Origin of the sequence: Streptomyces sp. NPDC058701 (assembly GCF_042715295.1) — a bacterium.
GTDB lineage: Bacteria > Actinomycetota > Actinomycetes > Streptomycetales > Streptomycetaceae > Streptomyces.
This window is the reverse complement of record NZ_JBHXSY010000018.1, coordinates 1-55377: the sequence shown is the minus strand read 5'-3', so window position 1 is coordinate 55377 and position 55377 is coordinate 1. Positions and strand designations below refer to the sequence as shown.

Annotated in this window: 50 protein-coding genes, 4 tRNA genes and 1 pseudogene; 23 read left to right on the top strand and 32 right to left on the bottom strand. The window is 71.7% G+C overall.

Annotated features, from left to right (window positions below; all coding sequences use genetic code 11):
- Positions 1 to 161 precede the first annotated feature (161 nt).
- Both ACFWW8_RS20585 and ACFWW8_RS20580 read left to right on the top strand, forming a co-directional pair.
- A complete protein-coding gene (locus tag ACFWW8_RS20585) occupies positions 162 to 452 on the top strand; it encodes a hypothetical protein (RefSeq protein WP_386530403.1) in 291 nt (96 codons plus the stop codon).
- Positions 453 to 499: 47 nt separating this feature from the next.
- Positions 500 to 886 (top strand): hypothetical protein, encoded by a 387-nt coding sequence (locus ACFWW8_RS20580; protein WP_386530464.1) that lies wholly within the window; start codon positions 500 to 502, stop codon positions 884 to 886.
- A gap of 34 nt (positions 887 to 920) precedes the next feature.
- Here the strand turns inward: ACFWW8_RS20580 and ACFWW8_RS20575 are convergent, their stop codons facing one another.
- Positions 921 to 1841 (bottom strand): hypothetical protein, encoded by a 921-nt coding sequence (locus ACFWW8_RS20575; RefSeq protein ID WP_386530402.1) that lies wholly within the window; start codon positions 1839 to 1841, stop codon positions 921 to 923.
- A gap of 294 nt (positions 1842 to 2135) precedes the next feature.
- Here ACFWW8_RS20575 and ACFWW8_RS20570 point away from each other — a divergent pair, with 294 nt between their 5' ends.
- From ACFWW8_RS20570 to ACFWW8_RS20500, 15 genes are all read left to right on the top strand, one after another.
- Positions 2136 to 2330: a hypothetical protein gene (locus ACFWW8_RS20570; protein WP_386530401.1), complete on the top strand. Its 195-nt coding sequence runs from the start codon at positions 2136 to 2138 to the stop codon at positions 2328 to 2330.
- 95 nt (positions 2331 to 2425) lie between these two features.
- Positions 2426 to 3430: a hypothetical protein gene (locus tag ACFWW8_RS20565; RefSeq protein ID WP_386530400.1), complete on the top strand. Its 1005-nt coding sequence runs from the start codon at positions 2426 to 2428 to the stop codon at positions 3428 to 3430.
- A 36-nt stretch (positions 3431 to 3466) separates the two neighbouring features.
- The gene (locus ACFWW8_RS20560; RefSeq protein WP_386530399.1) at positions 3467 to 4666 is read left to right on the top strand and encodes a phage tail protein; all 1200 of its coding nucleotides are present in this window, start codon (positions 3467 to 3469) and stop codon (positions 4664 to 4666) included.
- Positions 4663 to 5943, top strand: coding sequence for a tape-measure protein (locus ACFWW8_RS20555; RefSeq protein WP_386530398.1), 1281 nt, complete (start codon positions 4663 to 4665; stop codon positions 5941 to 5943). The genes ACFWW8_RS20560 and ACFWW8_RS20555 overlap by 4 nt, the downstream gene beginning before the upstream one ends.
- Positions 5944 to 5980: 37 nt before the next feature.
- Entirely contained in the window at positions 5981 to 6892 is a 912-nt protein-coding gene (locus tag ACFWW8_RS20550) for a phage distal tail protein (protein ID WP_386530397.1), read from the top strand.
- A 79-nt stretch (positions 6893 to 6971) separates the two neighbouring features.
- On the top strand, positions 6972 to 8165 hold the full coding sequence (locus ACFWW8_RS20545) for a hypothetical protein (RefSeq protein ID WP_386530396.1): 1194 nt from the start codon (positions 6972 to 6974) through the stop codon (positions 8163 to 8165).
- 55 nt (positions 8166 to 8220) lie between these two features.
- Positions 8221 to 9405, top strand: coding sequence for a hypothetical protein (locus ACFWW8_RS20540; RefSeq protein WP_386530395.1), 1185 nt, complete (start codon positions 8221 to 8223; stop codon positions 9403 to 9405).
- Between the two features lie 52 nt (positions 9406 to 9457).
- On the top strand, positions 9458 to 10552 hold the full coding sequence (locus ACFWW8_RS20535) for a hypothetical protein (protein ID WP_386530394.1): 1095 nt from the start codon (positions 9458 to 9460) through the stop codon (positions 10550 to 10552).
- Positions 10549 to 11649: a hypothetical protein gene (locus tag ACFWW8_RS20530; RefSeq protein WP_386530393.1), complete on the top strand. Its 1101-nt coding sequence runs from the start codon at positions 10549 to 10551 to the stop codon at positions 11647 to 11649. Before ACFWW8_RS20535 ends, ACFWW8_RS20530 begins: the two co-directional genes overlap by 4 nt.
- On the top strand, positions 11649 to 12362 hold the full coding sequence (locus ACFWW8_RS20525; RefSeq protein WP_386530392.1) for a hypothetical protein: 714 nt from the start codon (positions 11649 to 11651) through the stop codon (positions 12360 to 12362). The genes ACFWW8_RS20530 and ACFWW8_RS20525 overlap by 1 nt, the downstream gene beginning before the upstream one ends.
- 32 nt (positions 12363 to 12394) lie before the next feature.
- A complete protein-coding gene (locus ACFWW8_RS20520; RefSeq protein WP_386530391.1) occupies positions 12395 to 12757 on the top strand; it encodes an ATP-binding protein in 363 nt (120 codons plus the stop codon).
- A 416-nt stretch (positions 12758 to 13173) separates the two neighbouring features.
- Positions 13174 to 14070: a peptidoglycan-binding protein gene (locus ACFWW8_RS20515; RefSeq protein ID WP_386530390.1), complete on the top strand. Its 897-nt coding sequence runs from the start codon at positions 13174 to 13176 to the stop codon at positions 14068 to 14070.
- A gap of 26 nt (positions 14071 to 14096) precedes the next feature.
- Positions 14097 to 14399, top strand: a complete 303-nt coding sequence (locus ACFWW8_RS20510) for a hypothetical protein (RefSeq protein ID WP_386530389.1) — start codon at positions 14097 to 14099, stop codon at positions 14397 to 14399.
- Positions 14396 to 14647: a hypothetical protein gene (locus ACFWW8_RS20505; RefSeq protein ID WP_386530388.1), complete on the top strand. Its 252-nt coding sequence runs from the start codon at positions 14396 to 14398 to the stop codon at positions 14645 to 14647. Before ACFWW8_RS20510 ends, ACFWW8_RS20505 begins: the two co-directional genes overlap by 4 nt.
- A 209-nt stretch (positions 14648 to 14856) precedes the next feature.
- Positions 14857 to 17319, top strand: a complete 2463-nt coding sequence (locus ACFWW8_RS20500; protein WP_386530387.1) for a YfhO family protein — start codon at positions 14857 to 14859, stop codon at positions 17317 to 17319.
- Positions 17320 to 17434: 115 nt separating this feature from the next.
- On the opposite strand, the gene ACFWW8_RS20495 is transcribed toward ACFWW8_RS20500, so the two are convergent.
- From ACFWW8_RS20495 to ACFWW8_RS20445, 11 genes are all read right to left on the bottom strand, one after another.
- Complete coding sequence (locus ACFWW8_RS20495; protein WP_386530386.1) at positions 17435 to 21334, bottom strand: DNA-directed RNA polymerase subunit beta'; 3900 nt, start codon at positions 21332 to 21334, stop codon at positions 17435 to 17437.
- A gap of 97 nt (positions 21335 to 21431) precedes the next feature.
- Complete coding sequence (gene rpoB, locus ACFWW8_RS20490) at positions 21432 to 24914, bottom strand: DNA-directed RNA polymerase subunit beta (protein WP_386530385.1); 3483 nt, start codon at positions 24912 to 24914, stop codon at positions 21432 to 21434.
- Positions 24915 to 25501: 587 nt separating this feature from the next.
- Complete coding sequence (gene rplL / locus ACFWW8_RS20485; protein ID WP_266626470.1) at positions 25502 to 25885, bottom strand: 50S ribosomal protein L7/L12; 384 nt, start codon at positions 25883 to 25885, stop codon at positions 25502 to 25504.
- 110 nt (positions 25886 to 25995) lie between these two features.
- Positions 25996 to 26526 carry a 50S ribosomal protein L10 gene (gene rplJ / locus ACFWW8_RS20480; RefSeq protein ID WP_267724692.1) on the bottom strand — a complete coding sequence of 177 codons (531 nt, stop codon included), beginning with the start codon at positions 26524 to 26526 and terminating at the stop codon, positions 25996 to 25998.
- Between the two features lie 250 nt (positions 26527 to 26776).
- Complete coding sequence (locus ACFWW8_RS20475; protein WP_386530384.1) at positions 26777 to 27688, bottom strand: hypothetical protein; 912 nt, start codon at positions 27686 to 27688, stop codon at positions 26777 to 26779.
- Positions 27689 to 27737: 49 nt separating this feature from the next.
- Entirely contained in the window at positions 27738 to 28601 is an 864-nt protein-coding gene (locus tag ACFWW8_RS20470; RefSeq protein WP_386530383.1) for an LppX_LprAFG lipoprotein, read from the bottom strand.
- 182 nt (positions 28602 to 28783) lie between these two features.
- Complete coding sequence (gene rplA, locus ACFWW8_RS20465) at positions 28784 to 29512, bottom strand: 50S ribosomal protein L1 (RefSeq protein ID WP_266996557.1); 729 nt, start codon at positions 29510 to 29512, stop codon at positions 28784 to 28786.
- Positions 29513 to 29600: 88 nt separating this feature from the next.
- Positions 29601 to 30035 carry a 50S ribosomal protein L11 gene (gene rplK, locus ACFWW8_RS20460; RefSeq protein ID WP_267724684.1) on the bottom strand — a complete coding sequence of 145 codons (435 nt, stop codon included), beginning with the start codon at positions 30033 to 30035 and terminating at the stop codon, positions 29601 to 29603.
- A gap of 194 nt (positions 30036 to 30229) precedes the next feature.
- Complete coding sequence (gene nusG / locus ACFWW8_RS20455) at positions 30230 to 31165, bottom strand: transcription termination/antitermination protein NusG (RefSeq protein WP_386530382.1); 936 nt, start codon at positions 31163 to 31165, stop codon at positions 30230 to 30232.
- Between the two features lie 84 nt (positions 31166 to 31249).
- The gene (gene secE / locus ACFWW8_RS20450) at positions 31250 to 31531 is read right to left on the bottom strand and encodes a preprotein translocase subunit SecE (RefSeq protein WP_030825982.1); all 282 of its coding nucleotides are present in this window, start codon (positions 31529 to 31531) and stop codon (positions 31250 to 31252) included.
- Between the two features lie 106 nt (positions 31532 to 31637).
- Positions 31638 to 31710: transfer RNA gene (locus ACFWW8_RS20445), tRNA-Trp, on the bottom strand.
- Between the two features lie 194 nt (positions 31711 to 31904).
- Between ACFWW8_RS20445 and ACFWW8_RS20440 the strand changes: the two genes are divergently transcribed.
- Together ACFWW8_RS20440 and ACFWW8_RS20435 are read left to right on the top strand one after the other, a co-directional pair.
- Positions 31905 to 33131 (top strand): pyridoxal phosphate-dependent aminotransferase, encoded by a 1227-nt coding sequence (locus ACFWW8_RS20440; protein WP_386530381.1) that lies wholly within the window; start codon positions 31905 to 31907, stop codon positions 33129 to 33131.
- 359 nt (positions 33132 to 33490) lie between these two features.
- Positions 33491 to 34510 carry an adenosine deaminase gene (locus ACFWW8_RS20435; RefSeq protein ID WP_267724670.1) on the top strand — a complete coding sequence of 340 codons (1020 nt, stop codon included), beginning with the start codon at positions 33491 to 33493 and terminating at the stop codon, positions 34508 to 34510.
- Here the strand turns inward: ACFWW8_RS20435 and ACFWW8_RS20430 are convergent.
- The 7 genes from ACFWW8_RS20430 to ACFWW8_RS20400 form a co-directional block, all read right to left on the bottom strand.
- Positions 34500 to 34916 (bottom strand): hypothetical protein, encoded by a 417-nt coding sequence (locus ACFWW8_RS20430; RefSeq protein ID WP_267724668.1) that lies wholly within the window; start codon positions 34914 to 34916, stop codon positions 34500 to 34502. The genes ACFWW8_RS20435 and ACFWW8_RS20430 overlap by 11 nt on opposite strands.
- A gap of 16 nt (positions 34917 to 34932) precedes the next feature.
- Positions 34933 to 36066, bottom strand: a complete 1134-nt coding sequence (locus ACFWW8_RS20425; protein ID WP_386530463.1) for a UDP-N-acetylmuramate dehydrogenase — start codon at positions 36064 to 36066, stop codon at positions 34933 to 34935.
- Between the two features lie 318 nt (positions 36067 to 36384).
- Entirely contained in the window at positions 36385 to 36813 is a 429-nt protein-coding gene (locus ACFWW8_RS20420) for a MaoC family dehydratase (RefSeq protein WP_386530380.1), read from the bottom strand.
- 1 nt (position 36814) lies between these two features.
- Entirely contained in the window at positions 36815 to 37267 is a 453-nt protein-coding gene (locus tag ACFWW8_RS20415) for a MaoC family dehydratase N-terminal domain-containing protein (protein WP_386530379.1), read from the bottom strand.
- A 192-nt stretch (positions 37268 to 37459) separates the two neighbouring features.
- Complete coding sequence (gene rpmG / locus ACFWW8_RS20410) at positions 37460 to 37624, bottom strand: 50S ribosomal protein L33 (RefSeq protein ID WP_006604855.1); 165 nt, start codon at positions 37622 to 37624, stop codon at positions 37460 to 37462.
- A gap of 88 nt (positions 37625 to 37712) precedes the next feature.
- Positions 37713 to 37785: transfer RNA gene (locus tag ACFWW8_RS20405), tRNA-Met, on the bottom strand.
- Positions 37786 to 37833: 48 nt separating this feature from the next.
- Positions 37834 to 37906: transfer RNA gene (locus ACFWW8_RS20400), tRNA-Thr, on the bottom strand.
- A 508-nt stretch (positions 37907 to 38414) separates the two neighbouring features.
- Between ACFWW8_RS20400 and ACFWW8_RS20395 the strand changes: the two genes are divergently transcribed.
- A complete protein-coding gene (locus ACFWW8_RS20395; RefSeq protein ID WP_386530378.1) occupies positions 38415 to 39815 on the top strand; it encodes an amidohydrolase family protein in 1401 nt (466 codons plus the stop codon).
- A 54-nt stretch (positions 39816 to 39869) separates the two neighbouring features.
- The gene (locus tag ACFWW8_RS20390) at positions 39870 to 40526 is read left to right on the top strand and encodes an SDR family oxidoreductase (protein WP_386530377.1); all 657 of its coding nucleotides are present in this window, start codon (positions 39870 to 39872) and stop codon (positions 40524 to 40526) included.
- Positions 40527 to 40598: 72 nt separating this feature from the next.
- On the opposite strand, the gene ACFWW8_RS20385 is transcribed toward ACFWW8_RS20390, so the two are convergent.
- A complete protein-coding gene (locus ACFWW8_RS20385) occupies positions 40599 to 40997 on the bottom strand; it encodes a DUF3574 domain-containing protein (protein ID WP_386530376.1) in 399 nt (132 codons plus the stop codon).
- 275 nt (positions 40998 to 41272) lie between these two features.
- Positions 41273 to 41354 (bottom strand) — tRNA-Tyr (locus ACFWW8_RS20380).
- Positions 41355 to 41554: 200 nt separating this feature from the next.
- Here ACFWW8_RS20380 and ACFWW8_RS20375 point away from each other — a divergent pair.
- Both ACFWW8_RS20375 and ACFWW8_RS20370 read left to right on the top strand, forming a co-directional pair.
- The gene (locus ACFWW8_RS20375) at positions 41555 to 42043 is read left to right on the top strand and encodes a YajQ family cyclic di-GMP-binding protein (RefSeq protein WP_383931752.1); all 489 of its coding nucleotides are present in this window, start codon (positions 41555 to 41557) and stop codon (positions 42041 to 42043) included.
- A gap of 192 nt (positions 42044 to 42235) precedes the next feature.
- Entirely contained in the window at positions 42236 to 43660 is a 1425-nt protein-coding gene (locus tag ACFWW8_RS20370) for a SulP family inorganic anion transporter (RefSeq protein WP_386530375.1), read from the top strand.
- A 185-nt stretch (positions 43661 to 43845) separates the two neighbouring features.
- Here ACFWW8_RS20370 and ACFWW8_RS20365 read toward each other — a convergent pair whose 3' ends face one another.
- The 11 genes and pseudogenes from ACFWW8_RS20365 to ACFWW8_RS20315 form a co-directional block, all read right to left on the bottom strand.
- Positions 43846 to 44370, bottom strand: a complete 525-nt coding sequence (locus ACFWW8_RS20365) for an SMI1/KNR4 family protein (protein WP_386530374.1) — start codon at positions 44368 to 44370, stop codon at positions 43846 to 43848.
- A 133-nt stretch (positions 44371 to 44503) separates the two neighbouring features.
- Complete coding sequence (locus tag ACFWW8_RS20360) at positions 44504 to 44896, bottom strand: YccF domain-containing protein (RefSeq protein WP_386530373.1); 393 nt, start codon at positions 44894 to 44896, stop codon at positions 44504 to 44506.
- Entirely contained in the window at positions 44893 to 45756 is an 864-nt protein-coding gene (htpX, locus tag ACFWW8_RS20355; protein ID WP_386530372.1) for a zinc metalloprotease HtpX, read from the bottom strand. Before htpX ends, ACFWW8_RS20360 begins: the two co-directional genes overlap by 4 nt.
- Before the next feature lie 262 nt (positions 45757 to 46018).
- Positions 46019 to 47578 (bottom strand): NADH-quinone oxidoreductase subunit N, encoded by a 1560-nt coding sequence (locus tag ACFWW8_RS20350; RefSeq protein WP_386530371.1) that lies wholly within the window; start codon positions 47576 to 47578, stop codon positions 46019 to 46021.
- On the bottom strand, positions 47575 to 49128 hold the full coding sequence (locus ACFWW8_RS20345) for a NuoM family protein (protein WP_386530462.1): 1554 nt from the start codon (positions 49126 to 49128) through the stop codon (positions 47575 to 47577). Before ACFWW8_RS20345 ends, ACFWW8_RS20350 begins: the two co-directional genes overlap by 4 nt.
- A 38-nt stretch (positions 49129 to 49166) precedes the next feature.
- On the bottom strand, positions 49167 to 51263 hold the full coding sequence (locus ACFWW8_RS20340) for an NADH-quinone oxidoreductase subunit L (RefSeq protein WP_386530370.1): 2097 nt from the start codon (positions 51261 to 51263) through the stop codon (positions 49167 to 49169).
- The gene (nuoK, locus tag ACFWW8_RS20335) at positions 51260 to 51646 is read right to left on the bottom strand and encodes an NADH-quinone oxidoreductase subunit NuoK (RefSeq protein WP_386530369.1); all 387 of its coding nucleotides are present in this window, start codon (positions 51644 to 51646) and stop codon (positions 51260 to 51262) included. Before nuoK ends, ACFWW8_RS20340 begins: the two co-directional genes overlap by 4 nt.
- On the bottom strand, positions 51646 to 52305 hold the full coding sequence (locus ACFWW8_RS20330; RefSeq protein WP_386530368.1) for an NADH-quinone oxidoreductase subunit J: 660 nt from the start codon (positions 52303 to 52305) through the stop codon (positions 51646 to 51648). Before ACFWW8_RS20330 ends, nuoK begins: the two co-directional genes overlap by 1 nt.
- Positions 52305 to 53324 (bottom strand): 4Fe-4S binding protein, encoded by a 1020-nt coding sequence (locus ACFWW8_RS20325; protein ID WP_386530367.1) that lies wholly within the window; start codon positions 53322 to 53324, stop codon positions 52305 to 52307. Before ACFWW8_RS20325 ends, ACFWW8_RS20330 begins: the two co-directional genes overlap by 1 nt.
- Entirely contained in the window at positions 53324 to 54292 is a 969-nt protein-coding gene (locus ACFWW8_RS20320; protein WP_386530366.1) for an NADH-quinone oxidoreductase subunit H, read from the bottom strand. Before ACFWW8_RS20320 ends, ACFWW8_RS20325 begins: the two co-directional genes overlap by 1 nt.
- A pseudogene (locus ACFWW8_RS20315) lies at positions 54289 to 55377 on the bottom strand (hypothetical protein); the annotation flags it as partial. The gene ACFWW8_RS20320 and the pseudogene ACFWW8_RS20315, both read right to left, overlap by 4 nt.

The following is a 55377-nucleotide window of genomic DNA, read 5'->3' as shown; positions in this document are numbered from 1 at the left end:
CCCCGCGGTGGGGGGGGCCCACGTCCGGGGTGGTGATTGTTTAGATTTTTCGGCCGGGGCTCCCGCCGCTTTCTCCCCCCCCGCGGGGGGGGGGGGCGGCCGCCCCCCCCCCCGCCCCTCCCCCCTTCTCGAACCCACTCACCCTGAGGAGACGCATCACCATGGCAGGCTTCGACGTCAACGCGGCCCGCGCCCAGCGCCAGGAGGCCCTCGGCCGTACCTGGTCCTTCGAGCTGGACGGCGCGACCTACACCCTCCCCACCGAGCTCTCCCGCTCCGCCGCCAAGGGGCTGCGCAAGCTCGACGACAACGACGTGGACGGTCTGCTCCGGCTCCTTCTGGGCGAGAAGCAGTTCACGGAGTTCGAGCGGCACGACATCACGATGCAGGACATCGCCGCGATCCTGGAGGCCTACGGCAAGGAGACGGGACTCGGCCTGGGGGAAGGCTGAGCCTCGCCGAGTTCGTCGACGAACACGCCGAGGCCCTCGAAGCGGACCTGCTCCGCTACTACGGCAAGGACCTGCTGGACTGGCACCGCGGGGAGCTCTCCTCGCGCCGGCTCCACGTCCTGGTCAAGCACCTGCCGCGGGAGAGCTCCGTCAACCGCGAGCTGTTCGGCGAGGCCGCCGACTGGTCGGTGACCGACCACCTGCTGGCGGCGACGGTGGACCATCTCGCGGCGGCGAACTGGATGTTCGCCTCGGTCAACTCCGAGGAGGACGCCGAGCCGCTGGAGGCACCCGAACCGGTGCCCCGGCCGAACGGCACACCCGACTCGGGCGCCGACGGGCCGGACGCGGACGCCGCGGACGCCGACGCCGACCCGTCGGCAGCCGCCGCACCGGGTCCCTCACCGCAGCAGCTCGTCCGGTTCTTCGGCTGAGCTCCCCGCACACCATGCCCCGGCGGGCGCCGCGTCAGCGGCTGCCCTCCGGGGCCACGGGCCTGGTTCCGCCCGCCTTCGTCTCCATGTCGTCCGCGAGCGCGCGGGCCCGGGACGTCAGGTTCCGCCGCCCGGGCTCGCCGGCCGCCCGGGGCTCCGCGGACTGCCCGTGCGGGCGGGACTGTGCGGGGACCGCTTCCAGCGGAGGCACGATGGGCCGCCCCTTGCGGCGTACGACCTTACGGCTGGTCGGCGGCGTCCGCTTCTCGCGGACCTGCTGGGCGAGGAGCGGCGCGTCCCCGCTCGCGCGCGCGGCGCCCGCGTCGCCGGACCCGCCGGCCCCGCCCTCGCCGCCGGACTCGTCCGGCGGTTCCTGCCCGCCCGTCCCGCCGGACTCCGTGGAGTCCGTGGAGTCCGCAGGCAGCTCCTCGCCCCCCACGAGCTCCTCGGTCGCGTCCGGACCGTCATGCCGGTGCGGCCTGCCGGCGGCCTGTTCGTCGTCTTCGGCGGCCTGGGCGTGGCCGGTCTCCGACTGCCTGCCGAGGAGGGCCTGGGCCCGGCGCATGCGCTCCTCGACCTCGCGCACCGGAGCGGGCGGCTCGACCAGCGCGGCGAACGGCAGCCGGATCACCTCGGCGCCCTGTCCGTGACCCGGGCCCCTCGGCCCGCTCCGGCGGCCGGAGTTACCGGCGGCGTACGCCTCGGCGATCCGCTTCTCGTACTCGCGCCGCAGGCGGGGCAGGTCCTCGGCCATGGCCTCGGCCCAGCCGGCGGTGAAGGCGGCGGTCTCGCGGCGGTCGAGCTCGGAGCGGGGTATCAGAACGATGTCCTCGGGCGCGTAGCCCGCTCCGTGAACGAGCTCGGACAGTCTGGCGAACAGATGAGGCAGGTCTGCGGCTATTTCAAGCCAGTCGACGGCTTGCTCACGCGCCTTGGCCCCGGTGTCCCTGTTCATGCGTCAGCACTGCCTTCCCACCCCCAGGCTCCCCTCACGCCCCACGTGACCCGCGTTTTCCCGGGCCGGGGAACAGGGTTCCAGCGTACCCGGTCGCCCGGAAACCCCCTGTTCCGGCCTCAACCAGCCCCTCGGACGACGCGCCCGGACGCGCCATAAGGGCTATCGAGCTCGACAAACGACGAACGGATGTTCCAAACTCGATTCGTACACCCGTTCGATCAACAGGTGCCCCCGCTCCTCGTCCGCGGCGCCACCACACAGCAAGGGCAAGCAACTGGAAGGCAGGCGTCCATGACCCAGCAGGCTGAGGGATCACCGCAGTTCACGCTCCACGACCGCCTCTGCCAGCTCTTGGACGGACCCGCCCCCCTCGACAAGAGGGCGCTCCTCGGCAGCCTGCACGCCGAGATCACCAGCCGTGAGACGCGCGCGTACATATCCGGCTGGAACGACGCCCTCGCCGAGTCGCGGCGCCCCGCGCAGTAGCCCCTGCCCTTCCTACGACCGAGCCCCCGCCAATGTTCGACCGGCGGGGGCTTCTTGGCGCCGGCCCGACCGGCCGGAAGCGGAGGAAGACACACATGGCAATCCCAGACGAGAACCCCTCGCGGGTCCTACCTCTCCCCAAAGACACCAAACCGGCAGACGTCGAGAAGGAATCGAAGAAGCTCGTCGACGACTTCAGGGCCTACATGCTGAAGCCGCCGCCCGTCCTCGTGGACATGGGCGTCCACAACCTGGTCACGAACATCACCTTGGCCGCCCTTCTGGCCCCCATGGCCGCCGAGATCAAGGCGATCCACGGCGAGGTCGTGAACCCCAAGTCGGTCGAGTTGCTGCAGCAGGCACGCCTGGACACCCTTGCCGCCGCGTGGAAGAAGTACCTCGAAGGCAACTCGGCGTGGTGGCAGTACTTCGCCTTCGCCGCCGCCGGGATCATCGTCACCCTGGTCTCCGCCGGCCTCCTGATGCGCCTCGGCGCCTTCATCGTCAGCAAGCTCCCGACCTTCTTCACCGGCGGGGTCGGCGCCGGCCAAGGGCTGACCCCAGCGCAGGTGAATGCGCTGCGCGATGCCCTCGTCGCTACGAATCCGCTCCTGAAGAGCTTCGTCGACGATGTGCGGCGGCTGCCCCGCGCCAAGGAGCTGACCGCCCGGGCGAAGGCCATCGGCAAGCTCAACGAGGCCGTGGAAGCCCAGAACAACACCCTGGTCCGGGAAGCCGCCGAAGCCATCAAGCAGCTCAAGCTCGCCCTGCGGAACTTCGATCCCAAGAGGCTCCCCACGAACCACTCGGCCCTGAAGAAGACGGCCGACTCCCTCGACAGGCTGAGGCTGGCGATCGGTCGGCTGAAGATCGATGACGTGAGGGCCGCGACCCAGGCCCTGCTGCGCCTCAAGGTCGTCATCAGGAACCTCAAGCCCGAGAACATCCCCAAGTCGGGCGACATGCGCTCTGCCGCCGGGGCCGCCAACAGCCTCGACAAAGCCGCCCGTCGCCTCACCGGATCCCTCACTCCCCTGGGTCCCGCACTGCGGGGTGTCAGCGCGGCCGCCGCGGCCACGGCAGGCAACCTCGGCGCCTGATCCGCAACCCCCACCCACAAAGGAGGTGTAACCACCATGTCTCTCGCGAGTTCCACCAAGCGCGCCTCGGACGCCCTGCGCAACCTCAAGACGCAGGCGTCCGGCGCCGCGGCCCCCGTCAAGCGGGTCGGCGACGCCAGTCGCGGCGCTTCCGGCCAGCTCAAGACGCTCCGTACGAACGCCCAGGGCTCCACCGGGCAGCTCAAGAGCCTCAAGACAGCCGCCGACCAGGCCGAACGCGCCATGTCCAAGGCCGGGCAGACCGGTCAGCGGGCCGGCACCCAGCTCGGCCGGTTCAAGGCCGGCGCCGACCGGGCCGCCTCGGGCCAGGACAAGCTCAACAAGTCCATGCGGGGCAACTTCCTCGCCCGGCTGCTCGAACTGTTCATGCCGCTCATCGAGAAGATCGTCGAAATGGCGATGCGCTCGAAGACCATGCAGACCGTGATCCGGACCGCGTTCAACGCGATCCGGTCCGTGATCTCCACGGTGATCAGGGTCATCGGCCCGATCATCCGGAGCGCCGGCAACCTCATCAAGTCGGTGTGGAACAGCGTCAAGAACGCCGTCATGCCGATCGTCCGGGCCATCGGCAACGCGGTGAAGAGCGCCTTCAACGGCATCCGCTCCGCGATCAGCACCGTGATGAACGCCGTCCGCTCGGTCATCAGCAGCGTGTGGAACGGCATCAAGGCCGTCATCATGCCGGTGGTCAACTGGATCAAGTCGGCCGTCCCGAACGCCTTCAACTCCGTCAAGAACGCCATGTCCAACGCCTGGAACGGGCTCCGCGGCATCGCCTCCAACGCCTTCGGGGCCATCCTCGGAGCGGTCCGATCCCCCATCAACTCGGTCATCGGCCTGATCAACTCGATGATCGGGCGGATCAACCGCATCCGCGTCAGCGTCCCCGGCTGGGTCCCCTTCGTCGGCGGCAAGAGCTTCGGCGTCAGCCTGCCGAACATCCCGATGCTCGCCACCGGCGGTGTGGTCATGCCGCGCAGCGGCGGAGTCCCGGCGATCCTCGCCGAGGCCGGTGAGGCCGAAGCGGTCCTGCCGCTGTCCAAGCTCGACCGCCTGCTCACCCGTACGGCCGCCCGCGCCCGGATGACCTCCGCCGCCCGGGGCTCCGGTGAGGGCTCCGCCCTGCACATCGAGCACTACTACGCCGCCCAGAACACCGACCCGCAGCGCACCGCCGACGCGCTCATGTACCTGGCCAAGGCGCGAGGATGAGTGCGGCCGTCGTCGCGAACCCCTTCGGCCGGCTCACGAGGTCGATGAACGGTGTCCGTACCCACGCCGTGGCGGCCACCCGGAACGCCCGCCAGGTCACCTCGTCGCTGAAGCAGATCGGCTCGACGGCGAAGAAGGCCGCCACCGACGCGACGGGGCTCGCGTCGGCGGCCTCCCCGGCCGGCAAGGTCCTGTCGACGCTGAAGACCCGGGCCACCGCCGCAGCGTCCGCCGCGGTCAAGGTCGCCCGCTCCGCCACCCGCGCCTCCACCGGCACCAAGCGCGTGGACTCCGGAGCCCGCGGGGCCGTGGCGTCGCTCCGGAAGGCGGGCGGGAAGACCAGCGGCGTACTCGCCCTCGTCGCCGGGCTGCTGCCGGCCATCGGGATCGTCTCCACGCTCATGAGCACGTTCGGCATCGCCATGACCGTGGGCGCGGTCGTCATGACCGCCATCAACGTGGCCATGCGGGCCAACCCGCTCGGCTTCGTCCTCGGCATCCTGATCCCGCTCGGCGCCTGGCTCATCGAGCTCGCCATGAACTCCGAGACCGGGCAGAAGTTCATCGAGCAGACCTTCACCGTCGTCCTCCAGGTCTTCGAGGGCTATCTGAAGTTCCTCATTCCGGTGCTGACCGCCGTCGCCACGATCGTGACCACGTACTTCACGGGGTACTTCGCGGTCATCTCGTCGGTGGTCGGCGGACTGCGCGGAGCCGTCAACGGCTTCTCCGGGACCGGCGGTTCCGCGCGCTCGGCCACCAGCGCCCTGCGCGGGATCGCCTCCGGCGCGTTCAACGCGATCATGGCCCCGATCCGCCCGGTGATCAGCTTCCTGACCGGCACGCTCCCCGGGGCCTTCGCCCGCGTCCGCACCGCCCTCTCCAGTGCCCTCGGGGGCATCGGCCGCATGGTGTCCACGGGCGCCCAGGCCGTCCTCGCCGCCGTCACCGGCCCGTTCAACGGCATCATCGCGTTCGCCAACTGGATCATCGACGGCCTGGAGGACCTCAGCTTCGAGCTCCTCGGGAAGAAGTTCGGCGTCGACCTCGACAAGATCCCGATGCTCGCCGAAGGCGGCGTCGTCTGGCCCACCTCACAGGGCCGGGCCCCGGTCATCCACCCGGTCTCCGACCTCGACCGCCGCCGTGTCGTGCCCGCGTCCGCGCCGTCCCCGCGCCAGGGCCCCCATCGCATCGCCGAGTACCGGGAACCCGCCGGCGCAGGACCCCGCTCGACCGCCGAGGACCTGCTCTTCCTCGCCGCCGCCCACGCGTGAACCACGCCCCACCACCGAGAGCGAGGTGACGGCCGCCATGGCCGAGACCACCACGACCGCCGAGACCACCGACCACGCACCCGGCTCACTCATCACCCAGGACGGGCAGATGCAGTGGGCCGGAATGCTGTTCGGCCCCGGAACCCCCTACACGATCGAGAAGTCCGGGCTGACCGGCTGGGAGGACCTGCCGGAGTACGACTCCTCCGACGCCGAGCGCCCCACCGGCCACGGCGCCTGGCCCGGCGCCCGCTACGCCAAGCCCCGCAAGGTGGGCGGCACCATCTGGCTGCTCCCGGAGGCCGGCGCCTCGCTGGAGACCGTACGGGCCCTGCGCCGGGCCCTCGCCCTCGGCGACGTGGAGCGCTGGCTGGCCGTGCGCCTGCACGGCGAGACCCTCGCCGTGCGCGCCCGGGTCAGCCAGCGGGTCCTGCCCACCGACCGGGTGTACGCCACCCAGGGCGCCGGCAAGGCCGCCGTCCAGTGGACAGCCACGGACCCGCGCCGCTACCTGACCGGCGAACAGAGCGCCGTCGTCCCGGCGCCGGAGCCGGAGAGCGGCCTGACCTGGCCGCTGGTGTGGCCGCTCAACTGGGGCCAGGCCGCCAAGACCGGCGACTCGGGCGCCGACAACACCGGCTCCGCGCCCACCCATCCCGTGATCACCTTCCGCGGGCCGTGCGGCACCCCGTCGGTGACCGAGCGGGTCAGCCGCCGCCGGCTGCGGTACGCCATCGACCTCACCGCCGGCGACGAGCTCGTCGTGGACACCGCGGCCGGCACGGTCACGCTCAACGGCACCGCCTCCCGCCGCCACACGGCCACCCCGGACAGCAGTCCCGAGGAGCTCTTCACCTTCGAGGCGGGCCTGGCCGAGCTGTCCTTCCGACCGGACAGCGCCCAGGCCGGGGCCGAGATGTCGGTCACCTGGCGCAGCGCGGAATGGTGACCCGCCCGCGCCGCCGCCCCTGCCTCCGCGCCGCGCACCGCACGCTCCGCACCCGACCCGCAGATCCGGAGGACCGATCATGACCGTACGAGCAGCCTGGCTCACGCCGACCGGCCAGACCCGCGAGGACACCCGCATCGCGCTGTCCGCCCTCGTCACCCCCAACGGCCAGAGCGACGCCGACATCCCCCTCAGGGCCCGCGGGGGCATCGTCCCCGGCGGCTTCACGCTGACCCCGGCATCCGCCATGCAGTGCGCCATCGGAACCGGCCGCGCCATCATCCAGGGCGACTCCCAGCAGGGCGCGTACCCGGTGGCCGTCACCGCGCCGGAGAACCTCACCCTGGCCGACGGCGATCCCCAGCTGGAGCGGATCGACCTGATCGAGCTGGCCGTACTGGACGACGCGTACGACGGCACGGGAAAGACCGAGGCCGTGCTTCGCCTGGTCAAGGGCACCCCGGCGGCCGTGCCGGTCGCCCCGCCCAGTCCCGCCGGCAGGGCCCTGCAGCTCTACACCGTCCGGGTCCCGGCGGGCACCTCGGCCGGCAACGGGGGCATCGCCTGGGCCACCGCCGTCACCAGCCTGAAGTACCCGACGGTGGCCCTCGGCGGGATCGTCCCCGCCGACGGCTTCAAGGGCGCCTACACGGGCCAGTACCGGGACGCCGGCGGCCGCTTCCAGCGCTGGGACGGCGCCACCTGGGTCTCGTACCCGGTGGAGGTGGGCGGCATCGCCGGGCCGGGCCGACTGTCGACCGGCACGTACCCCGGCCAGTACCGGGACGGGCCGGGCGGCACGCTCCAGCGCTGGGACGGCGCCGGCTGGCAGTACGCGGAAGGCCGTTCCACCCTCCTGTTCAGCGCCTCACAGACCGCCATGCAGTCGGTGCCCTCCTCCAGCACCAGCTCCTGGACCGCGGTCAGCCTGCAGGGCACCGACGTGGACGACGCCGGCGGCTGGAACGGCACCGGCTACACCGTGCCCCGCTCCGGCTGGTGGCGGGTGAACGGGCAGGTCGTGTGGAACGCCGACTCCACCACCGGCTCCCGCGGCGCCCGGCTGGTCGTCTCCGGCGCCGGCGTCCCCCGGGCCACCTGGCTCCAGGGGGCCGGTCCCGGCGCCACCTCGGTCGGCGGCGACGCGCTCCTGAAGCTGACCGCGGGACAGGTCCTGCAGCTGCACGCCCACCAGAACAGCGGGGTGGCCGTGCGCACCCTCGGCGGCTCCGGTTACGCCTGCAACCTGTCCGCCGAGTGGCTCAAGTCCTGACGGTCCGCCACCCCCGCCGCGGCCCGACGCCCCTGTCAACGAACGGAGTTACCGCATGAACCTGCGCTCCAGCTGGGTGGCCCAGACGGGCCAGACCCGCGAGGACACCCGGCTCACCCAGATCGGTGCGACCACCCCGGTCAACCCCCTCCAGGCCCGTTCGGGCATCCTGCCCGGCTCGTACGACGGCCAGTACCGCCTCTCCGGCTTCTGGCTGGAGGGCACCGCGGCCATGGCCGCCACCCTCCACGAGGGCCGCGCCGTCATCCAGGGCATGAGCGGCCAGGGCGTCTACCCGGTGACGCTGCCCGAGACCGTCGTCCTCACCTTCGCCGACGGCGACGCGCAGGCGGGCCGCGTCGACCTCGTCGTGCTGCGCGTGTACGACAGCTCGTACGACACCTCCGGCAAGTACGAGGCCGTCGTCGAGATCGTCCAGGGCACCCCGGCCGCCGCCCCGGCCGCGCCCGCGACGCCTCCGCTCTCGCTGCCCCTCTACCACGTGACCGTCCCGGCCGGCGCCAGCGCCGGCAAGGGCGGCATCCCGTGGGGCTCGGGGCTGACGGACCTGCGCAGCACCACCGTGGGGATCGGCGGCATCCTGCCCGTCGTCGGCGATACGGGCAACGGCGCCTACCCGGGCCAGTACCAGGACGCCGGCGCGTCCCTCCAGCGCTGGGACGGCGTCGCCTGGGTGCCCTACCCGTCCGCCCTGGGCGGCATCGCCCCCAAGGGCACCCTGACGACGGCCAGTTACGCGGGCCAGTACCGCGACACCCCCCAGCGGGTCCTCCAGCGCTGGAACGGCAGCTCCTGGCTGTCCGCCTTCCCCGCGCCGCTGTTCGCCGAGTCCCGCGACGCCGGGTTCCTCACCTCCGCCACCTACACCTCGGCGCTCCAGGACACCGGCGTCACCGCGCTGACGCTGGCCTTCACCGGTCCCGTGTCGGGCGCGGCGCTGCTCACCTTGGGCGCCCGCGCCTGGACCGCCGACACCCCGGGCGCGTACGCGTACACCTCCGTGCGCATCACCCAGGGCTCGACCGTCGTCTGGGAGCCCGACGACGAGCGGGCCGCCGTCGCCTCCGGGGCGTTCGCCAACTCGGTGTCCACCGTCCTGCGGCTGTCGTCGCTGAACGGCGACGCCCCGTACACGGCGACCGTGATGCACCGCGGCTCCCAGGCGACCGCGCGGACCTGGTTCGACAGCATCTTCCTGCGCGTCGACCCGCTGTTCTGAGGCCCCGAGCCACCCCGGTCCGTCCCGAGAAGAACCACAGAAGGAGAAATCCGTGAACCTCCGATCCGCCTGGCTCGCCGTGACCGGCCAGACCCGTTCCGACACCCGCGTCGCCCCGCTCGGTGCCTTCACCCCCGTGTCCCCGGTGGCCAGCCGGTCCGGCATCCTGCCCGGCTCGTCCGACGGCAAGCTGCGGATCTCCGGTTTCACGATGGCCGGCACCACCGCGATGGGCGCGACCGTCTACCCCGGCCGGGCCATCGTCCAGGGCACCGACAGCCAGGGCGCCTACCCGGTCGCGCTCACCCAGAGCACCGCGCTGACCTTCGCCGACGGCCACGGCGTGTACGGCCGCATCGACCTCGTGGTCCTGCGCGTCTACGACAACGAGTACGACGCATCCGGCCGCGCCGAGGCCGCCGTCGAGGTCATCCGGGGCACCCCGGCCGCGACCCCGGCCGCCCCGGCGGCCCCGGCGCTGTCCCTCCCGCTGTACACGGTCACCGTCCCGGCCGGCACCAGCGCGGGCGCGGGCGGCATCAACTGGAACACGGCGCTCGTCGGCCTGCGGTCGGCCACGGTCGCCGTCGGCGGCATCCTGCCCGTCACCACCGACACGGCGTTCGGCGCGTACCCGGGCCAGTACCGGGACGTCCCCGGCGGCTTGGAGCGCTGGGACGGATCGGCCTGGCTGCCGTACCCGGCCAGGCCCGTCTGGCAGGACTGGACCCCGGTGTGGACGACGGCGACCGGCGTGGGCCTCCCGTCCTTCGGGGACGCGTCCGTCACCGCCCGCTACATCCAGCAGGGCCCGACCGTGCACTTCACCTACTCGATCACCTTCGGCGCGTCCACCAACTTCGGGGCCGGCGCCTCCACCCCCGACAACTGGCGCTTCACCCTCCCGGTCAAAGCGGCGTGGACGACCCGCTGCGTCGGCTTCGCCGAGCTGAGCGCCGCCGTCAGGGAACGGGCCGTGGCCCGGATGCGGCTCACCTCCACGTCCTTCTTCGAGCTGGAGGTCTCCTCCGGCATGCCCAGCGGGGAGAACGTCCTCTACTCCGGGCTCGCCGACTCCGTCACCCCGTGGACCTGGGCCGCCACGCACAGCATCAGCGGCTCCGGCACCTACGAGGCCGCCAAGTGAGCACCCACACGCCGTACCGCGCGATCTTCTGCGACGTGCGCACCGACCGGACCATCGACATCCTGCCGCTGCGGGACGTCTCCATCGACGACTTCATCGGCAAGCCGGGCGCGCTGTCCGGCACCGTCCCGATCCCGGACAGTGCCATCGCCGCGCGGGTCGCCCGCATCGAGGAGGGCCGCACCGCGGTCTACCTGGAACGCGGCGGCGACCTGTGGTGGGGCGGGATCATCTGGACCAGCACCCTGCAGAGCGACGGGCGCGGCGTGCTCTCGCTGAGCCTGCAGGCGGCGACCTTCGACTCGTACGCCGCCCGGCGCCGCATCCGCGACACCGTGTCGTTCCCGGCGACCGACCAGCTGGAGCTCGCCCGTGAACTCTGGCGGCAGCTGCAGCGCGCGGAGGGCGGCGACATCGGCGTCACCTACGGCACCGAGAGCTCCGGCCGGCTGCAGACCGCGTCCTGGCGGGACGGCGACGAGGTCCTCTACTCCGAGGCGATCGAGGGCCTGGCCGCGGCGGAGAACGGCTTCGAGCACCAGATCTCGGTCTTCCGCGATCCGGTCACCGGTACCCGGACCCGCCAGTTGCGGCTGGGCAGCCCCCGCATCCACACCGGCGTCACCGACCTCGTACTGGACCGGCCGGGCGCGATCCTCTCGTACTCCTTCCCCCGCGACGCGACGCGGGGCGGAACCACCGCCCGGGCCCGCGGCGCCTCCGTCAACGCCAACCAGGCCGAGGAATCGCGCCCGGTGTACTCGGACGAGCTGGTCGCCGAGGACCTGATCGCCGGCGGCTGGCCCCGGATCGACCTGTCCTCGGACCACAACACGGTCGGGGACAAGGCCGTGCTCACCTCGCTGGCCGCGGCCGAGCTGGCCCGGGCCCGGGGCGCCGTGGTCATCCCGGCGATCACCATCCGCCTCGGTGGCGTGGTACCGCCGGCACTGCTCGGCCGCACCGCCCGGATCCGCATCACCGACGAGTGGTGCCCCGAGGGCCTCGACGCCCGCTACCGGATCATCGGCGCCAAGGTCACCCCGCCGGAGCGGGGCCGCCCGGACACCGCCGAGCTCTACCTGGAGGAGGTCTGATGCCCCAGCTCCCCGAGGACATCATCGATCGGCTGACCGCGATGGAACGCCGCATCCAGCAACTGTCCACGGCCGTCAACACCCGCCCGGCGCTCAACAGCGTCTCCGGCGGGGAGGTGCGGATCACCGACGGCGGCTCGCTGTCGGTGATCGAACCCGGCGGCACCAAGATCCTCGGTGCGGGCTTCTGGTCGGCGACCGAGTACGGCATGGAGATCAAGCGGCAGAGCGGCAAGACCGCCCTGAGCGTCCGCAACGTCACCGCCGGCGATTACGACCAGGCGTTCCGCGTCTTCGACGCCTACGCGCACGAGCTGTTCTCCGACGACGTCGTCAAGGGCGGCCTGGCCCGCCCCTGGCTGGCGATGCTGCCTCCGCAGGACACCTCCACCGCTCGCTGGCCCCAGACCACGAGCGCCGCCTGGACCACCGTCGCCCGCTCCTTCAATCCGCTGTGGCAGCCCCGGATGCGGCTCAACTTCCTCACCGCGGCCGCCGCCGGGGTCACCGGCCAGGTCCGGGTCCTCGTCGACGGCGTCCAGTGGGGCGACCCGGTCACCACGCCGGCCGCCTTCGACCGTACCGCGCCGGTCGTCGAGGACCTCGCCACCCGCTTCGGCAGCCTGGTGAAGGTGGAGATCCAAGCCATGGTCACCGGCGGCACCGGAGCCGTGTTCGCCCAGCCACTGATGATGTACGGCACCCAGAGCTGACCCGCCCCGCCCCGAGAGGACCCGACCCGCCCATGGACATCGACCCGACCCAGCCCTGGGGCACCGCCATCGACTACGCGGGCCGCGCCACCGTCAGCGAGGCCGGCCACACCATCCACGTACGCGTCTACGACGCCGGACTGGGCAGCAGCCAGGAACCGGACCCGGTCAACGGCTACCCGGCCGTGTACGTCACCGCCCAGTTCGCCGAGAGCGGCGACCTCGGGGCGCAGCTGCGCGGCTCCGGCCAGGTCGTCCTGGAGCCCCCGGCCGACGGCCCGGTGACGCCCGACCCCACCGCGGTGGCCGCGGCGGTGGCCGCGTCCCTCACCGATTTCGCCCACCGCGCCACGGCCTACCGCACCCTGTGCGCCACCTGGCCCACCGCCCCGTAACCCACCCGCCGGCCCCGCCGCCCCGGCGCATCCACCGCCCCGCCGGCGTCTGAGGCGCCGCCCCGGCGCCGCGTTCCCGGCCCCGCCGGCGTTCGAGGCGCGGGTCCGGGCGGCGCCCGGCGGCCCCGCGCAGCGGAGACACCGCCCGGAGCCCGGCACACCTGCGATCCCCGGCCGGCCGGCAGGCCACAGGCCCGCGCCCCTCCGGCCCCGCCCCGCAGCTGAAGCGCGGCCCCGCCCCCACCAACCGCCGCCCGGGCCCGTTCCCAGCCCCGCCGGCCTTCGAGGCGGGGGTCCGGGCCGCGGCCGGCGGCCCCGCGCAGCGGGCACCAGCACCGGCCCGGCGCAGCGGACACCAGCACCGGCCCCGCCCCACGCCCCCACGCGGAACGTCCGCATGCCCGAAGGAGCCCACCATGCCCGCACCCCTGCCCGCCCAGACCCTGCTGGAAGCACTCCGCGCCGAGGGGGCCGACGTCGTCGAACACCCCGGGTGGCGCACCCACAACCGCAACCACAGGGGCGCCTGGGGCCCGGTCAACGGCATCATGATCCACCACACCGTCAGCACCGGCAGCGCCTCCAGCGTCGCCCTGTGCCGCAACGGCTACACCGAGCTGCCCGGCCCGCTCTGCCACGGGGTCATCGACAAGGCCGGCACCGTCCACCTGATCGGCCACGGCCGCACCAACCACGCCGGACTCGGCGACGGCGACGTACTGGACGCCGTCGTCGCCGAGTCGGCCCTGTCCGCGCCCCGCCGCAACGACACCGACGGCAACGCCCGCTTCTACGGCTTCGAGTGCGTCAACCTCGGTGACGGCCGCGACCCCTGGCCGGAGGCACAGCTCGACGCCATCGAGCGCGCCGCCGCGGCCCTGTGCCGCGCCCACGGCTGGCAGGCCGCCTCCGTCATCGGCCACAAGGAGTGGACCGGCTCCAAGGTGGACCCGCGCGGTTTCACCATGGAGTCGCTGCGCGCCCGGATCGCCGCCCGCCTCTCCGCCACCCCCACCCGCCCCACCCCGCCGTCGGGCGGCTCTGGCGGCTCCGGCAACGGCACCCGCTACGCCCCGTTCCCCGGCGCCGCCTTCTTCCGGGGCTCCCCCTCCTCCCCGGTCGTCACCGCCATGGGCCGCCGCCTGGTCGCGGAAGGCTGCTCCGCCTACTCCCTCGGCCCCGGCCCGCAGTGGTCGGAGGCCGACCGCCGCTCCTACGCCACGTGGCAGCGCAAGCTCGGCTTCCGCGGCGCCGACGCCGACGGCTGGCCGGGCCGCGCCTCCTGGGACGCCCTCAAGGTCCCCGCCAACTGAACGCCCCCCGAGAGAGAAGGTCCACCATGTCCGACGCGTCGAAACGCACCCTGCGCACCCTTGTCCAGACGGCCGTCGCCCTGGCCGTCCTGCTGCCCGCCGTCATCGACGCGTCCGGCCTCCCGGCGACCCTCCCCTGGGTCGCCGGGGCCCTCGCGGCGGCCGGCGCCCTCACCCGCGTGATGGCCCTGCCGGGCGTCCAGGCCGTCCTGCCCGGCTGGCTCCGTACGGAGTGGCCGTACGACCGCGACCGCGAGCTCCTCGCTCTCGCCGCCCGCACCGAGCGACCGGGCGAGCGCCACCGGAGCGAGGAGGGCGACCGCGCATGACGGAACCCGACCCGCTGTCCGTGGCGGTGGAACTGGAGCGCCTGCGCGGGACGATGGAGGCCGGCTTCGCCAGGGTCGACGGCTCCCTCGCCCTGCTGGTGCAGCGCAGCGACCAGACGGACCGGCAGCTCGCCGACCACGAGTCCCGCCTCGACTCCCTGGAACACTCCCGCTGGCCCCTGGCCAGCCTGACCGCGCTGGCCGCGGTCGCGGCGGTCGTCATCACCGCCTGGGCGGCGGCCCGGTAGACCGCCGCCCCGGCAGGACCGGCCCACCCCGCCGACACCGCGCCGGGCGGTCCCACGACCGCCCGGCGCGGCCCGGCACCACCGGCCCCGGGGGCCCCGCGGCGCAGACCGGCACGGAACGGCACGGACCCTCACGGACCCGACGGCGCCCTAAGCTGCGCATCGCCCCCGCGCAGTGCGCGAGCGTCGACCGAGCAGGGAGCAGGACCTTGGGGACCGCCACACAGGAGCCGACCAGCGTCGAAGACGCCCTCTTCCGCCCCGGTCCGGCCCCCCGCGCCCCGTCCCGCACGCACCATCCGTACGGTCCCCTGCTCGCCTTCCTCGTCACCTCGGGCGCGGTCTGCGCCGCCTGGGCGGCCCGCGGCACCCACCCTTTCGGGGGAACCGGGCGGGCCGTCAACGACCAGGCCAACCAGTACGTCCCCTTCCACCGGGCGCTGTGGGACCTGGCCCACGGACACGCCGCCGGCGACGTGCTCTTCACCTGGCGCGGCGGCTTCGGGCAGCAGTTCCTGTCCGACTACCACACCTACCTCGGCAACCCGTTCTCGTGGCTCGCCGTCCTCGTCCCGCGCGACCACGTCGACCTCGCCGTCTTCGCGCTCACCCCGCTGACGACGGGCACCGCCGCCGCGCTGATGGCCGTCTACCTCGGCCGGCTGCAGCCGGGCCCGTGGTGGCAGCGCGGCGTCCTCGGCGCCTGCTACGGCCTGTGCGGCTGGGCCCTCAGCGACGCCTCGTACATCCCCATGTGGCTGTGGGGCCTGGTCGCGCTCCCGCTGCTCGGCATCGCCGTGGAGTGGTGCCTGGAGGGGCGCCGCCGGACCGGCGCGGCCCTGCTCGTCGCGCTCGCCTGGTACGGCAACTTCTACACCGCGATGATGGCCACGATGGCCGCCGGCGTCCTGCTGGCCGTCCGCCTGGCCACCCAGGACCTGACCGGCGCGCAGCGGCTGCGCGCCGTGGGCCGGGCCGCGACGGCCGCCGCGACCGGGATCCTGCTCACTCTCCCCCTGCTCCTGCCGTCGTTCCTGTCGAGCGGCGCGGCGCAGCCCACCCGGGCCGCCGCCTTCGACCCGGTCGGGCTCGACGTCTTCCTCACCGGGATGCTCCCGGCCACCCACCTGTGGGGCGGCAGCCCAAGGCTGTACGTCGCCTCCCTCGGCCTGGTCCTCGCCGGCTCCTTCGTCCTCAACCCCGCGATCCGGGGGCGGACCCGCCTGGTGTGGGCGGCGGCGCTGGTCCTGGTGGCCGCCTCCTTCCAGTTCCCGCCGACCCAGTACGCGTGGCACGGACTGGCGGTGCCGAACGGCAACCCGTACCGCGAGGCCTTCGTCTTCAGCGGCATGGTGGTCGTCCTCGCCTGGCTGGCGCTGGCCCACCGCCCGCGCCCGCTCCACCTGGCCCTCTCCGCAGCCCTGCTCGCGGGGGCCGCGGTCGCGCTCCGCCACACCCCCGACTTCGGCGGCTGGACCCTGCCCGCCGTCCTCGGCGGCGGCGCCCTCTCTCTGCTGGCCCTGGTCCTGCTGCGGCTCGGCGAGAAGCGCCGGTTCCTGATCCCCGCGGCCGCCGCGCTGATGGTCGGCGTCGTGTTCGCCGAGTCCACCCTCGCCGCAGTCAACGCCGACGCCCGCCGCGCCCGCGAGCGCTGGGCCAAGCCGGCCGCCACCGCGGGCCGGCCGATCGACCGGCACTTCGAGGCCGTCCGGGACGCGGAGGGCTGGCCGGCCCACCGCACCGACTCCGGCGCGCCGCAGACCTCGTACAACGACGCGCTCGCCCTGCGCGCCGAAGGGCCGCAGTACTACAGCAGCTACCTGCCCGCGGCCACCTTCCGGGCCCTCGAACCCCTCGGCTACGGCTACAAGAACGACGGCCGCACCTTCTTCGGCACCGACAACCCCGTGCTCGACGCGATCTTCTCGATCGGCGCCCGGGTCCGCCCCGGGGACACCCCCGGCACCTGGACCGCCCGCACGTTCCCGGCCCCGCCCCTGGTCACCGTGCGGTCGGCCCGCTACGCCTCGCCCCACCCCGCGGGCAGCGTCTACGCCCGCCAGGAGGAGGTCCTCGGCGCCACGGTGTACGAGGTCCCCCGGGCCGCCCGCGGCGGCAGCGCCGCCGTGCAGACGTACGCCGCCCGCTGCACCCCGGGCTCCGAGGCCTACTGGTACTCCCCCGCCCTGTACGGAACCCTCACCGCCGGCGGCGCCCGCACGCCGCTGAAGTACCGCGCGACGGGCGTCGTCCCGCTCGGCCCGGTGCCCGCGTCGGGCCGCGTCGACGCCACCGTGCGCACCCGCACCCGGGGGGCCACGGCGGGCCCCCACCCCGTCGGCTGCCTGGACCGCCGGGCGCTCGACGGGGCCGTGGCCGCCCTGACCGCCACCGGCGCCACCCGGGTCGAGGCCGCGGGCCACACCCTCCGGGCGACCCTCCCCCGGGGAGCCCGGGGCACGGCCGTCGTCGCCACCACGGCCGTACCCGGCTGGCGCTGCTCGGCCCCCCTGAAGCCGTTCCACGGCCTGCTCGCGGTGGACCTCCCCACGGGCGCGGCCGAGGTCTCCTGCACCTTCACCCCGCGGGGCCTCCTGCCCGGCCTGGCCGGCGCCGCCCTCGCCGCCCTCATCCTCACCTCGACCGCGCTGGCCGGCCGCCGCCGCGTCTGAACCCGAACCCCGCCGCGGACACGGCCGGGACACCGGGCCCCGGGCACGAGGAAGCCCCCCGCACTCCTCACGGAGTACGGGGGGCTTCCCTCACGCGTTACGCGCTCGCTGACTCTCAGCCGTTGTACGGGCCGTAGTCGTAGTCCTCCAGCGGGACGGCCTGGCCGGAGCCGGTGCCGAAGGGCGAGTAGTCGATGTCGTCGTAGCCGACGGCCGAGTACATCGCGGCCTTGGCCTCCTCGGTGGGCTCCACCCGGATGTTGCGGTAACGGGCGAGGCCCGTACCGGCCGGGATGAGCTTACCGATGATGACGTTCTCCTTGAGGCCGATCAGGGAGTCGGACTTGGCGTTGATCGCCGCGTCCGTCAGAACCCTGGTCGTCTCCTGGAAGGACGCCGCCGACAGCCACGACTCGGTCGCGAGCGAGGCCTTGGTGATACCCATCAGCTGCGGACGACCGGAGGCGGGGTGACCGCCCTCGGTGACCACACGACGGTTCTCGGTCTCGAACTTCGACCGCTCGACCAGCTCGCCCGGCAGGAGCTCCGCGTCGCCGGACTCGATGATCGTCACGCGGCGCAGCATCTGCCGGATGATGATCTCGATGTGCTTGTCGTGGATCGACACGCCCTGCGAGTTGTAGACCTTCTGGACTTCGCCGACCAGGTGGACCTGGACGGCACGCTGACCGAGGATGCGCAGCACGTCGTGCGGGTTGGTGGCACCCGCGGTGAGCTTCTGGCCCACCTCGACGTGGTCGCCCTCGTGCACGACGACCTTGGCGCGCTTGGAGATCGGGAACGCCGTCTCCTCGCTGCCGTCGTCGGGCGTGATGACGATCTTCTTCGTCTTCTCGGTCTCCTCGATCCGCACGCGGCCGGCGGCCTCGGAGATCGGGGCGACACCCTTCGGGGTACGGGCCTCGAAGAGCTCGACGACACGCGGCAGACCCTGCGTGATGTCGTCACCGGCCACACCACCGGTGTGGAAGGTACGCATCGTCAGCTGGGTACCGGGCTCACCGATGGACTGGGCGGCGATGATGCCGACCGCCTCACCGATGTCGACCAGCTTGCCGGTGGCGAGCGAGCGTCCGTAGCAGAAGGCACAGGTGCCGACCGCGGACTCACAGGTCAGGACCGAGCGGGTCTTGACCTCCTCGACGCCGTTGGCGACCAGGGCGTCGATGAGCACGTCACCGAGGTCGACGTTGGCCGGCGCGATGACCTTGCCGTCGATGACGACGTCCTCGGCCAGCATGCGGGCGTAGATCGAGGTCTCGACGTCGTCGGCCTTGCGCAGCACGCCGTCCTCGCCGCGAACGGCGATCTTCAGCTTCAGGCCGCGCTCGGTGCCGCAGTCCTCCTCGCGGATGATCACGTCCTGCGAGACGTCCACCAGACGACGGGTCAGGTAACCCGAGTCGGCGGTACGCAGGGCGGTGTCCGCCAGACCCTTACGGGCACCGTGCGTGGAGATGAAGTACTCCAGAACGGTGAGGCCCTCACGGAAGGACGCCTTGATCGGACGCGGGATGGTCTCGTTCTTCGCGTTCGACACCAGACCACGCATACCGGCGATCTGTCGCATCTGCATCATGTTTCCTCGGGCACCCGAGTCAACCATCATGAAGATGGGGTTCGTCTTGGGGAAGTTCGCGTTCATCGCCTCGGCAACCTCGTTGGTCGCCTTGGTCCAGATCGCGATGAGCTCCTGCGTGCGCTCGTCCTTGGTGATCAGACCGCGCTCGTACTGCTTCTGGACCTTCTCGTCCAGGTCCTCGTAGCCCTTGACGATGGCCTTCTTGGCCTCGGGCACGACGACATCGGAGATGGCCACGGTGACGCCCGAACGGGTCGCCCAGTGGAAGCCGGCCGCCTTCAGGTTGTCGAGCGTCGCCGCCACGATGACCTTGGGGTAGCGCTCCGCCAGGTCGTTGACGATCTCGGAGAGCTGCTTCTTGCCCACCGAGTAGTCGACGAACGGGTAGTCCTCGGGCAGCAGCTCGTTGAAGAGCGCGCGGCCCAGGGTGGTGCGCAGCCGGAAGCTGTCGCCCGGCTGGAACTCCTGCTCGCCCTCTTCGGCGACCGGGTGCGCCCAGCCGCGCGGCGGGATGGTGCCCACCGGGAAGCGGATGTCCACGGCCGACTGGAGCGCCAGCTCGCCGTTGTCGAACGCCATGGTCGCCTCGGCGGTCGAGCCGAACGCACGGCCCTCGCCCTTGACGTCACGGAGCTCGCCGTCGGTGGTCAGGAAGAACAGACCGAGGACCATGTCCTGGGTCGGCATCGTGACCGGACGGCCGTCGGCCGGCTTCAGGATGTTGTTCGAGGACAGCATCAGGATGCGGGCCTCGGCCTGCGCCTCCGCGGAGAGCGGGAGGTGCACGGCCATCTGGTCACCGTCGAAGTCCGCGTTGAACGCGGTGCAGACGAGCGGGTGGATCTGGATGGCCTTGCCTTCGACCAGCTGGGGCTCGAAGGCCTGGATGCCGAGGCGGTGCAGCGTGGGCGCACGGTTCAGGAGGACCGGGTGCTCGGCGATGACCTCTTCGAGCACGTCGTAGACGACCGTGCGGCCGCGCTCGACCATGCGCTTCGCCGACTTGATGTTCTGCGCGTGGTTCAGGTCCACCAGGCGCTTCATCACGAACGGCTTGAAGAGCTCCAGCGCCATGGCCTTGGGCAGGCCGCACTGGTGCAGCTTCAGCTGCGGGCCGACGACGATCACGGAACGCGCGGAGTAGTCCACGCGCTTGCCGAGGAGGTTCTGGCGGAATCGACCCTGCTTGCCCTTGAGCATGTCGCTCAGGGACTTCAGCGGACGGTTGCCGGGACCGGTCACCGGACGACCACGACGACCGTTGTCGAAGAGGGCGTCCACGGCCTCCTGGAGCATGCGCTTCTCGTTGTTCACGATGATCTCGGGGGCACCGAGGTCGAGAAGGCGCTTCAGGCGGTTGTTGCGGTTGATCACGCGGCGGTACAGGTCGTTCAGGTCGGAGGTCGCGAAGCGGCCACCGTCCAGCTGCACCATCGGACGCAGGTCCGGCGGGATCACCGGCACGCAGTCCAGAACCATGCCCTTGGGCTTGTTGCTGGTCTGCAGGAACGCGGAGACGACCTTGAGGCGCTTGAGCGCACGGGTCTTCTTCTGGCCCTTGCCGGTACGGATGATCTCGCGGAGGCGCTCGGCCTCCTCCTCGAGGTCGAAGGACTCCAGGCGCTTCTGCAGCGCGGCGGCGCCCATGCAGCCGTCGAAGTACGTGCCGAAGCGGTCACGCAGCTCGCGGTACAGGAGCTCGTCGCCCTCCAGGTCCTGGACCTTGAGGTTCTTGAAGCGGGCCCACACCTCGTCGAGGCGGTCGATCTCGCGCTGGGCGCGGTCACGGAGCTGCTTCATCTCGCGCTCGGCGCCTTCGCGCACCTTGCGGCGCACGTCGGCCTTCGCGCCCTCGGCCTCGAGCTCGGCCAGGTCGGTCTCGAGCTTCTTGGCACGGCCTTCGAGGTCCGCGTCACGGCGGTTCTCGATCTGCTGGCGCTCGACGGAGACGTGGGCCTCCAGCGACGGGAGGTCGCGGGTGCGGCGCTCGTCGTCCACGAACGTGATCATGTACGCGGCGAAGTAGATGACCTTCTCGAGGTCCTTCGGCGCGAGGTCCAGCAGGTAGCCCAGGCGCGACGGGACGCCCTTGAAGTACCAGATGTGGGTGACGGGAGCGGCGAGCTCGATGTGGCCCATCCGCTCGCGGCGCACCTTGGCGCGCGTGACTTCGACGCCACAGCGCTCACAGATGATGCCCTTGAAGCGGACACGCTTGTACTTGCCGCAGTAGCACTCCCAGTCCCGGGTCGGGCCGAAGATCTTCTCGCAGAAGAGTCCGTCCTTCTCGGGCTTGAGCGTGCGGTAGTTGATGGTCTCCGGCTTCTTGACCTCGCCGTGGGACCAGGTTCGGATGTCGTCCGCGGTGGCAAGGCCGATCCGCAGCTCGTCGAAGAAGTTGACGTCGAGCACTGTGCGTCAATCCCTCTTTCGGGGTCGAGTCTCAATCATGGTCTGAACGGTCCCGGGGATGACGGGGGGCTCTTGAGCGAGCCCCCCGTCAGGCCCGTCAGACCTCTTCGACGCTGCTCGGCTCACGCCGGGACAGGTCGATACCGAGCTCCTCCGCCGCGCGGAAGACGTCCTCGTCGGTGTCGCGCATCTCGATGGACATGCCGTCCGAGGACAGCACCTCCACGTTGAGGCAGAGCGACTGCATTTCCTTGATGAGCACCTTGAAGGACTCGGGAATGCCCGGCTCGGGGATGTTCTCGCCCTTGACGATCGCCTCGTAGACCTTCACGCGGCCGGTCACGTCGTCGGACTTGATGGTCAGCAGCTCCTGGAGGGCGTAAGCGGCGCCATAAGCCTCGAGCGCCCACACCTCCATCTCACCGAAGCGCTGGCCACCGAACTGCGCCTTACCACCCAGCGGCTGCTGCGTGATCATCGAGTACGGACCGGTCGACCGAGCGTGGAGCTTGTCGTCGACCAGGTGGTGGAGCTTGAGGATGTACATGTACCCGATGGAGATCGGGTCCGGGAACGGCTCGCCGGAGCGGCCGTCGAACAGGTGCGCCTTGCCGGTCGGGAGGACCAGGCGGTCCCCGTCGCGGTTCGGGATGGTGTGCTCGAAGAGGCCGGCGAGCTCGTCCTCACGGGCGCCGTCGAACACCGGGGTGGCGACGTTGGTACCGGGCTCGACCTTGTCGGCACCGATGGCCTTCAGACGCTCGGCCCAGTCCTCGGCCAGGCCGGAGACGTCCCAGCCGCGGCTGGCGAGCCAGCCGAGGTGGATCTCCAGGACCTGTCCCGGGTTCATTCGGGACGGGACACCCAGCGGGTTGAGGATGATGTCGACCGGCGTGCCGTCTTCCAGGAAGGGCATGTCCTCGATCGGAAGGATCTTGGAGATGACGCCCTTGTTTCCGTGGCGGCCGGCGAGCTTGTCGCCGTCGGTGATCTTGCGCTTCTGGGCGACGTAGACGCGGACCAGCTGGTTCACGCCCGGGGGAAGCTCGTCGCCCTCCTCGCGGTCGAAGACGCGGACACCGATGACCTTGCCGATCTCACCGTGAGGCACCTTGAGCGAGGTGTCGCGCACCTCGCGGGCCTTCTCACCGAAGATCGCGCGCAGCAGGCGCTCCTCCGGGGTCAGCTCGGTCTCGCCCTTGGGCGTGACCTTGCCGACCAGGATGTCGCCGGCGACGACGTCCGCACCGATGCGGATGATGCCGCGCTCGTCGAGGTCAGCGAGGACCTCCTCGGAGACGTTCGGGATGTCCCGGGTGATCTCCTCGGGGCCCAGCTTGGTGTCACGGGCGTCGACCTCGTGCTCCTCGATGTGGATCGAGGAGAGGACGTCGTCCTGTACGAGGCGCTGCGACAGGATGATCGCGTCCTCGTAGTTGTGACCCTCCCAGGGCATGAACGCGACGAGCAGGTTCTTGCCGAGGGCCATTTCGCCCTCTTCGGTCGCGGGACCGTCGGCGAGGACCTGGGACTCGATGATCCGGTCGCCCTCGTTGACGATGACCTTCTGGTTGACCGAGGTGCCCTGGTTCGAGCGGGAGAACTTCGCGACGCGGTACGTGGTGTACGTGCCGTCGTCGTTCGCCACGGTGACGTAGTCGGCCGAGACCTCCTGGACGACACCGTCCTTCTCCGCACGGATCGAGTCACCGGCGTCGACCGCACAGCGGTACTCCATGCCGGTGCCGACGAGCGGCGCCTCCGCCTTGATGAGCGGAACGGCCTGGCGCATCATGTTCGCGCCCATGAGGGCGCGGTTGGCGTCGTCGTGCTCCAGGAAGGGGATCATCGCGGTAGCGACGGACACCATCTGGCGCGGGGAGACGTCCATGTAGTCGACGTCGTCGCCGGCGATGTAGTCGATCTCGCCACCACGACGGCGAACCAGTACGCGGTTCTCGGTGAAGCGCATCTCGTCGTTCAGGCCGGCGTTGGCCTGGGCGATGACGAAGCGGTCTTCCTCGTCGGCGGTCAGGTAGTCCACGTCGTCCGTGACGACACCGTCGATGACCTTGCGGTACGGGGTCTCGACGAAGCCGAACGCGTTCACGCGGCCGTAGGACGCGAGCGAGCCGATCAGACCGATGTTCGGGCCTTCGGGGGTCTCGATCGGGCACATGCGGCCGTAGTGCGACGGGTGGACGTCTCGGACCTCGAAGCCGGCCCGCTCACGGGACAGACCGCCGGGGCCCAGCGCCGACAGGCGGCGCTTGTGGGTCAGACCCGACAGCGGGTTGTTCTGGTCCATGAACTGCGACAGCTGGCTGGTGCCGAAGAACTCCTTGATGGAGGCGACGACCGGCCGGATGTTGATCAGGGTCTGCGGCGTGATCGCCTCGACGTCCTGGGTCGTCATGCGCTCGCGGACGACGCGCTCCATACGAGCCAGACCCGTGCGGACCTGGTTCTGGATGAGCTCGCCGACGTTGCGCAGACGACGGTTGCCGAAGTGGTCGATGTCATCGGTCTCGACCACGATCGAACGGCCGGACTCGCCGGTCGTCTCGGTCTCGCCGGCGTGCAGCTTGACCAGGTACTTGATCGTTGCGATGACGTCGTCGGTGGTGAGCACGCCGGCGTCCAGCGGCTCGTCGGCGCCGAGCTTCTTGTTCACCTTGTAGCGGCCGACCTTGGCGAGGTCGTAGCGCTTCGGGTTGAAGTAGAGGTTCTCGAGCAGCGTCTGAGCGGCCTCGCGGGTCGGCGGTTCGCCCGGACGCAGCTTGCGGTAGATGTCGAGCAGCGCGTCGTCCTGACCCTGGGTGTGGTCCTTCTCCAGGGTGGCGCGCATGGACTCGTACTCGCCGAACTCCTCGAGGATCTGCTCGGTGGTCCAGCCGAGAGCCTTCAGGAGCACGGTGACGGACTGCTTGCGCTTGCGGTCGATGCGGACACCGACCATGTCGCGCTTGTCGATCTCCATCTCGAGCCAGGCACCCCGGGACGGGATGATCTTGGCGGCGAAGATGTCCTTGTCGGACGTCTTGTCGATGGAGGAGTCGAAGTAGACACCGGGGGAGCGGACAAGCTGCGACACGACGACACGCTCGGTGCCGTTGATGACGAAGGTGCCCTTGTTGGTCATGAGCGGGAAATCGCCCATGAAGACCGTCTGAGACTTGATCTCTCCGGTCTCGTTGTTCGTGAACTCGGCTGTGACGAACAGCGGCGCCGCGTACGTGAAGTCGCGGTCCTTGCACTCGTCGACAGAGTTCTTCGCCGGCTCGAAACGGTGGTCGCGGAAGGTCAGCGACATCGACCCGGAGAAGTCCTCGATCGGCGAGATCTCCTCGAAGATCTCTTCCAGACCGGACTTGGTGGGGACGTCCTGTCCACTCTCAAGCGCCGACTCGACGCGAGACTTCCAGGCAGCGTTGCCGAGAAGCCAGTCAAAGCTCTCGGTCTGCAGCGCCAAGAGGTTCGGAACCTCGAGGGGCTCCTTGATCTTTGCAAAGGAGATGCGCAGCGGGGCGGTGCTGGCACCGTTGTTCGTATTGGTCGAGGCGTTGCGCGAGGCGGCCAAGAGGGGGTCCTTCCGAGGGCTCGGACTCACTACGCGCGTACCGGTCCCAGCTGACACAGAAGACCTTCGTTATCCGATCCGGCCGAAGGGCCAGGTCAGGACGATCAATCAGGTGTGCTCAAACGTGGGTATGCCCCTGGCGACGGGCAGGGGGCAGCTAACAGGCAGCGCAAAGGGTCAGTGTAGCCACTTGGCTCACTGATGTCCAGACCAGGTTTCCGGAAACCGGCAACAGGCCTTCCCCATGTCGTCAATCAAACCCTGCGTCCAACGCTTCGGCTCTCGTACCTCGTACACAGAGCGCGTATCAGTACTGCCCTCTTCGTAGTCGATCCATGCCTCGGATCCCGGATCGAACTGTCCGAGCGGGCCGGAGTCGGCGACGGGTCTGAGAATTGCGCGCCGCGTCCCGTTCGTCAAGGCCCCCTGCTCCGAGCGGATCATCTTCGGACCCTGCCGCGGAGCAACGATGATCACCCTACTCCCCAACGAGACCAGGGCAAGTCAGGCACTGCGGGTACGCCAAAGGGCGACCACCCTTACGGGTGATCGCCCTTCGCAGGAGCCTCGGAGAGGCCCCAGAGGTGCTACTTGACCTCGACAGCCGCGCCGGCAGCCTTGAGGGACTCGGCGGCCTTGTCAGCGGCCTCCTTGGCGACCTTCTCGAGAACGGGCTTCGGGGCGCCGTCCACGAGGTCCTTGGCCTCCTTGAGGCCCAGGGAGGTCAGCTCGCGCACGACCTTGATGACCTGGATCTTCTTGTCGCCGGCACCGGTGAGGATGACGTCGAACTCGTCCTGCTCCTCGGCGGCCTCGGGGGCAGCGCCACCCTGACCCGGGGCGGCAACGGCGACGGCCGCGGCGGCGGTGACGTCGAACTTCTCCTCGAAGGCCTTCACGAACTCGGAGAGCTCGATGAGGGTCATCTCCTCGAACTGGGCGAGGAGGTCGTCCTGAGAGAGCTTCGCCATGATGGGCGATCCTTCCACTATTTCGGCAGGTGCCGGATGTATAGAGAGGCGGGCGTAACGGCCCGCTACGACCCACGCACTAGGCGGCGTGGATCAGTGCGCGAGCCGAATTACTCGGCACCGCCCTGCTCGGCGAGCTTGACGCGAAGCGCTTCCGCGGTGCGGACGAACTTCGACGGCAGCGCCTGGAAGAGCGAGGCAGCCTGAGACTGCTTGCCCTTGAACGCGCCGGCCAGCTTGCTGAGCAGAACCTCGCGGGACTCGAGGTCCGCGAGCTTCTTGATCTCATCGGCGGTCAGCGCCTTACCGTCAAGGACACCGCCCTTGATGATGAGGTTCGGGTTCTCCTTGGCGAAGTCACGCAGGCTCTTCGCCGACTCCACCGGGTCACCGGTGATGAAGGCGACCGCGGTCGGACCAGCGAAGTGCTCGTCCAGCGCGGTGATCCCGGCCTGGTTGGCCGCAATCTTGGTCAGCGTGTTCTTCACCACGGCGTACTGGGCGTTCTCACCGAGCGAACGACGCAGCGTCTTGAGCTGCGCCACGGTGAGACCCCGGTACTCGGTCAGCACGGCGGCGTTCGAGCTCTGGAACTGGTCCGTGAGCTCGGCTACCGCGGCAGCCTTGTCGGGCCTTGCCATAGAGCGTCGGCCTCCTTCCGGGTGATGAGGACCGCTCAGAAGGGGCTGAACAAACGAAACGCCCCGGCGCAAGCGCACGGGGCGTAAGCTCGACCGAATTGCTCCGGGAGCTTCTCCACGAACACCTGCGCAGGACGTCCGCATTCAACGGATCCTTCGGCCACCGAAACCCTTGCGGGCACGGCAACGACCAGCGGTCTTTGGCTTCTCGTGAAGCGTACGTGAAACGGCCCAGCCGAGGCAAATCGCCTCAGGAACGCTTCAGGCCGCCCAGGCCGGCGTCCTTCAGCTTCCGGTCCGCCTCGTCCAGGGTGCGTTCGGTCTCCTCGCGGCTCTTGTCGATGCCCTCCATGACGTCGTCGAAGTCGGCCACCTGGTCGGCGGGCGGTGCGACGACCGGCGCGGTCGTGCCGTACCCCGAGAACTTCGCCGTGGTCTTCGCCGTACCGTCCCCCACGGTCCGCACCGTGTCGACGCGGACGGGATGCCCGTCCTTGCCGATCCACAGGTCGATGTCGAGGCTCTTGACGTCCTTCACCGCCTCGTGGAGGTAGCGCCGGTTCGCCTCCTCCATGACCTTGGTGGACCCGTCGGCCCGGAGCAGGTCGGCGTGGGTGAGGGCGGCCCGGTAGTGCTCGGTGTCGACGCCGTCGGTCTGTTCCGTGCCGACGCGCGTGACCTTCTCCTGCCCGAGGAGGAGCGCGAGGTACTCGGCCGGGTCGTCGTTGAGCCGGGGCACGGGCGCCCCGTCCTTGGCCAGGTTCATCTTCATCCAGGACTTGCCCTGCACGGGCTTGTCCGAGTGGGTGTAGACGACGCCGTCCATCATGACCTGGTGGCCCGCGGTGCCCGGGGCCCCGCCCTTGACGGCGATGCCGGTGATGTTCGGGTACCAGCCCTTCGCCCCGACGACCTGGTTCGTCTTGCCGTCGCTCCCGGTGACGGTCATGTCCACCGCGGCGAACCGGGCGACCACCGTCTTCTGGTACGAGAGCTTCACGACGTCGGCGGGGGTGGCTTCCTTGACCTCGGCCGCCTTCGCCCCGTCCTGCTTCCCGGCGGCCCCGTCGGCGCCCCCACAGGCGGTGAGCCCCGCCGCGAGCAGCGCGGCGACCGCCGTTGCCGTGCCGGCCCGGGTCAGGATCCGTACAGCCTTGTTCATGCGTTCTCCCCCGTCATCGGAACTGGTACCGCGGTGCCGTCGAGGGCACTCAGGCGGTGCCGTCCGCGTCGTTCTTCGTCTCTTCCGCCAGGTCCACGACCTGGTCGGCCGGCGGCGCGGTGATCTCGACGGGCTTGTTCACGTCGAGGAACTTGATGGTGACGTCCATCGGGCCCGCGGTGCCCTGGCCGCGGGTGCGCACCTGCTTGGTCTGGTCGGCCTCGTCGATCCAGATGTCCATCGTCAGTTCCTTGATGCCCTGGGCTTCCAGCATCTTCAGGTTCTTCTCCTGGCGGGCCTTGGCCTCGGGCGTGGTCGCGGCGCTCGGGTCCCTCAGCTGGTCCAGCCCGACCGTGCCCGTCAGGTGCGTGGTCTTCTGGCCGTCGACGGTCTCCTCGCCGACGGTCTTCAGGTCCTTGGACAGGCTCAGGTCGTTCGCCTTGTCGCCCGGGTTCTCGCCCTGCCGGCCGCCGCCGAGGGCGTCCAGCTTCTTGGCCTGGTCCGGGGCCATCGTCTTCATGTCGAACTTCATCCACTTGCCCTCGTTGCCCAGGTAGAGGGCGCCGTCGAGCAGGCGCATGCCGACGTTCTGCCCGGGCCTCTCGGGCGAGGCCATCGTCATGGACATCGCGACGTCGGGCTTGAGGCGCATGGCGACCTCGCCGGAGATCGTGGCGCCCGCCGCGGTGCCGGCCATGGTGTACCGCAGCGAGGTGATCTCCGCGGACTTCTTCTTCGTCTTCTCCAGGAACGCGGCCGGGGTGACCGCGACCGGCGTCCCCGCGGCCTGGGACGGCGCCGGGGCGGCGCCGTCCTTCTTCGCGTCCTTCCCGTCCTGGCACGCCGTGGCCCCGCCCACGAGCAGTACGGCGGCCAGCGCGGCGCCGAAGGTCTTCCTGCGGTATGCAGACATGGAGGTCCCCACCCCTTGTGTGATCGTCATTTGGTCTCGACTTTACGTTTCTGTCGCGAGCGAACGCGCGGCCATTACGGGCCTGGTGCCCGCTCTGTGGCGCGGAACACGGAAAACGGGCCCCCCGCCGCCCGTGAAGGGTGGTGGGGGGCCCGCTCAGTCGTGCAGGGAGCCGGTCAGGCTCAGACCGCGGCCGGGTCTTCCTCGACGAGGAGGTTCCGGGTGCGGTTGGAGTCCAGCTGGATGCCGGGGCCCATCGTGGTGCTCAGGGCGGCCTTCTTGATGTAGCGGCCCTTCGCGGCGGACGGCTTCAGACGCAGGATCTCGTCCAGGGCCGCGCCGTAGTTCTCGACCAGCTGCTCATCGGAGAAGGAGACCTTGCCGATGATGAAGTGCAGGTTCGAGTGCTTGTCGACGCGGAACTCGATCTTGCCACCCTTGATCTCGGTGACAGCCTTCGCGACGTCCATGGTGACGGTGCCGGTCTTCGGGTTCGGCATGAGGCCACGGGGACCGAGCACGCGGCCGAGGCGGCCGACCTTGCCCATGAGGTCCGGGGTGGCGACAACGGCGTCGAACTCGTTGAGGCGGTTGCCCTTGGCGATCTCGTTGATCAGCTCGTCGTCGCCGACGATGTCGGCGCCGGCGGCTTCCGCGGCCGCAGCACGGTCACCGGTCGCGAAGACCAGGACCCGGGCGGTCTTGCCGGTGCCGTGCGGGAGGTTCACGGTGCCACGCACCATCTGGTCGGCCTTGCGCGGGTCGACACCCAGGCGGAAGGCGACCTCGACGGTGCTGTCGAACTTGGTCGCGGAGGTCTCCTTGGCGAGACGGACGGCCTCGAGCGGGGCGTACTGCTTCTCCCGGTCGATCTTGGCGTCCGCAGCGCGGAGAGTCTTGCTGCGCTTCACTTCTGCTCCTGTGTTGTGATTCAGGCGTGGAGTCGTGGTGCGGACCAGCGCTTGGTCCTACCACTGGTGGTGCTGGGGGGTGGCTGAATCAGCCTTCGACCGTGATGCCCATCGAACGCGCGGTACCGGAGATGATCTTCTCCGCGGCGTCGATGTCGTTGGCGTTCAGGTCCGGCATCTTGAGCTCGGCGATCTCGCGGACCTGGGCGCGCGTCAGCTTCGCGACCTTGGTCTTGTGCGGCTCGCCGGAGCCCTTCTCCACGCCCGCGCTCTTCAGGATGAGGCGCGCGGCCGGCGGAGTCTTGGTGATGAAGGTGAAGGAGCGGTCGTCGTAGACCGTGATCTCCACCGGCACGACCATGCCGCGCTGCGACTCGGTCGCGGCGTTGTAGGCCTTGCAGAACTCCATGATGTTGACGCCGTGCTGACCGAGCGCGGGGCCGACCGGCGGAGCCGGGTTGGCCGCGCCGGCCTTGATCTGGAGCTTGATAAGCCCCGTGACCTTCTTCTTCTTGGGAGGCATTGCTCTCTCCGGGTCCTAGTGAGAGTTTTCAGCCGCACATCCGGTCATCCGGACGGAGGCATACCGCACCACGATAACGGGTATCGGCGCGGGGCTAAAAACCGAGCAGGTCAGACCGCCCTTGAGGGGCGATCTGACCTGTCCGGAAGCTGTGGCTCAGAAGCCGTCACTCACGCGAAGTGGATCAGCGCGGGTCAGTTCTTCTGGATCTGGTCGAAGCTGAGCTCGACCGGGGTCTCGCGGCCGAAGATCTCGACGAGACCCTTGACCTTCTTCGAGTCCGGGTTGATCTCGTTGATGGTCGCCTGCAGCGTCGCGAACGGGCCGTCGGTGACGGTGACCGAGTCGCCGACCTCGAAGTCCAGGACCTCGATGGTCCGCTTGACGGAGGGCGCCGGCAGGCCGGCCTCTTCCGCGGCGGCCTTGGCGGCCTTCTCCTGCGCCTCGGGGGCGAGCATCTTGAGGATCTCGTCCAGCGTCAGCGGGTACGGGTCGTACGCGTTGCCGACGAAGCCGGTGACACCAGGCGTGTTGCGGACGACGCCCCAGGACTCGTTCGTCAGATCCATGCGGACGAGAACGTAACCGGGCAGCTTGTTCTGCCGGACGTTCTTGCGCTCGCCGTTCTTGATCTGGACGATCTCTTCCTCGGGCACCTCGGCCTGGTAGATGAACTCCTCGACGTTCAGCGAGACGGCGCGCTGCTCCAGGTTGGCCTTCACGCGCTTCTCGTAGCCGGCGTAGGTGTGGATCACGTACCACTCGCCGGGCAGGAGGCGCAGCTCCTCGCGGAGGGCCTGGACGGGGTCGACGGGCTCGGCCGGCTCGACCGGGGCGGCCTCTTCGGCCTCCTCGTCGGCGTCGGCCTCGACCGCGTCCTCGACTTCGTCGGCAGCCACGTCGTCGTCGGCCTCTGCGACCTCGGCGTCGTCCTCGACCTCGGCGTCAGCCTCGCCCTCGGCCTCGACGTGCAGCGCGGCCTCTTCGGCGGCGACACCCGCCTCGGCGTCCGCGAGCTCGGCCTCGTCGGGGTCCACGGCGTCGGCAGCCTCGACGATGTCGAGCTGGTCCTCAACGGACTCGACGGACTCGACGGACTCGTCGCTCGCGTTCAGGTTCGGGTCAGACACGGTGGCTGCTTCTTCCTGGATACAAAAGGTGGTGGAACATGCGAAAACGGGCGGCACCCATCAAGGCGCCGCCCTCCGCGGGGATCAGCCGAAGACGAACTTGATGGCTTCCTGGAACCCATAGTCAATCACGGTCACCAGACCGATCATGATGACCACGAAGACAATCACCACGGTGGTGTACGTCGTGAGCTGGTTGCGAGTGGGCCATACAACCTTGCGGAGTTCCGCGACGATCTGGCGGTAGAACAGCGCGAGACGACCCAGGGGGCCCTTCTTGCCGCGCTTACCGCCCTTGCGGGCCTTCTTCTCGCGCGTCTCGTCCTCGGCGTCAGGCATGTCGATGGAGCCCAGGGCGTCCGTCACGTCTCTCACCTGAATCCGGGTCGTGGCCGTACCGCGCCCGGTTGCGCCGCACGGCGTTGCAGAAGTACGTACCTGCGCACACACATCCTCTAAATGGAGTGTGGAGCAGGGCCGGAGGGACTCGAACCCCCAACCGCTGGTTTTGGAGACCAGTGCTCTACCAATTGAGCTACGACCCTTTGCGTTCCCCAACCTACCGCATCCGGGCGAGTGCACGGAGTGCTCACGCTCTGGAGCGGCTGGCGAGGTCCAACGACAGGTGAGTGTACGTGAACCGGGCCCTGACGTCGAACAGAACCCTCCCTGACATCCGTGCGGTCCGGTGACTGAAACGGTGTGCGGCCGTTCTCGGCGGTCTGGGACGATTGGCCGCATGACCTCTGCAACGCCTTCCTCCGAGCGCCGGGTGTCCGCCCGTATCGGCGCCATTTCCGAGTCCGCCACCCTCGCCGTGGACGCCAAGGCCAAGGCCCTCAAGGCCGCCGGGCGACCGGTGATCGGCTTCGGCGCCGGCGAGCCCGACTTCCCGACGCCGGACTACATCGTCGAGGCCGCCGTCGAGGCCTGCCGCAACCCCAAGTACCACCGCTACACGCCGGCCGGCGGTCTTCCCGAGCTGAAGGCCGCGATCGCCGCGAAGACGCTGCGCGATTCCGGTTACCAGGTGGACGCGTCGCAGGTCCTGGTGACCAACGGCGGCAAGCAGGCGATCTACGAGGCCTTCGCGGCCATCCTGGACCCGGGTGACGAGGTCATCGTCCCGGCTCCGTACTGGACCACCTACCCGGAGTCCATCCGTCTCGCCGGCGGTGTCCCGGTCGAGGTCGTGGCCGACGAGACCACCGGTTACCGGGTGTCCGTCGAGCAGCTGGAGGCCGCGCGCACCGAGCGCACCAAGGTGGTCCTCTTCGTCTCCCCGTCCAACCCGACGGGCGCCGTCTACAGCGAGGCCGATGCCGAGGCGATCGGCCGCTGGGCCGCGGACAAGGGCCTGTGGGTCCTGACCGACGAGATCTACGAGCACCTGGTCTACGGCGACGCGAAGTTCGTCTCCCTGCCGGCGATCGTCCCCGAGCTGGCCGACAAGTGCATCATCGTCAACGGCGTCGCCAAGACGTACGCGATGACCGGCTGGCGGGTGGGCTGGATCATCGGCCCGAAGGACGTCGTCAAGGCCGCGACCAACCTGCAGTCGCACGCCACCTCCAACGTCTCCAACGTGGCCCAGGTCGCGGCGCTCGCCGCCGTCTCCGGCAGCCTGGACGCGGTGCACGAGATGCGCACCGCCTTCGACCGCCGCCGCCAGACGATGGTGCGGATGCTGAACGAGATCGACGGCGTCCTCTGCCCGACCCCCGAGGGCGCGTTCTACGTGTACCCGTCCGTGAAGGACGTCCTCGGCAAGGAGATCCGCGGCAAGCGCCCGCAGACCTCCGTCGAGCTGGCCGCCCTGATCCTGGACGAGGCCGAGGTCGCGGTCGTCCCGGGCGAGGCCTTCGGCACCCCCGGTTACCTGCGCCTCTCGTACGCCCTGGGCGACGAGGACCTGGTGGAGGGCGTGTCCCGGATCCAGAAGCTCCTGGCGGAGGCCAAGGCCTAGACCGGCCCACGGCACACCCCCGAGTGGCGGTCACCCCCCGAGGGCGGCCGCCACTCGTCCTTCCCGGCACAGCCGTCCGGGCCGTCCCACGTCCACCCCCGCGGGCGTCCGCGCCGCGGGATCCGCGGCGAGCCCCCCTCCAGCCCCGCCGGCGTTTGAGGCGCGGGGCTCCGGGGCGGAGCCCCGATCTTGAGCCCCGCCGGCGTTTGAGGCGCGGGTCCGGGGCGGAGCCCGGGGGGCCCGCGCAGCGGACCGGCCGCCGCCTCCACTCCCCCTCCGTGCCCGTTCGCGCGTTCGAGCAAGCCCCCGATGGGTAAAACGCCCTCCCGCTCAGCGCGTGCGTACGGCAGGATCACCAGATGGAGCACGCACGCGATCTCACGCTTCTGCCGAAAGCCCACCTCCACCTGCACTTCACCGGCTCGATGCGACCATCGACCCTGCTGGAGCTCGCCGACAAGTACGGGGTCCGGCTCCCCGACGCCCTGACCGGCGGGGAGCCGCCCAAGCTGCGCGCCACCGACGAGCGCGGCTGGTTCCGCTTCCAGCGGCTGTACGACGCCGCCCGGTCCTGCCTCCGCGAGCCCGACGACATCCGGCGCCTGGTCCGCGAGGCGGCCGAGGAGGACGTACGGGACGGCAGCGGCTGGCTGGAGATCCAGGTGGATCCCACCTCCTACGCCCCCCTGCTCGGCGGCATGATCCCGGCCGTCGAGATCATCCTCGACGCCGTCGACTCGGCCTCCCGCGAGACCGGCCTGGGGATGCGGGTGGTCATCGCCGCGAACCGGATGAAGCACCCCCTGGACGCCCGCACCCTGGCCCGTCTCGCCGTCCGGTACGCCGACCGCGGCGTCGTCGGCTTCGGGCTCTCCAACGACGAACGCCGGGGCATGGCCCGCGACTTCGACCGGGCCTTCGCCATCGCCCGCGAGGGCGGCCTCCTCGCGGCCCCGCACGGCGGCGAGCTCACCGGCCCGGCTTCGGTCCGCGACTGCCTGGACGACCTGCACGCGGCCCGCATCGGGCACGGCGTACGGGCCGCCGAGGACCCGCGGCTGCTCAAGCGCCTCGCCGACCGGCAGATCACCTGCGAGGTCTGCCCGGCCTCGAACGTCGCCCTCGGGGTGTACGAGCGGCACGAGGACGTCCCGCTGCGGACGCTCTTCGAGGCGGGCGTCCCGATGGCGCTGGGCGCGGACGACCCGCTGCTGTTCGGGTCCCGGCTGGCGGCCCAGTACGAGATCGCCCGTACGCATCACGCCTTCACGGACGCGGAGCTCGCCGAGCTGGCCCGTCAGTCGGTGCGCGGTTCGGCCGCGCCCGAGGAAGTGCAGGCCAAGCTGCTGGCGGGGATCGACCAGTGGCTCAGCGGGTGAGCCGCAGGTCCCCCTCGTAGCAGTCGGCACGCACCCGGCCGCCGTCCGGGAAGCCGATCTCCAGGTGGGTGCGGCCCTGTTCGGGCAGGGCGTACTCGGCGACCGAGGCGACGGTCTCGCCGAGGTGGCGCAGGAAGGGGTGGTCGCCGAGGTCCTCGCCGACCTCGATGCGGCCCCACTCCCCCATGTCGTACGGCGCGTGCGGCGCCGCGGACTCGACGATCAGGCACTGGTCGGATCCGGTGGTGATCCGGATGGAGTCGCCGACGCTGTCGATCAGCCAGACGTCGAGGGGGGCCTCGGAGCGCTCGCCGTCGCTGATGTGCCAGGACGCGACGACTCGGCTGAGCGTGCGCCCCACGAGGCGGGTGGGGTCCGTACCGGCCCCGTGGAGGGGACAGAGCATGGGCGGCCGCGGCTCCTCAGATGCTGACGCCGACCGTCACCGGCTCGTTGACGAGGGTGACGCCGAAGGCCGCGTGGACGCCCGCGACGACCTCGCGGGCCAGGGTGAGGAGGTCTTCGGTGGTGGCCTCGCCGCGGTTGGTGAGAGCGAGGGTGTGCTTGGTGGAGATGCGCGCGGGGCCCGTGCCGTAGCCCTTGGTGAAGCCGGCCTTGTCGATGAGCCAGGCGGCGCTGGTCTTCGTACGGCCGTCGCCCGCGGGGTAGGCGGGCGGGGCGGTGTCGGGGCCGAGGCGGTCCTGGACGCGGGCGAGGAAGGCGGCGTAGGCCTCGTCGGTCAGGACGGGGTTGTGGAAGAAGGAGCCGGCCGACCAGGTGTCGTGGTCGGCGGGGTCGAGGACCATGCCCTTGCCGGCCCGCAGGCGCAGTACGGTCTCGCGGGCGGCGGCGGCGGGGACCCGGTCGCCGGCCTCGACGCCGAGGGCGCGGGCGGTTTCGGGGTACTTGATCGGCGCGGAGAGGCCGCCGGCGTCCTCCAGGGCGAAGCGGACGCGCAGGACGACGTACCGCCCGGGCTGGTGCTTGAAGGTGCTGTCGCGGTACGAGAACGCGCACTCGGCGGCGGTCAGCGTGACCGTCTCGCCGCGGGTGCGGTCGTAGGCGACGACCTCGGTGATCGTGTCGCGGACTTCCTGCCCGTACGCACCGACGTTCTGGATCGGGGTGGCGCCCGCGGAGCCGGGGATCCCGGCGAGGCACTCGATCCCGGCGAGACCGGCCGCGACGGTGCGGGCGACGGCGTCGCTCCAGTTCTCGCCCGCGGCGAGCTCCAGGGTGGTGCCGTCGAGGGCGAAGCCGGTGGTGGCGATGCGCAGGGCCGTGCCGTCGAAGCCGCGGTCGCCGATGACCAGGTTGCTGCCGCCGCCGATGACCAGGAGCGGGGTGCCGCTCTCGTCCGCGGCGCGGACGGCGGCGACGACCTCGGCGTCGGTGGTCGCGGTGATCAGGCGGGCGGCGGGACCACCGAGGCGGAAGGTGGTCAGCGGGGCGAGGGGGGCGTCGTGGAGTTCCTGCACGGGGACAAGAGTACGGTCCGTGCCCCTCGCATCCCTGCGGGGCCACGGACCGGGACCCGTGGTCGGGTGGCGGCTCAGCGCTCCGCCGCCTGCTCGGCGAGGCGGCGCTCGGCCTCGGCCCGGGCGACCGGGAGCTCGGAGGCCCGTACGGTCCAGAAGGCGAAGGCCGACTCCTTCATGGACGCGGCGGCGGCGCGGGAGCCGGAGCGGTGCGGCTCCCTGCGGGTTCCTCCGCCCCGGCAGCCGCGCCCCGCCGTGACCGGGCGGGCGGCGGCGGGGAACGGGCGGGGCGCGGCTTCAGTCGGGCGGGCGGCGGGGACGGGGTCCGGCCGGGTCAGCCCCCGCGGCCTTCCCGTACGGCGGGCGGTCGGGCGGAGGCGGGTCCCGAGCTGGGTGTCAGCTCAGCGCCACCACTGCGCGGGACATGCCGAGGACCTTCTGGCCGGCGCTCATGGCCGTCAGGTCGACCCGGACGCGGTTGTCGTCCAGCTTGGCGGCCACCTTGCCCGTGACCTCGATCAGGCCGCCCCGGTCGTCGTTCGGGACCACGACCGGCTTGGTGAAGCGCACCCCGTACTCGATGACCGCGCCCGGGTCGCCGACCCAGTCGGTGACCACGCGGATCGCCTCGGCCATGGTGAACATGCCGTGCGCGATCACGTCCGGCAGTCCCACCTCCGTGGCGAACTTCTCGTTCCAGTGGATCGGGTTGAAGTCCCCCGAGGCGCCGGCGTACCGCACCAGCGTGGCGCGCGTCACGGGGAAGGACCCCGCGGGGAGCTCGGTGCCGACCTCGACGTCGGCGTACTTGATCTGCGCAGCCATGTCAGGCCTCCTGGGGGGCGCGGGAGACGAGCTTCGTCCAAGCCGTCACCACGTGCTCGCCGGACTCGTCGTGGACCTCGCCGCGGATGTCGATGATGTCGTTGCCCGCCATCGACTTCACGGCCTCGATCGTGGAGGTCACCGAGAGCCGGTCGCCGGCACGCACCGGGCGGGTGTAGGCGAACTTCTGGTCCCCGTGGACCACGCGGCTGTAGTCCAGCCCCAGCTGCGGGTCGTCGACGACCTGACCGGCTGCCGCGAAGGTGATGGCGAACACGAAGGTCGGCGGAGCGATCACGTCGGGGTACCCGAACTGCTTCGCGGCCTCACGGTCGGTGTAGACGGGGTTTTCGTCACCCACCGCTACCGCGAATTCGCGGATCTTCTCCCGGCCGACCTCGTAGGGATCGGTGGGCGGGTAGCTCCGGCCCACGAAGGACTGGTCGAGAGCCATGACTCACTACCTCCTGATGAAGGGATCACGAAAAACACAAAACAAGGCTGCGGAGGCACACGCGGGCCGATCCGGATTCCCCGGACACGGCCGACGCGGCTGTCGCGGCCGGTCGTGGAAACGACATGAGGCCGCCCCCTGAAAAAGGGGACGACCTCATGACTGTGCCTGTTAAACGAGACTTCGCTGGGGTCAGCGGGTCTCGCGGTGCGCGGTGTGCGAGTTGCAACGCGGGCAGTGCTTCTTCATCTCAAGACGGTCCGGGTCGTTACGCCGGTTCTTCTTGGTGATGTAGTTCCGCTCCTTGCACTCCACGCAGGCCAGCGTGATCTTCGGGCGGACGTCGGTGGCAGCCACGTGAGTGCTCCTTGACGGAAATTGGGACGGATGAACGCATACAAGAGTAGCCGACCGGGAGACCGACCCCGCAATCGGCTACTGTGTGTAGCGGCGACCGGACTTGAACCGGTGACACAGCGATTATGAGCCGCTTGCTCTACCGACTGAGCTACGCCGCTTTGATGTGATCGCCTCCCCACCCGAGGGTGGGGAACCTCTCTCACCAGAGCCCCAATGCGGAATCGAACCGCAGACCTTCTCCTTACCATGGAGACGCTCTACCGACTGAGCTATTGGGGCGAGCGATGAAGACATTACACGGTTGCCCGCCGATCGCCCAAATCCTTTGCGGCAGCAGGGCTCCGAGGGGGTCGGACCACCCTTTTCGATCAAGCCTCAGAACGCTTCCGGGCCCGATTCCGGGCAGATTGTGGGCGGGCTCACACGCGCACCTCCGCCGTGAGCACCACCAGTGGTCCCGCGAGGACCCGTGCGGTCCCGCGGCGCACGACGCGACCAGCGCCGCTGACGAGCGCGAGCGCCGGTCGCGAGCGCTGGTTCGGCTCGCGTGCGCGACTTCCGCGGGCGTGGGCGCGCGACGAGCGCGAACGCGCTCGCGCGTGCGGGCGCGACCCCGGGCGCACGCGCGGGCGCCGGCACTCGACGCGGGCACCACACCGGTACGACTATTCGCCTCCTCCGCGAAGCGCAGTGCGCCGCGCCCTAGGCTGCGGGCACGCTGCGTGATCTTGGGGCGCTGGGCCGCCTCCACGGCCGCAGGAACCGCCCGAGCCACCGCAGGAGCGCGATGTCCGACAGCCCGCCGCAGCAGCCGTTCCGCCTCCCCCGCAGCGGCCACGGCGAGGGCGGCGCCCACGGCCCCGGGCACGGTCCTTCCCAGGGTCCCTCTCACGGACCTGACGCCGGCGAGAGCCCCGGCGCGGGCCCCGGTGCGGGCCTCGGGCCCGGGCGGCCGTACCGGCCCGAGCCCGGCCACCCCGCCACCGCCGAGGCGACCACCCTGCTGCTGACCGGGGCCCGCCTCACGGACGGCCGTACCGTCGACGTACGTCTCGGCGGCGGCCGCATCCAGGTCGTCGGTACCGCCGGCAGCCTCCCCGCGCCCGCCCTGTCCCGGGTGGACCTGAGCGGGTACCTGCTGCTGCCCGCCCCCGCCGAGCCGCACGCCCATGGGGACACCGCCCTGACCGCGGACGCCGAGGGTCCCGTCTCCTACGCCCCCGACGAGGTCCAGCGGCGGGCCACCGAAGCGGCACTGCTCCAGCTCGGCCACGGCGCCACCGCCGTGCGCGCGCATGTCCGGATCGGCGACGTGCACGGCCTCGGCCCCATGGAGGCGGTCCTCGCGGCCCGCCGGTCCCTGCGCGGGCTCACCGACCTCACCACGGTGGCGGTACCCCGGCTGCTGACCGGGCTGGCCGGCGCGGACGGGCTGGCCATGCTGCGGGACGCCGTCAAGATGGGCGCCTCGGTGATCGGCGGCTGCCCCGACCTGGACCCCGACCCGACGGGCTTCCTCGAAGCGGTCCTGGAGCTCGCCGCCGAGCACGGCTGCCCCGTGGACCTCCACACGGACGGTGACGATCCCGCCCGCCTGGCCCGGCTCGCGGCGATGGCCGGGGGGCTCCGCCCCGGCGTGACGGTCGGTCCGTGCGGGGGGCTGTCCCGGCTCCCGCTGGACGCGGCGACCCGCGCCGCCGACCAGCTCGCCGCGGCCGGCGTCCGGGTCACCTGCCTCCCCCAGGGCGACTGTGCGGCCCTGGAGCGCCGCGGTCTGCGCACCGCGCCCGTACGCCTGCTGCGCGCCTCGGGGGTTCGGGTCGCGGCCGGCAGCGGGGCCCTGCGGGACGCCGGGAACCCGGTCGGCCGCGGTGACCCCCTCGAAGCCGCGTACCTTCTGGCCTCCCAGGGCGGGCTGCGCGCGGGCGAGGCGTACGACTCGATCAGCTCCGCCGCCCGTGAGGCCATGGGCCTGCCGGAGGTGCGCGTGGAGGCCGGCTTCCCGGCGGAGCTGCTCGCCGTGCGCGGAGACCGGATCGCGGGCGTGCTCTCCCTGGCGTACAGCCGGATCGTGATCCACCGCGGCCGGGTCGTAGCCCGGACGAGTGCCGTACGGGAGTACTGCGACTCCGCCGTCGCGGTCGCCCTGGACCTGCCCCGGCAGGGCCGCACGAAGCCCGGACCCTGAAGGTTCGCCGGGAGTTCGCGGGCATGTGCGCCCGGCTCGTCGTACGGTCGGGGCATGCGCATCGTCATCGCGGGTGGACACGGTCAGATCGCGCTGCGGCTGGAGCGCCTGCTCGCCGCGCGCGGGTACGAGGTCGCGGGCATCGTCCGCGACCCGGCACAGGGCGACGCCCTCAGGGAGGCCGGCGCCGAGGCGGTGCTGTGCGATCTGGAGTCGGCCTCGGTGGAGCACGTCGCGGGCATCCTCCAGGGCGCGGACGTGGCCGTCTTCGCGGCGGGCGCGGGCGCCGGCAGCGGCGTGGGGCGCAAGGACACCGTGGACCGCGGGGCGGCCGTCCTGTTCGCCGACGCGGCGGAACGGGCACGCGTCCGGCGCTTCCTGATGGTCTCTTCGATGGGCGCGGACGCCTGGCACGAGGGCGACGAGGTCTTCGACTTCTACCTGCGGGCGAAGGGCGAGGCGGACGACTACGTCCGCACCCGGCTGGGCCTGGAGTGGACGATCCTGCGCCCCGGCGCCCTGATCGACGACGCGGGGAACGGCCTGGTCCGCCTGGAGGCCCGTACGGGCCGCGGGTCGGTTCCGCGCGACGACGTGGCCGCGGTGCTGGCCGAACTGGTCGAGACCCCGGCGACGGCGGGCCTGACCCTGGAGCTGACGTCCGGTTCGATCCCGGTGACGGTGGCGGTCAAGGACGTGGCGGGCAACTGACGGACCGGGGGCGCACCGGGGGCACAGGAAGTGCGGGTGCGGTCGGGGTGCTCCGGTGAGCACCCCGACCGGTCAGAACTCGGCGGTCACCTTGTCGTCGGACCGCCCGACCGAGTCCTGCCGGTAGCGGTCCTCGTAGGCCTGCCGGATCCGCTCGATGCGGGCGCTGCGCTCGCCGGCCTCCTTCTCGGGGTACAGCAGAACCACCTCGTACGAGGATTCGCGGACGATGTCGCCGTCCTGCTCCCGCCACTGGCCCCGGCCTTCCTGGACGGTCAGCCCTTCCGGGAAGGCGGGGGTGACCTCCCGGTCCAGGAAGCCAATGAACTCCCGCTCACCGACCGGATCCCGGCCGCCGGGGCGCTCGGTGCCGAAGTACAGCCGGGTCTCTCGGTAGGGCTCCCCCACCTCGGTGTGGAGGGCCGCCCCCACCAGAGCCGGGAGCCCCGCGCCGAGCAGGGCGATGAGCACGCCTCCGCCTGCCTTTCCCCGCGTGTCAGATGTCCGCTTCACGCCCGGAGAACGAACGGGGGACCCCCGCGATGCGCTCGCTGAACGGCGCCGACGGCGAACGGGCGGCGGCCGAATCGGTGACGGCCCTTGCCCCGCGCCGCGACCGGGACCGGCGCGTGCCGGCCGGTTCCCTCGACTGGTCCTGCTGGACGCATGGCCCTGGGGGCCGCGGCCGGGTACGACGAGAAGACCCCCGCCCTGCGTTTCCGCAGTAACGGGGGTCTCACATCGCGTGGCGACGCCAGGATTCGAACCTGGGTAGGCTAAGCCGACGGATTTACAGTCCGCTCCCATTGGCCACTCGGGCACATCGCCATGAGATGTCGCCTGCGAGTCCGCTGTGGGGCGGTGCTCTGTGGCAACGACGTAAACGATACCCGATGACCGGGGGTGCTTCGCCACCGGATTGATCAGCGCTGCGGGTGGGTGCGGTGGCTAGGCTTTGCCGAGCGGACCGGAGCTGTCCGGCCGGGCCCCACGGGGCCATCACCACCGACTTCAAGGAGCCACAGGACATGGCCGACTCCAGTTTCGACATCGTCTCGAAGGTCGAGCGGCAGGAGGTCGACAACGCCCTCAACCAGGCCGCCAAGGAACTCTCGCAGCGTTACGACTTCAAGGGCACGGGCGCCACGATCGCCTGGTCCGGCGAGAAGATCGTGATGGAGGCGAACTCCGAGGAGCGCGTCAAGGCCATCCTCGACGTCTTCGAGACCAAGCTGGTCAAGCGCGGCATCTCGCTCAAGGCGCTGGACGCCGGCGAGCCGCAGCTCTCCGGCAAGGAGTACAAGATCTTCGCCACGATCGAGGAGGGCATCTCCCAGGAGAACGCCAAGAAGGTCGCGAAGATCATCCGGGACGAGGGTCCCAAGGGCGTCAAGGCCCAGGTGCAGGGCGAGGAGCTGCGCGTCAGCTCCAAGAGCCGTGACGACCTGCAGGAGGTACAGACGCTGCTCAAGGGCAAGGACCTGGACTTCGCGATCCAGTACGTGAACTACCGCTGACGCTGGTCCGCGACCTGCTCCCACGCCGGCCCGGCGGTCTTCACCGACCGCCGGGCCGCAGCGGTCGCGGGGCGTGTGTGCGGGGCGCGTGCGGCGCGTGCGCCACCGCGGACCTCCGTGGGCACTTGGGCGCCGGGGAGTGCGCCCACCACGCTGGGTGACGTCCATCACCGCGTGGCAGGGGGTTCTCGCATGCCAGGGGCCGGCACGTTTCGGGAAGACTTCGGGGCGTCCGTCGTCGTCGCGTTGGTCGCGCTACCCCTGTGTGTGGGGATCGCCGTCGCCTCCGGGGTTCCGGCGGAGCTGGGGATCGTCACCGGAGTGGTCGGCGGGCTGGTCACGGGGTGGTTCCGCGGGAGTTCGCTCCAGGTGAGCGGGCCCGCGGCCGGTCTCACCGTGCTCGTCTACGAGGCGGTGGGCGCGTACGGCCTGCCCGCGCTCGGGGTGCTCGTCCTGGCCGCCGGCGCCCTGCAGCTGGGCATGGGGGTGCTGCGCCTCGGGCGGTGGTTCCGGGCGATCTCCGTCGCCGTCGTGTACGGCATGCTCGCCGGGATCGGGCTCGTGCTGATCGCCGGACAGTTGTACGCCCTGGGCGGCGCCGGGGCCCCGGGCACGACCCTGGCGAAGTTCGGCGGGCTGCCGGAGCTGTTGGCGGGGGCCGACTGGGCCGCCGTGGCGCTCGGGGCCGGGACGGTCGCCGTCCTGGTGGGCTGGCGCCGGATGCCGGCCCGGCTGCGCCTCGTGCCGGGGGCGCTCGTCGCCGTGTTCGCCGCCACCGCCGTGGCGGCGGTGTGGCGGATGCCCGTCGAGAAGGTGCGGGTGACCGGGGTGCTGGAAGCGGTGTCCCCGCCCGGCTGGGGGGACTTCGGGGTGCTGGCCTCCTTCGGCGCGGCCGGGACCGTGGTCGCGCTGGCGCTGATCGCCTCCGCCGAGACGCTGTTCAGTGCCGCCGCCGTGGACCGCATGCACGACGGGCCGAGGACGGAGTACGACCGGGAGCTGATCGCCCAGGGGGTGGGCAACAGCGTGTGCGGGCTGCTGGGGGCGCTGCCCATGACGGCGGTGATCGTGCGCAGCGCCGCCAATGTGGAGGCCGGGGCGCGCACCCGGGCCTCGCGGGTGATGCACGGCGGCTGGCTGCTGCTGTTCGCCGTGGCCGTCCCCCGGGTGCTGGAGCTGGTTCCGCTGGCGGCGCTGGCGGGGGTGCTGCTGCACGCGGGCTGGAAGCTGCTGCCCGCGCGGGCGGTGGCCGCGCTGTGGCGCACGCACCGGGGCGAGGCGGTGGTGCTGGTGGCGACGGCGGTGTCGATCGTGGCGACGAACCTCTTCGAGGGGGTGCTGTTCGGGCTGGGGCTCGCCGTCGCCAAGGCGGCGTGGGAGACGTCCCACGTGCACATCGAGGAGGTCTGGGAGGGTGAGGTGCTGTGCGTGCGGGTCGTGGGGAACGCCAGTTTCCTGCGGCTGCCCAAGCTGCTCGACGCGCTGGACGCGCTGCCGCACGGGCCGGTCCGGCTCGACCTCGGCGGGCTGCGCCACCTCGACCACGCATGCCTGACCGCCCTGGAGGGGTGGGAGCGGCAGCGAACGCCGGTACCGGGCCGGGAGGGCGTCGTCTAGGGCGCCGATGTACTACGCGATCGCGAACGCCCGCCTGAGGGCTCTCGGTTCAGTTGTCAAGGGTCGGGCCGTGGCAGCGGTCGGGCTGTCCGACTGCGGGTGCGGCCGGCGGGTATGCCGTGCGGGGGAGGTGTGCCGGAGCGGACGCGCGGGCCGGTGGGGGGCGGGCGGCGGGCGCCCGCGGGTCAGATCCGGGATCTGAACTCGGCCCAGGGGGTGGGATCCAGGTCGTACTCCTCCCCCGCGGCCGAGTCCTCGCAGTACCAGGCGGTGCCGTCGATCCAGCCGCGCAGCCAGTCGGCAAGGCTGGGGCTGTCGAGGAACCAGGCGAGGTCGGGATCCCCCGGATTGGGGTCGAAAAGCAGGACTTGGGCACCCTCCGAACGGCAGTCGACGCACACCCACATCCCGCAGCCGAAGTCGGCCACCGGCAGCACGGCCTCCGGCCAGCGCCACCCGGACACCCGCTGTGCCTCGTACGTCCGCACGATCTCGCGCAGCGGCAGCAGCCCGTGCTCCGGGCCGAATCCGCCGTCTCCGACCCTGGTGTGGAGCCCGGCGAGCAGCGGGGGCAGGGCGAAGCCGAGTATGCGCTCGCTCCGGATGACCTCGTCGGTGTCCAGCGGTGCGGGCAGCGGTTCTCCGTCGTCCCGCGCGCAGTGGCGGACGTGGGCCGCGACTTGCTCCAGCAACTGCTCGGTCTCGTTCATGCGTTCATGGTGACCGACCCCACCGACAGTGCGCACACCCTGTGGATAACTCGGTCGAGTCCGACCGCGACCTGCGCGTCCGCCGGGGAGGGGTGGCCGCCGTGCCGGTCCTCGCCCCACCGGGCGACCGGGGTCAGCGGGCGGCGAACGGGGCGTCCGTCGGGACGATCTCGCGGCCCAGCGGGAGCAGGGAGAGCGGGACCATCTTGAAGTTGGCGATGCCGAAGGGGATGCCGATGATCGTGACGCACAGGGCGATGCCGGTGACGATGTGGCCCAGGGCGAGCCACCAGCCCGCCAGGACCAGCCACAGGACGTTGCCCACGCAGGACGGGGCGCCCGCGTCGCGCCGCTCGACCGTCGTGTAGCCGAAGGGCCAGAGGGCGTAGATCGCGATGCGGAAGGCGGCGATCCCGAAGGGGATGCCGATGATGGTGATGCAGAGCAGGACACCTGCCAGGACATAGCCCAGGAACAGCCAGATGCCGCTGAGCACGAGCCACATGACGTTCAGGATTGTCTTCACTGCCTACGGCCTGCCATCTGTTCGAGCCGGGCGATGCGCTCGGCCATCGGGGGGTGGGTGGAGAACATTCTGGAAAGCCCTTCTCCCGGGCGGAACGGGTTGGCGATCATCATGTGGCTCGCCGTCTCCAGCCGGGGCTCGGCGGGCAGCGGGAGCTGCTTGGTGCCCGCGTCGAGCTTGCGCAGGGCGCTGGCCAGGGCGAGCGGGTCGCCGGTGAGCTGGGCGCCCGAGGCGTCGGCCTCGTACTCGCGGGAGCGGCTGATCGCCAGCTGGATCACGGAGGCGGCCAGCGGGCCCAGGATCATGATCAGCAGCATGCCGAAGAGGCCGGGGCCCTCGTCGTCGTTGGACCGGCCGACCGGGATCAGCCAGGCGAAGTTGACCAGGAACATGATCACCGAGGCGAGTGCGCCGGCGACCGAGGAGATCAGGATGTCGCGGTTGTAGACGTGGCTCAGCTCGTGGCCGATGACCCCGCGCAGCTCGCGCTCGTCGAGGATGCGCAGGATGCCCTCGGTGCAGCAGACCGCGGCGTTGCGCGGGTTGCGGCCGGTCGCGAAGGCGTTGGGTGCCTCGGTCGGCGAGATGTAGAGCCGTGGCATGGGCTGGCGCGCGGACGTGGAGAGCTCGCGCACCATGCGGTAGAGATCGGGGGCCTCGAACTCGCTGACGGGGCGGGCGCGCATCGCGCGTAGAGCCAGCTTGTCGCTGTTCCAGTACGCGTACGCGTTCGTCCCGAGGGCGACCAGGACGGCGACGATCAGGCCGGTCCGTCCGAAGAAGCTTCCGATGACGATGATGAGTGCGGACATCCCGCCGAGGAGTACGGCGGTCTTGAGCCCGTTGTGCCGGCGGTGCACGGTACGCCCTCCAAGTGGTGCGGCAGGGGGACCCCGTCCAGGATCTGCGGATCGGAGGGCCTACGGTCCAGTGGACCCTCCCTTCCTGGTCAACGCCAGGTGGGGGCGTGGGGTTCCCAGGGCGCGCCGGGGTCGCCGCCCCCGCGGCCGGGGTGGCGGGGGCGGTACGGACGACGGCGGGGGTTGCTCCGTACGGGTTGCGGCCGGTGGGCGGACGCCGTGCGGGCGGCCCCCGGGCAAGCCGTACGGGTCGGCGGCGGGCCTACTGGGGGAAGAGCGATCCCGATGCGAAGCGCAGGACCAGCTGCGGGGCACCGGAGAGCACCACCGCGGTCGCGGCGGTGAGCACGATCGCGGTGGTCACCGGCCACGGGGCCCGCGCGGGTGCGGTGGCCGGTGGTCCGGCCGGCGTGCCGGCGGGCCCGGCGGCGGTTTCCGGCGCGCGGAACAGGAGCGCGGTCCAGCGCAGGTAGTAGTACAGGGCGAGGACGACGTTGACCGCCATGACGACGGCCAGCCAGCCCAGGCCCGCGTCGACCGCGGACCGGAAGACGGTGACCTTGGCGAAGAGGCCGATGAGGCCCGGCGGCAGGCCGGCCAGGCAGAGCAGGAAGAAGGCCAGCGAGAGGGCGGCGAGGGGGCGCTCGGCGTACAGGCCCCGGTAGTCGCTGATCCGGTGGAGCGGCTTGGTGCGGGCGACCAGCGCGGCGACGGCGAAGGCGCCGAGGTTCACGGCCGCGTACATGAGGGCGTACGCGACGGTGGCGCCGATCTGGTCGCGCTCGGAGTACGCGGCGGCCGCGATCGGGACCAGCAGGTAGCCGGCCTGGCCGACCGAGGACCAGGCGAGGAGGCGTACGGCGCTGTTCGGCCGGTCGGCGGACTGTCGCAGGGCGGCGGCGTTGCCGAGGGTCATGGTGAGGGCGGCGAGGACGGCGAGGGCCGGACCCCAGATGTCGGAGTACGCCGGGAAGGCGATCACCGTCACGAGGATGAGGCCGGTGAAGCCGACGGCCTTGCCGATCACCGAGAGGTAGCCCGCGATGGGCAGGGGGGCGCCTACGTACGTGTCGGGGACCCAGAAGTGGAAGGGGACGGCCGCGGTCTTGAAGGCGAAGCCGACGAGGGTGAGCGCGACGCCGGCCATGGCGAGGGTGTCGAGCTGCCCGGGGACGTCTTCGAGACGGTCGGCGACCTGGCTGAGGTGCAGGGATCCGGTGGCGGCGTAGACGAAGCTGACGCCCATCAGGGACACGGCGGTGGCGGTGACGGAGGACAGGAAGAACTTGAGGGCGGCCTCGGAGGAGAGCCGGTCGCCGCGGCGCATGCCGACGAGGGCGAAGGCGGGCAGCGAGGCGACTTCGAGGGCGACGATCAGGGTCGCGAGGTCGCGGGAGGCGGGCAGCAGGGCCGCGCCGGCGGCGGAGGAGAGCAGCAGGAACCAGTACTCGCCGGCCGGCATGCGCGCGTCGCGGACGGCGGTGACCGACAGCAGTGCGGTGACCAGGGCGCCGGCCAGGACCAGGAACTGGACGACGAGCGCGAAGTGGTCGGCCGTGTAGCTGCAGGCGGCCGGGTCGCCGGTGAGGCAGAAGGTGGTGCGGTCTCCGGCGCGCAGCGGCAGCAGGGTGGCGGTCGCGGCGGCGAGGCCGGCCACGGAGACCCAGCCGAGGACGCCCTTGCGGTACTCCGGCACGAAGAGGTCGGCGACCAGCACGGCCAGGCCGACGGCGGCGGTGATGACGACGGGCGCGATGGCGAGCCAGTCGACGGACTGGACCAGGTTCGGGGTCTCGGCGGCGAGGACCGCGAGGGCCGTCATGAGGTGCCTCCTGCGAGGAGCTTCTGGACGGCCGGGTCGGTGAGGCCGAGGAGGACCGCGGGCCACAGGCCGGCGAGGACGGTGAGGGCGGCGAGCGGGGTCCAGGCGGCGAACTCGTAGCGCTGGACGTCCGCGACGGCGAGTTCGGGTCCGGCCTTCGGGTCGCCCATGCAGACGCGGCGCACGACGATCAGGAGGTACGCGGCGGTGAGCAGGGTGCCGAACGCGCCGACGGCCGTGTAGGTGAGGAACGCGGGGCGCGGCAGCCCGCCTGCCGGGTCGAAGGCGCCGAACAGGGCCAGCATCTCGCCCCAGAAGCCGGCCAGGCCGGGCAGGCCGAGGGAGGCGACGGCCGCGAAGGCGAGGAGCGCGCCGAAGCGGGGGGCGCGGCCGTAGAGGGCGGCGCCGGTGGCTCCGGCGAGGGTGTCGAGGTCGGCGGTGCCGTAGCGGTCCTTGAGGGCGCCGACCAGGAAGAAGAGGAGGCCGGTGATCAGACCGTGGGCGATGTTGGCGAAGAGCGCTCCGTTGACGCCGGTGGGGGTCATCGACGCGATGCCGAGGAGCACGAAGCCCATGTGCCCGACGGAGGAGTACGCGATGAGGCGCTTGAGGTCGCCCTTGCCGCCCTTGCGGGCCAGCGCGAGGCAGGCGAGGGAGCCGTAGACGATGCCGACGGCGGCGAAGGCGCCCAGGTAGGGGGCGAACGCGGCCATGCCGTCGGGGGTGACGGGGATCAGGATGCGGACGAACCCGTACGTGCCCATCTTCAGCAGGACGCCGGCCAGCAGGACGGAGCCGACCGTGGGGGCGGCGGTGTGGGCGTCCGGGAGCCAGCTGTGCAGCGGCCACATCGGGGTCTTCACGGCGAGGCCGATCCCGACGGCGAGGACGGCCAGGAGCTGGGTGGTGCGGGTCAGTTCGCGGCCGTTGTCAGAGGCGAGTGCCACCATGTCGAAGGTGCCGCTCTTCAGTCCGATGAGCAGCAGGCCGAGCAGCATGACGACGGAGCCGAGGAGGGTGTAGAGGATGAACTTCCAGGCGGCGGCCTGCCTCTGAGCACCGCCCCAGCGGGCGATGAGGAAGTACATCGGGATGAGGACCATCTCGAAGGCGAGGAAGAAGAGCAGCAGGTCGAGGACGGCGAAGGTCGCGAGGGTGCCGGACTCCAGGACGAGCAGCAGGGCGACGAAGGCCTTCGGGGAGGGGCCTACGGGGAGCTTGAAGTAGCTGTAGAGCGCGCAGAGGAAGAACAGCAGCGCGGTCATCAGGAGGAGGGGGAGCGAGATGCCGTCGACGCCGAGGTGGATCCGGACGTTCAGCGCCTGGATCCAGCTGATGTCCGTCGTCGCCTGGAAGCGTGACGGAACGTCGTGGTCGAAGCCCAGGGCGAGGGCGACGGCCGCGGCGAGGATCACGCCGGTGACGGTCACGCCGTGGCGCAGCACGGCTTGTTCGGGGCCGCGGCCCCTGAGCCCGGGCGGGGCGGGCAGGAGCGCCGCGGCGGCGCCGAGGAGCGGTGCGGCCACGACGAACGCCAGAAGGAACTGCATCACGGACGGGCTGATATCAATCACGGCTGACTCACGGCTCACGATCCGGCGTTGACGTTGGCGAGGACGGCGGTGGCGATCGCCAGGACCACGGCTCCGGCGAGCAGGGCGCTCAGATAGCTCTGCACGTTGCCGGTCTGGGCGCGGCGCACGAGGCCGCCGAGCAGCCTGGCGCCGGTGCCCGCGCCGCGGACGTACGTGTCCACGACCTCGCGGTCGAGGAACCGGACGAGGCTCGCGGCCGCGCGGACGGGGCGGACGAACAGCCGGTCGTAGACGGCGTCGAGGTGGAAGCCGTCGGCGGCGTGGCGGTGGAGCGGGCCGAGGAGCGCCCGTCCGGGGTCGGCGGCGGGTCCCGCGGGGACGGCGGGGTGGGTGTGGGCGACCTCCGCGACCTCGGGCGTCTCGGCCGCGGACTCGGCGGCGGCGGTCGCGGCGGACACCGTCGCGGCGACGGCGGCGGGCTGTTCGGTGCCGGGGGCGGCCGCGGTTCCGGCCGTGGGGGCCGCCCCGGGGCCGGCCGCGGCCGCGGCCGCCGGGCCGATCGCGGCGGGGGCGCTGGCGGCCTTGGCGGTGGCGCGCTGCCAGAGGGCGTACGTGAGCATCGCGCCGATGGCGGCGGCGCCCGTGCCGAGGATCGAGGTGGCCACAGTGGGGGTGAGCTCCCCGCCGTCGAACCAGTCGGCGAGGGTGCCCGCCGCGAGGCCGAAGCCGACCGAGGGGATGGCCAGCAGCCACAGCACGCCGGTCATGGCGAGGGGCTCCTTGCCGTGGTCGGGGGCCTCGGCGCCCCGGCCGCGGAAGGCCATGAGCCACAGCCGGGTGGCGTAGGCGGCGGTGAGCAGGGCGGTCAGCACGCCGGCGACCAGCACCAGCCAGCCGGCGGCGCTGGGGGCGAACTCCGAGTGGCCGGTGGCGGCGTGCTCGGCGGCGACGAGGACGGCTTCCTTGGAGAAGAAGCCGGCGAAGGGCGGGACGGCGGCGAGGGCGAGCAGCGCGATCGTCATCGTCCAGAAGGCGTCGGGGATGCGCCGGGCGAGTCCGCTCGTCCGCGACATGGCGGCGAGGGAGTTCGTGCCGGCGGCGTGGATGATCACGCCCGCGCCGAGGAACAGCAGCGCCTTGAAGGCGCCGTGGGACAGGAGGTGGAAGACGGCCGCTCCGCGGTCGCCGACGGCCAGGGCGCCGGTCATGTAACCGAGCTGGCCGATCGTGGAATAGGCGAGGACGCGCTTGATGTCGTCCTGCGCGAGGGCGGCGAGGCCGGAGCCGATCATGGTGACGGCCGCCATGACGGCCATGACCACCAGCGCGGCCCGGGAGGCCGCGAAGACCGGCAGGAGGCGGGCGACGAAGTACACGCCGGCGGCCACCATCGTCGCGGCGTGGATCAGTGCGGAGACCGGGGTGGGGCCCGCCATGGCGTCGGGGAGCCAGGTGTGCAGCGGGAACTGCGCGGACTTGCCCGCGACGCCGGCCAGGAGCAGCAGGGCGATCAGCGTCGGGTGGTCGAGGCCGCCCGTGGCCACGGTGTCGAGGATCTTGGTGATCTGGAACGAACCGGCGTCGGTGGCGAGCGCGAACAGGCCGATCAGGAAGGGGACGTCGCCGAGCTTGGTGACGAGGAAGGCCTTCAGGGAGGCGGAGCGGGCCGCCTCGGTCTCCCAGTAGTGGCCGACGAGGAAGTACGAGCAGATGCCCATGACCTCCCAGCCGACGAGCAGCACCATCAGGTCGCCGGAGTAGACGACGAGCAGCATGGCGGAGGTGAACAGGGAGACCAGGGCCGCGTACGACGGGTAGCGCGGGTCCTCGCGGAGGTACGCCGTCGAGTAGAGCTGGACGCAGGTGGCGACGAGCGTGACCAGCACGGCGACCAGCACGGCGAAGCCGTCCAGGTAGAGCGACAGCTCGATCGGCACCGAGCCGGTCGGGGTCAGCTCGGTCGCGGCGCCGATCGGCCGGCCGCCGCCCTGGCGGAGGGCGACGAGTACGGCCAGGACACCGGCGGCCAGTGTGGGGAGGATGGCGAGGGGCCGTACGAAGCCGGGGGCGCCGCGGCCGACGAACAGTCCCGCCACCGCGCCCAGGAAGGGCAGGAGGGGGACGAGTACGGCGAGGGTCGTGGTGCTCACGCGGCGACCTCCGGCCGTGCGGTGCCGGTGCCGGCGGCGTGGTCGGTGCCGGTGGCGGCGGACCGGTCGGGTTCGTGTCCTTCGGCGGTGTCGCGCAGCCGGTCGACGTCAGAGCTGCCCCGGTTGCGGTAGACCATCAGCACGATCGCGAGACCGATGCCGATCTCGGCGGCGGCGATGGCGATGGTGAAGAGGGTCAGGGTTTGGCCGGCGTGCAGGGCGTCGCGCAGCCACACGTCGAAGGCCACCAGGTTGAGGTTGACGGCGTTGAGCATCAGCTCGACGGACATCAGGACCAGGATGGCGTTGCGGCGGGCCAGGACTCCGTAGAGGCCCGTGCAGAAGAGGAGCGCCGCGAGGACGGCGGGGTAGGCGAGGTGCATCAGCGCCGGCCCTTCTTGTCGCCCGGCCCGGCCGGGGTGGCGGGGCCGGCGGGGTCGGCGGGGTCGTTCCTTCGGGACAGCACGATGGCGCCGATCAGGGCCGCGAGGAGCAGGACGGACAGCGCCTCGAAGGGCAGCACCCAGTGCTGGAAGAGGATCTCGCCGGAGACCTTCGTGGAGCCCTGGACCGGGCCGTCGAGGTCGATCCACGTCGTGCGGAAAGCGTCGACGACGACCCAGACGAGTGCGACGGCGGCGATGACCGCGACGCCGAGGGCGACCGGCCGGTTGCCGGAGTCCGCGTCCGGGGAGCGGCCGATGGGGGCCTTGGTGAGCATCAGCCCGAAGAGGAGGAGGACGACCACGGAGCCGAGGTAGATCAGGACCTGGACCCAGGCGATGAACTCGGCGGTCAGCAGCAGGTACTCGACGGCGATGCCGCCGAGCGCGACGACGAGCCAGAGGGCGGCGTGCACCAGCTGTTTGGTGGTGACCGTGACGAGGGCCGCGCCGAGCGTGGCGAGGCCGACGAGGACGAAGGCGATCTCGACGCCGGTCGGTGACAGGAAGCCGGGTGCCTGCGCGGCGGCGGGCACGGCCGGCGCGGTGGTGGCGCCGAAGGCGGTGGCGGCTGCGGCAGCGAAGTGGGCGGTGAACATCAGGCGGTACCTCCCGCCGGGGCGTCGGGTTCGTCGGGGGCGTCGGACCCGCTGCCGGTTCCCGGGCGGGGGGCGCTCCCGGGTGCGGGTCCCGTGCCGGGAGCGGTTCCGGGGGCGGCGTCGCTCCCGGAGCCGGGGGCGTCGGGCTCGGGTCCCGGGGCGGCGGGACCGGTACCGGGGGCCGGGGGCGTACCGGGAGGGCTCGTACCTGCCGGCGGGGTGGGGCTGGTGCCGGTGCCCGTGCCGGGGGCCGGATCGGGAGCGGGGCCCGTGCCGGGGGCCGGGGCGGGGCCAGTGCCGGGGGCCGGGGCGGGAGCGGGTCCCGTGCCAGGAGCCGGATCGGGAGCGGGGCCCGTGCCGGGGGCCGGGGCGGGAGCCGGGGCGGGAGCCGGGGCGGGGCCCGTGCCGGGGGCCGGGGCGGGAGCAGCCGGGCTCGGGGCGGCCGGGGCCGGGCTCGGGGGCGAGGGGTAGGTGCCGGGGGTGGGGGTGGCCGGTGTGGCGGCGGCTTCGGCCTTTTCCACCGCCTTGCGGGCGGCCGCGAGTTCCTTCGGCTCCTCGGCCGCCGGGTCCAGCGCGGGCGGGGCCGGGACCGTCCACATCCACTCGCGGAGTTTGTCCCGCTCGTGGGTCAGCTCGTGGATGTCGGTCTCCGCGTACTCGAACTCCGGCGACCAGAACAGGGCGTCGAAGGGGCACACCTCGATGCAGATGCCGCAGTACATGCAGAGGGAGAAGTCGATGGCGAAGCGGTCGAGGACGTTGCGGCTGCGCTCGCGGCCACCGGGGGTGGACGCCGGCACCGTCTCCTTGTGGGAGTCGATGTAGATGCACCAGTCGGGGCACTCCCGGGCGCAGAGCATGCAGACCGTGCAGTTCTCCTCGAACAGGCCGATGACCCCGCGGGAACGGGGCGGGAGTTCGGGCTGGACCTCGGGGTACTGGGCGGTGTGCGAGCGCTTCGTCATCGTGCGCAGCGTCACGGCCAGGCCCTTGGCGAGGCCGGATCCGGGGATGGGCATCAGTTGATCGCCACCTTCACGATGCCGGTGAGCGCGATCTGGGCGAGCGCGAGGGGGATGAGTACGGTCCAGGCGAGCTTCTGGAGCTGGTCCTCGCGCAGGCGCGGGTAGCTGACCCGGAGCCAGATCACGACGAACGCCAGGACCGCGACCTTGAGCAGGGTCCAGACCCAGCCGAGGTCCTCGGCGCCGAAGGGTCCGTGCCAGCCGCCGAGGAAGAGGACGGTGGTGAGGCCGCAGAGGACGACGATGCCGGCGTACTCGGCGAGGAGGAACAGTGCGAAGCGCAGGCCGGTGTACTCGGTGTACGCACCGAAGATGATCTCGGAGTCGGCGACGGGCATGTCGAAGGGGGGCCGCTGCAGTTCGGCCAGGCCGGCGATGAAGAAGACGAGCGCGCCGACGATCTGCCAGGGCAGCCACCACCACTCGAAGGCCTCGACGATGCCGGGGAGGGAGACCGTCCCGGCGGCCATGGCGACGGAGGCGGCGGCGAGCAGCATGGGAAGCTCGTAGGCGAGCAGCTGGGCCGCGGTGCGGAGGCCGCCGAGCAGGGAGAACTTGTTGGCGGAGGCCCAGCCGGCCATCAGGGAGCCGAGGACTCCGACGCCCATGACGGCGAGCGCGAAGAACACCCCCGCATCGATGACCTGGCCGACCGCGCCCTCCCCCGGCCCGATCGGAATGGCGAGGAGGACGAGGAGGTACGGGAGCAGGGCGACGGCGGGTGCCAGTTGGAAGATCCGGCGGTCGGCGTTGGCCGGGACGATGTCTTCCTTCTGCGCGAACTTCACGCCGTCGGCGACGAGCTGGGCCCAGCCGTGGAAGCCGCCGGCGTACATGGGGCCGAGCCGGCCCTGCATGTGGGCCATCACCTTGTGCTCGGCCTGCCCGACGACGAGCGGGAGCACGAGGAAGACGGCGAAGACGACGATCAGCCGCAGGGCGACGTCGAGGACGTCGTTCACGCGTCGCCTCCGTTGTCGGGGGTGGGTTCGGTACGGGATGACGTGCCGTCGGGCTCGGCGGGGTCCGCTGCCGCCGGGGGCTCGGCCGGGGCGGAGCGGCGCGCGGCGGCCCCGTCCTCGCCGCCGTCTCCGTCCCCGTCCGGGGCCTCGGTCCGCGGCGCGGCGGCAGGTGCCGGGTCGGACGGTGCCTCGTCCGCCGGGGGTCCGGCGGGGCGCGGCGGGTCGGCGGCGCGGGGCGGGTCGGCCGGCGGCTCCGCGAACGCGGGCTTCGGGTCGTGCCAGGGGGCGTCCGGGCTCCGGGGCGCCGACCGCCTCGGAGTCTCCGTGCCGGGGGCGGCCTGACTCACCGAGCCGTCGCCCGCGGAACGGGAGCGCCGCGGCGGGCGGGCCGCGCCGGGGGCGGGCGCGGCCGGGGCCGAGCCAGCGGCCGGGGCAGGGGCGCCGGGGTCCGGCGTCGGGCCCGCGGTGTCCGGCTGCGGCGCCGTCGCAGCGGCCTGACTCACCGAGCCGTCACCCGCCGAACGGGAGCGCCGCGGCGGGCGCGCGGCATCGGGGGCGGAGGCGGGCGCGGCCGCAGAGGCCTGGCTCGCCGAGCCCTCCGCGGCCGAGCGGGAGCGCCGGGCGGGGCGGGCCGCGCCGGCGGCGGGCCCGGTCGGCGCACCGCCGGAGGTCGGCGCCGCCCCGGGGGTAGCCGATCCGGCGGCCGGGCCCCCGCCAGGGGTAGCCGCCGTGCCGGGGGTGTCCGCCGAAGCGTCGGGGGTTCCCGCCGCGCCGGCGGCAGCCTCCCCACCGGGGGCAGCCGCGCCGGGAGTCGGGGCCGCGCCGGAGGTCGCCGCACCGGGGCCGGTCGCCGCGTCAGGGGTGCCCGCCGCGCCGCGCGTCGCCGCGCCGGGGCCGGTCACCGCGTCAGGGCCGGTCACCGCGTCAGGCGTCCGCGCCACCCCGGACGCCGGGGCCGCGCCGGGAGTCGGCGGCGCGCCCGTGGTGCGGGAGGCCGGGCCGTCGGCGGCGGGCGTGCGGGTGCGGCGGGCCGGGAAGGCGGTGACCGTCCGGACGGCGGCCGACCTGTTCCTCGAATAGCTCGG

Coding starts and splice junctions, on each gene's coding strand:
- ACFWW8_RS20570 (WP_386530401.1), top strand. CDS start 2,136: ATGACCCAGCAGGCTGAGGGATCACCGCAGTTCACGCTCCACGACCGC.
- ACFWW8_RS20430 (WP_267724668.1), bottom strand. CDS start 34,916: ATGCTCTGTCCCCTCCACGGGGCCGGTACGGACCCCACCCGCCTCGTG.
- ACFWW8_RS20325 (WP_386530367.1), bottom strand. CDS start 53,324: ATGCCCATCCCCGGATCCGGCCTCGCCAAGGGCCTGGCCGTGACGCTG.
- ACFWW8_RS20555 (WP_386530398.1), top strand. CDS start 4,663: ATGAGTGCGGCCGTCGTCGCGAACCCCTTCGGCCGGCTCACGAGGTCG.
- ACFWW8_RS20510 (WP_386530389.1), top strand. CDS start 14,097: ATGTCCGACGCGTCGAAACGCACCCTGCGCACCCTTGTCCAGACGGCC.
- ACFWW8_RS20415 (WP_386530379.1), bottom strand. CDS start 37,267: ATGGCTCTCGACCAGTCCTTCGTGGGCCGGAGCTACCCGCCCACCGAT.
- ACFWW8_RS20395 (WP_386530378.1), top strand. CDS start 38,415: ATGTCCGACAGCCCGCCGCAGCAGCCGTTCCGCCTCCCCCGCAGCGGC.
- ACFWW8_RS20505 (WP_386530388.1), top strand. CDS start 14,396: ATGACGGAACCCGACCCGCTGTCCGTGGCGGTGGAACTGGAGCGCCTG.
- rplJ (WP_267724692.1), bottom strand. CDS start 26,526: ATGGCAAGGCCCGACAAGGCTGCCGCGGTAGCCGAGCTCACGGACCAG.
- ACFWW8_RS20515 (WP_386530390.1), top strand. CDS start 13,174: ATGCCCGCACCCCTGCCCGCCCAGACCCTGCTGGAAGCACTCCGCGCC.
- ACFWW8_RS20545 (WP_386530396.1), top strand. CDS start 6,972: ATGACCGTACGAGCAGCCTGGCTCACGCCGACCGGCCAGACCCGCGAG.
- ACFWW8_RS20370 (WP_386530375.1), top strand. CDS start 42,236: ATGCCAGGGGCCGGCACGTTTCGGGAAGACTTCGGGGCGTCCGTCGTC.
- ACFWW8_RS20440 (WP_386530381.1), top strand. CDS start 31,905: ATGACCTCTGCAACGCCTTCCTCCGAGCGCCGGGTGTCCGCCCGTATC.
- ACFWW8_RS20540 (WP_386530395.1), top strand. CDS start 8,221: ATGAACCTGCGCTCCAGCTGGGTGGCCCAGACGGGCCAGACCCGCGAG.
- ACFWW8_RS20420 (WP_386530380.1), bottom strand. CDS start 36,813: ATGGCTGCGCAGATCAAGTACGCCGACGTCGAGGTCGGCACCGAGCTC.
- ACFWW8_RS20565 (WP_386530400.1), top strand. CDS start 2,426: ATGGCAATCCCAGACGAGAACCCCTCGCGGGTCCTACCTCTCCCCAAA.
- ACFWW8_RS20330 (WP_386530368.1), bottom strand. CDS start 52,305: ATGTTCACCGCCCACTTCGCTGCCGCAGCCGCCACCGCCTTCGGCGCC.
- ACFWW8_RS20365 (WP_386530374.1), bottom strand. CDS start 44,370: ATGAACGAGACCGAGCAGTTGCTGGAGCAAGTCGCGGCCCACGTCCGC.
- ACFWW8_RS20390 (WP_386530377.1), top strand. CDS start 39,870: ATGCGCATCGTCATCGCGGGTGGACACGGTCAGATCGCGCTGCGGCTG.
- ACFWW8_RS20550 (WP_386530397.1), top strand. CDS start 5,981: ATGGCCGAGACCACCACGACCGCCGAGACCACCGACCACGCACCCGGC.
- ACFWW8_RS20375 (WP_383931752.1), top strand. CDS start 41,555: ATGGCCGACTCCAGTTTCGACATCGTCTCGAAGGTCGAGCGGCAGGAG.
- rplL (WP_266626470.1), bottom strand. CDS start 25,885: ATGGCGAAGCTCTCTCAGGACGACCTCCTCGCCCAGTTCGAGGAGATG.
- ACFWW8_RS20345 (WP_386530462.1), bottom strand. CDS start 49,128: ATGCAGTTCCTTCTGGCGTTCGTCGTGGCCGCACCGCTCCTCGGCGCC.
- ACFWW8_RS20585 (WP_386530403.1), top strand. CDS start 162: ATGGCAGGCTTCGACGTCAACGCGGCCCGCGCCCAGCGCCAGGAGGCC.
- ACFWW8_RS20560 (WP_386530399.1), top strand. CDS start 3,467: ATGTCTCTCGCGAGTTCCACCAAGCGCGCCTCGGACGCCCTGCGCAAC.
- ACFWW8_RS20435 (WP_267724670.1), top strand. CDS start 33,491: ATGGAGCACGCACGCGATCTCACGCTTCTGCCGAAAGCCCACCTCCAC.
- ACFWW8_RS20475 (WP_386530384.1), bottom strand. CDS start 27,688: ATGAACAAGGCTGTACGGATCCTGACCCGGGCCGGCACGGCAACGGCG.
- ACFWW8_RS20525 (WP_386530392.1), top strand. CDS start 11,649: ATGCCCCAGCTCCCCGAGGACATCATCGATCGGCTGACCGCGATGGAA.
- ACFWW8_RS20575 (WP_386530402.1), bottom strand. CDS start 1,841: ATGAACAGGGACACCGGGGCCAAGGCGCGTGAGCAAGCCGTCGACTGG.
- nuoK (WP_386530369.1), bottom strand. CDS start 51,646: ATGCACCTCGCCTACCCCGCCGTCCTCGCGGCGCTCCTCTTCTGCACG.
- ACFWW8_RS20520 (WP_386530391.1), top strand. CDS start 12,395: ATGGACATCGACCCGACCCAGCCCTGGGGCACCGCCATCGACTACGCG.
- ACFWW8_RS20470 (WP_386530383.1), bottom strand. CDS start 28,601: ATGTCTGCATACCGCAGGAAGACCTTCGGCGCCGCGCTGGCCGCCGTA.
- rplK (WP_267724684.1), bottom strand. CDS start 30,035: ATGCCTCCCAAGAAGAAGAAGGTCACGGGGCTTATCAAGCTCCAGATC.
- ACFWW8_RS20350 (WP_386530371.1), bottom strand. CDS start 47,578: ATGACGGCCCTCGCGGTCCTCGCCGCCGAGACCCCGAACCTGGTCCAG.